Origin of the sequence: Mycobacterium sp. 1164966.3 (assembly GCF_001665395.1) — a bacterium.
In the GTDB taxonomy this organism is placed as follows: Bacteria; Actinomycetota; Actinomycetes; order Mycobacteriales; family Mycobacteriaceae; genus Mycobacterium.
Genome location: NZ_LZSG01000034.1, coordinates 114,041 through 169,695 on the forward strand (window position 1 = coordinate 114,041; position 55,655 = coordinate 169,695).

At 64.3% G+C, this 55,655-nt stretch carries 58 protein-coding genes, 4 tRNA genes and 2 pseudogenes (2 of these 64 running past the window's edge); 37 read left to right on the top strand and 27 right to left on the bottom strand.

Annotated elements, in window-relative coordinates:
- Both A9W99_RS11545 and A9W99_RS11550 read right to left on the bottom strand, forming a co-directional pair.
- Positions 1–572 carry the 5' portion of an acyl-ACP desaturase gene (locus tag A9W99_RS11545; RefSeq protein WP_067233010.1) on the bottom strand. It extends 445 nt beyond the left edge of the window, so 572 of the gene's 1,017 nt are visible here — the first part of the coding sequence; it begins with the start codon at positions 570–572; its stop codon lies off the left edge, out of view.
- A gap of 126 nt (positions 573–698) precedes the next feature.
- On the bottom strand, positions 699–1,340 hold the full coding sequence (locus A9W99_RS11550; protein WP_067377187.1) for a TetR/AcrR family transcriptional regulator: 642 nt from the start codon (positions 1,338–1,340) through the stop codon (positions 699–701).
- Positions 1,341–1,407: 67 nt separating this feature from the next.
- Between A9W99_RS11550 and A9W99_RS11555 the strand changes: the two genes are divergently transcribed.
- Complete coding sequence (locus A9W99_RS11555; protein WP_067377188.1) at positions 1,408–2,439, top strand: oxygenase MpaB family protein; 1,032 nt, start codon at positions 1,408–1,410, stop codon at positions 2,437–2,439.
- A gap of 10 nt (positions 2,440–2,449) precedes the next feature.
- Here A9W99_RS11555 and A9W99_RS11560 read toward each other — a convergent pair whose 3' ends face one another.
- From A9W99_RS11560 to A9W99_RS11570, 3 genes are read right to left on the bottom strand one after another with little or no spacing between them, the layout of a single operon-like run.
- The gene (locus A9W99_RS11560; RefSeq protein WP_067377191.1) at positions 2,450–2,653 is read right to left on the bottom strand and encodes a zinc transporter Slc39a7; all 204 of its coding nucleotides are present in this window, start codon (positions 2,651–2,653) and stop codon (positions 2,450–2,452) included.
- Between the two features lie 44 nt (positions 2,654–2,697).
- Entirely contained in the window at positions 2,698–3,069 is a 372-nt protein-coding gene (locus tag A9W99_RS11565; protein ID WP_067377196.1) for a metalloregulator ArsR/SmtB family transcription factor, read from the bottom strand.
- 13 nt (positions 3,070–3,082) lie between these two features.
- Positions 3,083–3,610 (bottom strand): nucleoside deaminase, encoded by a 528-nt coding sequence (locus A9W99_RS11570; protein ID WP_067377199.1) that lies wholly within the window; start codon positions 3,608–3,610, stop codon positions 3,083–3,085.
- A 122-nt stretch (positions 3,611–3,732) separates the two neighbouring features.
- Between A9W99_RS11570 and A9W99_RS11575 the strand changes: the two genes are divergently transcribed.
- On the top strand, positions 3,733–4,635 hold the full coding sequence (locus A9W99_RS11575; RefSeq protein WP_067377202.1) for a class I SAM-dependent methyltransferase: 903 nt from the start codon (positions 3,733–3,735) through the stop codon (positions 4,633–4,635).
- Positions 4,636–4,640: 5 nt separating this feature from the next.
- On the opposite strand, the gene A9W99_RS11580 is transcribed toward A9W99_RS11575, so the two are convergent.
- The gene (locus A9W99_RS11580) at positions 4,641–5,453 is read right to left on the bottom strand and encodes a TIGR04255 family protein (protein ID WP_067377205.1); all 813 of its coding nucleotides are present in this window, start codon (positions 5,451–5,453) and stop codon (positions 4,641–4,643) included.
- A gap of 22 nt (positions 5,454–5,475) precedes the next feature.
- On the bottom strand, positions 5,476–7,743 hold the full coding sequence (locus tag A9W99_RS27605; protein ID WP_082929953.1) for a serine/threonine-protein kinase: 2,268 nt from the start codon (positions 7,741–7,743) through the stop codon (positions 5,476–5,478).
- A gap of 311 nt (positions 7,744–8,054) precedes the next feature.
- Here A9W99_RS27605 and A9W99_RS11590 point away from each other — a divergent pair, with 311 nt between their 5' ends.
- On the top strand, positions 8,055–8,465 hold the full coding sequence (locus A9W99_RS11590) for a nitroreductase family deazaflavin-dependent oxidoreductase (RefSeq protein ID WP_067377212.1): 411 nt from the start codon (positions 8,055–8,057) through the stop codon (positions 8,463–8,465).
- Positions 8,466–8,579: 114 nt separating this feature from the next.
- Here A9W99_RS11590 and A9W99_RS11595 read toward each other — a convergent pair.
- Positions 8,580–8,655: transfer RNA gene (locus A9W99_RS11595), tRNA-Lys, on the bottom strand.
- A gap of 125 nt (positions 8,656–8,780) precedes the next feature.
- On the opposite strand from A9W99_RS11595, the gene A9W99_RS11600 reads away from it, so the two are divergent.
- The 3 genes from A9W99_RS11600 (at position 8,781) to A9W99_RS11610 (ending at position 9,067) form a co-directional block, all read left to right on the top strand.
- Positions 8,781–8,854, top strand: a tRNA-Glu gene (locus A9W99_RS11600).
- A 36-nt stretch (positions 8,855–8,890) separates the two neighbouring features.
- Positions 8,891–8,967: transfer RNA gene (locus A9W99_RS11605), tRNA-Asp, on the top strand.
- Between the two features lie 26 nt (positions 8,968–8,993).
- Positions 8,994–9,067, top strand: a tRNA-Phe gene (locus tag A9W99_RS11610).
- 44 nt (positions 9,068–9,111) lie between these two features.
- Here A9W99_RS11610 and A9W99_RS27750 read toward each other — a convergent pair.
- The 3 genes from A9W99_RS27750 to A9W99_RS11620 form a co-directional block, all read right to left on the bottom strand.
- Positions 9,112–9,369, bottom strand: a complete 258-nt coding sequence (locus A9W99_RS27750) for a tyrosine-type recombinase/integrase (RefSeq protein WP_067377215.1) — start codon at positions 9,367–9,369, stop codon at positions 9,112–9,114.
- Entirely contained in the window at positions 9,264–9,638 is a 375-nt protein-coding gene (locus A9W99_RS27215; RefSeq protein ID WP_156623061.1) for a tyrosine-type recombinase/integrase, read from the bottom strand. The genes A9W99_RS27750 and A9W99_RS27215 overlap by 106 nt, the downstream gene beginning before the upstream one ends.
- 642 nt (positions 9,639–10,280) lie before the next feature.
- The gene (locus tag A9W99_RS11620; protein WP_156623062.1) at positions 10,281–10,967 is read right to left on the bottom strand and encodes a hypothetical protein; all 687 of its coding nucleotides are present in this window, start codon (positions 10,965–10,967) and stop codon (positions 10,281–10,283) included.
- Between the two features lie 245 nt (positions 10,968–11,212).
- Between A9W99_RS11620 and A9W99_RS27755 the strand changes: the two genes are divergently transcribed.
- The 3 genes and pseudogenes from A9W99_RS27755 to A9W99_RS11630 all read left to right on the top strand — a co-directional run bounded on the left by A9W99_RS27755 (position 11,213) and on the right by A9W99_RS11630 (position 13,920).
- On the top strand, positions 11,213–11,536 hold the full coding sequence (locus A9W99_RS27755; RefSeq protein ID WP_371514950.1) for a P27 family phage terminase small subunit: 324 nt from the start codon (positions 11,213–11,215) through the stop codon (positions 11,534–11,536).
- Positions 11,461–12,270 (top strand): annotated as a pseudogene (locus A9W99_RS11625) (adenylate/guanylate cyclase domain-containing protein); the annotation flags it as partial. The gene A9W99_RS27755 and the pseudogene A9W99_RS11625, both read left to right, overlap by 76 nt.
- 135 nt (positions 12,271–12,405) lie before the next feature.
- Positions 12,406–13,920 carry an adenylate/guanylate cyclase domain-containing protein gene (locus A9W99_RS11630; RefSeq protein WP_067377221.1) on the top strand — a complete coding sequence of 505 codons (1,515 nt, stop codon included), beginning with the start codon at positions 12,406–12,408 and terminating at the stop codon, positions 13,918–13,920.
- Between the two features lie 114 nt (positions 13,921–14,034).
- Here the strand turns inward: A9W99_RS11630 and A9W99_RS11635 are convergent.
- Positions 14,035–14,534: pseudogene (locus A9W99_RS11635) on the bottom strand (nitroreductase/quinone reductase family protein).
- Positions 14,535–15,377: 843 nt separating this feature from the next.
- Between A9W99_RS11635 and A9W99_RS11640 the strand changes: the two are divergent.
- From A9W99_RS11640 to A9W99_RS11650, 3 genes are all read left to right on the top strand, one after another.
- Positions 15,378–15,731, top strand: coding sequence for a hypothetical protein (locus A9W99_RS11640; RefSeq protein WP_067377224.1), 354 nt, complete (start codon positions 15,378–15,380; stop codon positions 15,729–15,731).
- Positions 15,732–15,874: 143 nt separating this feature from the next.
- Positions 15,875–16,204 (top strand): hypothetical protein, encoded by a 330-nt coding sequence (locus A9W99_RS11645; RefSeq protein WP_156623063.1) that lies wholly within the window; start codon positions 15,875–15,877, stop codon positions 16,202–16,204.
- Positions 16,205–16,421: 217 nt separating this feature from the next.
- The gene (locus tag A9W99_RS11650; protein WP_082929962.1) at positions 16,422–17,969 is read left to right on the top strand and encodes a serine/threonine-protein kinase; all 1,548 of its coding nucleotides are present in this window, start codon (positions 16,422–16,424) and stop codon (positions 17,967–17,969) included.
- A gap of 133 nt (positions 17,970–18,102) precedes the next feature.
- Here A9W99_RS11650 and A9W99_RS11655 read toward each other — a convergent pair whose 3' ends face one another.
- Positions 18,103–18,927 carry an alpha/beta fold hydrolase gene (locus A9W99_RS11655; RefSeq protein WP_253869747.1) on the bottom strand — a complete coding sequence of 275 codons (825 nt, stop codon included), beginning with the start codon at positions 18,925–18,927 and terminating at the stop codon, positions 18,103–18,105.
- Here A9W99_RS11655 and A9W99_RS11660 point away from each other — a divergent pair.
- The 3 genes from A9W99_RS11660 (at position 18,913) to A9W99_RS11670 (ending at position 20,000) form a co-directional block, all read left to right on the top strand.
- Complete coding sequence (locus tag A9W99_RS11660) at positions 18,913–19,194, top strand: hypothetical protein (RefSeq protein ID WP_067377236.1); 282 nt, start codon at positions 18,913–18,915, stop codon at positions 19,192–19,194. The two genes, A9W99_RS11655 and A9W99_RS11660, sit on opposite strands and share 15 nt — an antisense overlap.
- Positions 19,195–19,240: 46 nt before the next feature.
- The gene (locus A9W99_RS11665; RefSeq protein ID WP_067377239.1) at positions 19,241–19,612 is read left to right on the top strand and encodes a hypothetical protein; all 372 of its coding nucleotides are present in this window, start codon (positions 19,241–19,243) and stop codon (positions 19,610–19,612) included.
- A 136-nt stretch (positions 19,613–19,748) separates the two neighbouring features.
- Complete coding sequence (locus A9W99_RS11670; RefSeq protein ID WP_067377243.1) at positions 19,749–20,000, top strand: hypothetical protein; 252 nt, start codon at positions 19,749–19,751, stop codon at positions 19,998–20,000.
- A 110-nt stretch (positions 20,001–20,110) separates the two neighbouring features.
- Here the strand turns inward: A9W99_RS11670 and A9W99_RS11675 are convergent, their stop codons facing one another.
- The 6 genes from A9W99_RS11675 to A9W99_RS11700 form a co-directional block, all read right to left on the bottom strand.
- Positions 20,111–20,359: a hypothetical protein gene (locus tag A9W99_RS11675; RefSeq protein WP_067231574.1), complete on the bottom strand. Its 249-nt coding sequence runs from the start codon at positions 20,357–20,359 to the stop codon at positions 20,111–20,113.
- Between the two features lie 94 nt (positions 20,360–20,453).
- Positions 20,454–21,254 carry a hypothetical protein gene (locus A9W99_RS26055; protein WP_082929954.1) on the bottom strand — a complete coding sequence of 267 codons (801 nt, stop codon included), beginning with the start codon at positions 21,252–21,254 and terminating at the stop codon, positions 20,454–20,456.
- Between the two features lie 360 nt (positions 21,255–21,614).
- Positions 21,615–22,220, bottom strand: a complete 606-nt coding sequence (locus A9W99_RS11685; protein ID WP_067377245.1) for a MarR family winged helix-turn-helix transcriptional regulator — start codon at positions 22,218–22,220, stop codon at positions 21,615–21,617.
- A complete protein-coding gene (locus tag A9W99_RS11690) occupies positions 22,213–23,865 on the bottom strand; it encodes a pyruvate, phosphate dikinase (protein ID WP_082929963.1) in 1,653 nt (550 codons plus the stop codon). The genes A9W99_RS11685 and A9W99_RS11690 overlap by 8 nt, the downstream gene beginning before the upstream one ends.
- Before the next feature lie 11 nt (positions 23,866–23,876).
- A complete protein-coding gene (locus A9W99_RS11695) occupies positions 23,877–24,395 on the bottom strand; it encodes a nuclear transport factor 2 family protein (RefSeq protein WP_067377247.1) in 519 nt (172 codons plus the stop codon).
- A gap of 67 nt (positions 24,396–24,462) precedes the next feature.
- The gene (locus A9W99_RS11700) at positions 24,463–25,833 is read right to left on the bottom strand and encodes an NAD(P)/FAD-dependent oxidoreductase (RefSeq protein WP_067377252.1); all 1,371 of its coding nucleotides are present in this window, start codon (positions 25,831–25,833) and stop codon (positions 24,463–24,465) included.
- 227 nt (positions 25,834–26,060) lie between these two features.
- Here A9W99_RS11700 and A9W99_RS11705 point away from each other — a divergent pair, with 227 nt between their 5' ends.
- Positions 26,061–26,486 carry an SHOCT domain-containing protein gene (locus A9W99_RS11705; RefSeq protein ID WP_156623064.1) on the top strand — a complete coding sequence of 142 codons (426 nt, stop codon included), beginning with the start codon at positions 26,061–26,063 and terminating at the stop codon, positions 26,484–26,486.
- Between the two features lie 9 nt (positions 26,487–26,495).
- Here the strand turns inward: A9W99_RS11705 and A9W99_RS11710 are convergent, their stop codons facing one another.
- Positions 26,496–27,422, bottom strand: a complete 927-nt coding sequence (locus A9W99_RS11710; protein ID WP_067377258.1) for a TIGR03564 family F420-dependent LLM class oxidoreductase — start codon at positions 27,420–27,422, stop codon at positions 26,496–26,498.
- Positions 27,423–27,516: 94 nt separating this feature from the next.
- Here A9W99_RS11710 and A9W99_RS11715 point away from each other — a divergent pair, with 94 nt between their 5' ends.
- Positions 27,517–28,221: a M15 family metallopeptidase gene (locus tag A9W99_RS11715; protein ID WP_371514952.1), complete on the top strand. Its 705-nt coding sequence runs from the start codon at positions 27,517–27,519 to the stop codon at positions 28,219–28,221.
- Positions 28,222–28,281: 60 nt separating this feature from the next.
- Positions 28,282–29,094, top strand: a complete 813-nt coding sequence (locus tag A9W99_RS11720) for a class I SAM-dependent methyltransferase (RefSeq protein ID WP_067377261.1) — start codon at positions 28,282–28,284, stop codon at positions 29,092–29,094.
- 74 nt (positions 29,095–29,168) lie between these two features.
- On the opposite strand, the gene A9W99_RS11725 is transcribed toward A9W99_RS11720, so the two are convergent.
- The gene (locus tag A9W99_RS11725; RefSeq protein WP_067377268.1) at positions 29,169–29,684 is read right to left on the bottom strand and encodes a hypothetical protein; all 516 of its coding nucleotides are present in this window, start codon (positions 29,682–29,684) and stop codon (positions 29,169–29,171) included.
- Between the two features lie 78 nt (positions 29,685–29,762).
- Complete coding sequence (locus tag A9W99_RS11730; protein WP_067377270.1) at positions 29,763–31,286, bottom strand: amidase; 1,524 nt, start codon at positions 31,284–31,286, stop codon at positions 29,763–29,765.
- A gap of 130 nt (positions 31,287–31,416) precedes the next feature.
- On the opposite strand from A9W99_RS11730, the gene A9W99_RS11735 reads away from it, so the two are divergent.
- The 4 genes from A9W99_RS11735 to A9W99_RS11750 are packed head-to-tail and all read left to right on the top strand — an operon-like array spanning position 31,417 to position 35,403.
- Positions 31,417–32,994, top strand: coding sequence for a methylmalonyl-CoA mutase family protein (locus A9W99_RS11735; protein ID WP_067377272.1), 1,578 nt, complete (start codon positions 31,417–31,419; stop codon positions 32,992–32,994).
- Positions 32,994–33,422, top strand: a complete 429-nt coding sequence (locus A9W99_RS11740; protein ID WP_067377275.1) for a cobalamin-dependent protein — start codon at positions 32,994–32,996, stop codon at positions 33,420–33,422. Before A9W99_RS11735 ends, A9W99_RS11740 begins: the two co-directional genes overlap by 1 nt.
- A complete protein-coding gene (locus A9W99_RS11745; RefSeq protein WP_067377278.1) occupies positions 33,407–34,363 on the top strand; it encodes an LLM class F420-dependent oxidoreductase in 957 nt (318 codons plus the stop codon). The genes A9W99_RS11740 and A9W99_RS11745 overlap by 16 nt, the downstream gene beginning before the upstream one ends.
- A complete protein-coding gene (locus tag A9W99_RS11750) occupies positions 34,360–35,403 on the top strand; it encodes a CaiB/BaiF CoA-transferase family protein (protein WP_082929956.1) in 1,044 nt (347 codons plus the stop codon). Before A9W99_RS11745 ends, A9W99_RS11750 begins: the two co-directional genes overlap by 4 nt.
- A 150-nt stretch (positions 35,404–35,553) precedes the next feature.
- On the opposite strand, the gene A9W99_RS11755 is transcribed toward A9W99_RS11750, so the two are convergent.
- Positions 35,554–35,868: a DUF4286 family protein gene (locus tag A9W99_RS11755; RefSeq protein WP_067377280.1), complete on the bottom strand. Its 315-nt coding sequence runs from the start codon at positions 35,866–35,868 to the stop codon at positions 35,554–35,556.
- Positions 35,869–35,897: 29 nt separating this feature from the next.
- Positions 35,898–36,221: a 2Fe-2S iron-sulfur cluster-binding protein gene (locus A9W99_RS11760; RefSeq protein WP_067377484.1), complete on the bottom strand. Its 324-nt coding sequence runs from the start codon at positions 36,219–36,221 to the stop codon at positions 35,898–35,900.
- Positions 36,222–36,316: 95 nt separating this feature from the next.
- Here A9W99_RS11760 and A9W99_RS11765 point away from each other — a divergent pair, with 95 nt between their 5' ends.
- From A9W99_RS11765 to A9W99_RS11780, 4 genes are read left to right on the top strand one after another with little or no spacing between them, the layout of a single operon-like run.
- A complete protein-coding gene (locus A9W99_RS11765; protein ID WP_067377283.1) occupies positions 36,317–37,720 on the top strand; it encodes a class I adenylate-forming enzyme family protein in 1,404 nt (467 codons plus the stop codon).
- Positions 37,698–38,606: an acyl-CoA dehydrogenase family protein gene (locus A9W99_RS11770; protein WP_067377287.1), complete on the top strand. Its 909-nt coding sequence runs from the start codon at positions 37,698–37,700 to the stop codon at positions 38,604–38,606. The genes A9W99_RS11765 and A9W99_RS11770 overlap by 23 nt, the downstream gene beginning before the upstream one ends.
- Positions 38,593–39,681: an acyl-CoA dehydrogenase family protein gene (locus A9W99_RS11775; protein ID WP_067377292.1), complete on the top strand. Its 1,089-nt coding sequence runs from the start codon at positions 38,593–38,595 to the stop codon at positions 39,679–39,681. Before A9W99_RS11770 ends, A9W99_RS11775 begins: the two co-directional genes overlap by 14 nt.
- 1 nt (position 39,682) lies before the next feature.
- Positions 39,683–40,450: an enoyl-CoA hydratase/isomerase family protein gene (locus A9W99_RS11780; RefSeq protein ID WP_067377295.1), complete on the top strand. Its 768-nt coding sequence runs from the start codon at positions 39,683–39,685 to the stop codon at positions 40,448–40,450.
- A 74-nt stretch (positions 40,451–40,524) separates the two neighbouring features.
- Here A9W99_RS11780 and A9W99_RS11785 read toward each other — a convergent pair whose 3' ends face one another.
- Positions 40,525–41,391, bottom strand: coding sequence for a proline iminopeptidase-family hydrolase (locus tag A9W99_RS11785; protein WP_067377488.1), 867 nt, complete (start codon positions 41,389–41,391; stop codon positions 40,525–40,527).
- A gap of 146 nt (positions 41,392–41,537) precedes the next feature.
- Between A9W99_RS11785 and A9W99_RS11790 the strand changes: the two genes are divergently transcribed.
- Both A9W99_RS11790 and meaB read left to right on the top strand, forming a co-directional pair.
- Complete coding sequence (locus A9W99_RS11790) at positions 41,538–42,677, top strand: thiolase family protein (RefSeq protein ID WP_067377298.1); 1,140 nt, start codon at positions 41,538–41,540, stop codon at positions 42,675–42,677.
- A gap of 28 nt (positions 42,678–42,705) precedes the next feature.
- Positions 42,706–43,578: a methylmalonyl Co-A mutase-associated GTPase MeaB gene (gene meaB, locus A9W99_RS11795; protein ID WP_067377301.1), complete on the top strand. Its 873-nt coding sequence runs from the start codon at positions 42,706–42,708 to the stop codon at positions 43,576–43,578.
- Between the two features lie 8 nt (positions 43,579–43,586).
- Here meaB and A9W99_RS11800 read toward each other — a convergent pair whose 3' ends face one another.
- Together A9W99_RS11800 and A9W99_RS11805 are read right to left on the bottom strand one after the other, a co-directional pair.
- Positions 43,587–45,188 carry an FAD-dependent oxidoreductase gene (locus A9W99_RS11800; RefSeq protein WP_067377304.1) on the bottom strand — a complete coding sequence of 534 codons (1,602 nt, stop codon included), beginning with the start codon at positions 45,186–45,188 and terminating at the stop codon, positions 43,587–43,589.
- Positions 45,189–45,199: 11 nt separating this feature from the next.
- Positions 45,200–45,865, bottom strand: coding sequence for an IclR family transcriptional regulator (locus tag A9W99_RS11805; RefSeq protein ID WP_067377307.1), 666 nt, complete (start codon positions 45,863–45,865; stop codon positions 45,200–45,202).
- Between the two features lie 126 nt (positions 45,866–45,991).
- On the opposite strand from A9W99_RS11805, the gene A9W99_RS11810 reads away from it, so the two are divergent.
- From A9W99_RS11810 to A9W99_RS11850, 9 genes are all read left to right on the top strand, one after another.
- The gene (locus A9W99_RS11810; RefSeq protein WP_067377310.1) at positions 45,992–46,855 is read left to right on the top strand and encodes an alpha/beta fold hydrolase; all 864 of its coding nucleotides are present in this window, start codon (positions 45,992–45,994) and stop codon (positions 46,853–46,855) included.
- Positions 46,855–48,552, top strand: a complete 1,698-nt coding sequence (locus A9W99_RS11815) for a bifunctional 3-(3-hydroxy-phenyl)propionate/3-hydroxycinnamic acid hydroxylase (protein ID WP_067377313.1) — start codon at positions 46,855–46,857, stop codon at positions 48,550–48,552. The genes A9W99_RS11810 and A9W99_RS11815 overlap by 1 nt, the downstream gene beginning before the upstream one ends.
- Positions 48,500–49,417 (top strand): 3-carboxyethylcatechol 2,3-dioxygenase, encoded by a 918-nt coding sequence (locus A9W99_RS11820; RefSeq protein WP_067377316.1) that lies wholly within the window; start codon positions 48,500–48,502, stop codon positions 49,415–49,417. Before A9W99_RS11815 ends, A9W99_RS11820 begins: the two co-directional genes overlap by 53 nt.
- Positions 49,414–51,150, top strand: coding sequence for an FAD-binding protein (locus A9W99_RS11825; protein WP_067377318.1), 1,737 nt, complete (start codon positions 49,414–49,416; stop codon positions 51,148–51,150). The genes A9W99_RS11820 and A9W99_RS11825 overlap by 4 nt, the downstream gene beginning before the upstream one ends.
- A complete protein-coding gene (locus tag A9W99_RS11830; RefSeq protein ID WP_067377320.1) occupies positions 51,150–52,466 on the top strand; it encodes an LLM class flavin-dependent oxidoreductase in 1,317 nt (438 codons plus the stop codon). Before A9W99_RS11825 ends, A9W99_RS11830 begins: the two co-directional genes overlap by 1 nt.
- Positions 52,463–53,287 (top strand): coniferyl-alcohol dehydrogenase, encoded by an 825-nt coding sequence (locus A9W99_RS11835; RefSeq protein WP_067377323.1) that lies wholly within the window; start codon positions 52,463–52,465, stop codon positions 53,285–53,287. Before A9W99_RS11830 ends, A9W99_RS11835 begins: the two co-directional genes overlap by 4 nt.
- Entirely contained in the window at positions 53,275–54,267 is a 993-nt protein-coding gene (locus A9W99_RS11840; protein WP_067377327.1) for a cyclase family protein, read from the top strand. The genes A9W99_RS11835 and A9W99_RS11840 overlap by 13 nt, the downstream gene beginning before the upstream one ends.
- Entirely contained in the window at positions 54,264–55,085 is an 822-nt protein-coding gene (locus A9W99_RS11845) for an alpha/beta fold hydrolase (protein ID WP_067377330.1), read from the top strand. The genes A9W99_RS11840 and A9W99_RS11845 overlap by 4 nt, the downstream gene beginning before the upstream one ends.
- A gap of 165 nt (positions 55,086–55,250) precedes the next feature.
- Positions 55,251–55,655: the beginning of a wax ester/triacylglycerol synthase family O-acyltransferase gene (locus tag A9W99_RS11850; protein ID WP_067377333.1), read on the top strand. The gene runs 990 nt beyond the window's last position; the window shows 405 of its 1,395 coding nt (coding positions 1–405); it begins with the start codon at positions 55,251–55,253; its stop codon lies off the right edge, out of view.

Sequence of the window (55,655 nt, forward strand, 5' to 3'; positions counted from 1 at the left end):
GCCATCAGCTGGTCGGCGACCGGGTCGTTGCAGGCCTTGCCGGTATTGCGGTGCGAAATCCGGGTGGCCAGTTCTTGAAAGCTCACGTACAGGACGGAGTGGGTGACGCTCTCGGCGAACAAGTTGCCCTGGTGGTTCTGGCCCGGGCTGAAGCCACGGTTGACCACCTCGATGCGCAGCTTCTCCAGCTCGACGGGGTCGACCGCGCGGGTCACCACCAGGTAGTCGCGCAGCGCGATGCCGTGCCGGTTCTCCTCGGCGGTCCAGCGGTTGACCCACTGTCCCCACGCGCCGTCCATCCCCATATTCATCGCGATCTCGCGGTGATAGGACGGCAAATTGTCCTCGGTGACCAGGTTCTGCACCATCGCCACCTGCGCGACGTCGGACAGCTTGCTCTGCTCGGGGTCCCAGTCCTGGCCACCCAGCGCGTAGTAGTTCTTCCCATCAGACCACGGGATGTAGTCGTGCGGGTTCCACGGTTTGTGCACGCTCAGGTGCCGGTTCAGGTACTTCTCGACGACCGGTTCAAGTTCATGCAACAGCTGCAGGTCAGTCAGCTGGGCTGACATGGCGTCCTCCAGTTATCTGTGTCTGATGGTTGCAGTCAATATATCTGTGTATCCCAGTAGCATCAAGTTTCCGAGCCTCGGCGTGGCGAACATCAAATCGCCGGGAGTCCACGTGTCGGACGAGGCTCAGTCGCGCGGTGCGGACCGCACCGGTTGATCGAGTTTTCGCAGCTCACGGCGGGGAACGTAGGCAGCGGCCGTGCTCATCAGCATGTCCACGCAATAGTCGATGAATCGTTCGCGGGTAACGTCCAGCTGCCCATTCAGGTAAGCCGTGAATAGACCGGTAAGGCCGCCGATCAGACTGGTGGCGACCAATTTCTGCAGCGCCGGGTCGCCGATCCGGGACAGCTTGCGTTGCAGCAACTCGATGAAGTTGGGCATCCACTCGGCGCCCGACCGGGTGAGTATCGGCTCGACCGCCGGGGCCAGCAGCAGCACACGTCCGCGCACCGGATCGTCGACCATCAGCGCGACGAATTGCTCGACGGCTTCCCGAGGCGTCTTCGCCGAGGTCAGGGTCGCCATTGCGCGCGCGCACACGTCGTCGTAGACGGCCCGGACGAATTCGTCGCGGTCGGAGAAGCTTTCGTAGAAATAGCGCTCGGTCAGCGCGGCCTTGCGGCACACCGCCCGAACGGTGAGCGCGGGTCCTGCGTCACCGCCGAGCAGCTGGACGCCGGCGGCCAGCAGATCGTCGCGGCGAAGTGCCAGGCGACTCTCCAGCGGGACGCCGGACCAACGGCCCCGTCGTTGACCGGATTGCACATCGCTCCTAAGCTACAAAGTGACAACGCATGTAGTCAGAATCACCGACATCCCCGGGAATTGACCAGTGACTCAAGATACGTCCGCAGCCTGCCCGCTGACCAGCACCAGAGCTGGTGCCGACCGCCCAGAGGCAAGGGACGTGGCGGGCGGCTGTCCGGTATCGCCCCTCGGTTATGACGCACCGCCGGTCCCGCTCGGGCCGGATTCTTTGACCTGGCGCTACTTCGGCGACTGGCGCGGCATGCTGCAGGGGCCGTGGGCGGGATCCATGCAGAACATGCACCCGCAGCTGGGCGCGGCGGTAATCGATCACTCGACGTTCTTCCGCGAACGCTGGCCGCGGCTGATGCGGTCGCTGTATCCGATCGGCGGAGTGGTGTTCGACGGCGACCGCGCTCCGACTACCGGCGCCGAGGTCCGTGACTACCACACCGCCATCAAGGGCGTCGACGAACAGGGCCGCCGCTACCACGCGTTGAATCCCGACGTCTTTTACTGGGCGCACGCCACCTTCTTTGTCGGCACCATTCATGTGGCCGAGCGGTTCTGCGGCGGACTGAACGAAGCGCAGAAGCGCCGGCTGTTCGACGAGCACGTCGAGTGGTATCGCATGTACGGCATGAGCATGCGGCCGGTGCCGGCGTCCTGGGAGGAATTTCAGGTCTATTGGGATCACATGTGCCGCAACGTGTTGGAGGACAACTTCGCGGCACGCGCCGTGCTCGACCTCACGGAACTGGCCAAACCTCCGTTTGCCCAATGGATTCCGGAGAAGCTGTGGGCCGCTCAGCGCAAATTGCTGGCGCCGTTCTTCGTCTGGCTGACCGTCGGCCTCTACGATCCGCCGGTTCGCGAGCTGATGGGCTACCAGTGGTCGCGCCGCGACGAATGGCTACACCGCCGATTCGGCGGCATCGTGCGCGTGATTTTTGCTTGCGTGCCCTTCCGGTACCGAAAGCACCCCCGGGCCCGCGCCGGCTTCGATCGCGCGACGGGTCGAATCCCGGCCGACGAACCACTGGTGCAGACGCCTGCGCGCAACCTGCCGCCGCTCGACGAGCGCGACAACCTGAAGCACTACTGCCCGCAGGTCTGAGCCGCCCGCGTCAGCCGTGGGCGTGGTTGTGGATGTCTTCGAGGCCGGACTGATGCACGTGCTCGTGAGTGTGCTCGGTCCCGTCGTCGTGTGAGTGCGAATGCTCATGCGCGACGTGCTCGTGGTCATGCGTGGTGTGGGCGTGCGTGTGCGCCTCGTCGCCGTGGTGGTGTTCGTGCGCGTGCGGTGCATCGTGGGCGTGCTGCTCGGTCATGTTGTTTCCTTCCTGCGAAATGTGTTGTGCGAGTGCAAGATCACTCAACCGGCATCGGTGACGGCCTGAAGTCCGCCGTCGGCGCGGTGATGCCGCGGTACTCCTGGGCCGGCGTGCTCGGCGTTGTGGACGGCGTCGATGACGAGCTGGCGCACATGGTCGTTTTCCAGGCTGTAGAAGATGGTGGTTCCCTCGCGGCGGGTGCGCACCAACCGTGCCATCCGTAGCTTCGCCAGATGCTGGGATACCGACGGCGCCGGCTTGCCCACATGTTCGGCGAGTTCATTGACCGACATCTCTCGGTGCGTCAATGACCACAGCACCTGCACACGCGTGGCGTCGGCCAGCATGCGAAAAACCTCGACCACCAGACCGGCCTGGTCAGCGGGCAGTCGATCTGCATTATCTGCATGCATACGCAGATAGTAGCTAAAGCTCCGTGGCAATGCCAGTGCCAGTTTCAACCGGCGGAACCACGGTGGATCTGCGTTCGCCGCCATTGCGCTTGTTCCACAACCGGTACACGTCCACCGCGGCGTCTGTGGGTTCATAGCGCATCGGCAGGCGGCGTTGGTCCCACTTCTTGGCGAATTCGTCGTAGAAGGTGGCGACTTCGAAGTACTTGCGGTCGTCGAGGTAGTACTGCTCGTACGACTCGCGCTCAACCAGGAAGACGACTTCCTCGGGCGAGCAGTAGTACAACGAGCCCAGGCACATCGGACACGGGTGCGCCATCACATAGATGGTGGCGCCGACCAGGTGTTCGGTGCCCAGTTTGGTGCAGGCCTCACGGATGGCCAGGATCTCTGCGTGAGCGGTCGGATCGTGCGTCTGGGCGACCTTGTTAGCGCTCTCGGCGAGGACTTCGCCGTCCTTGACGATCACCGTCGCGAACGGCCGACCACCCTCGGCGACGTTCTGGCGAGCAAGGTCGATGGTCCGCTGAGCAAAGTCCACCTCGACCTCCTGGGGTCCTCCGGGCGTATGAAATGGAATACCTCGAAACGCTAGTCCCGTGGATGAGTGCGGTGTGCTATTAACTAGATAATCTATCTTTTTGTGACGTGAACGGAGCAGGCATGGCGCGCACCGATCGTGACCGCTGGGATCTCGCGACGAGTGTGGGAGCGACGGCGACCATGGTCGCCGCCCAGCGGGCGCTGGCCACCGACCACGCCTTCATCGAAGACCCGTATGCGGCGGCGCTGGTGCGTGCCGTGGGCATCGACGTCTATACCCGGCTGGTCAATGGTGAGATCCCGCGCGGGGAGGGCTCGGAGTTCGACCCGGAACGCATGGCCCGCGGGATGGCTTGCCGTACGCGGTTTTACGATCAGCATTTTCTCGACGCGGCCCGCAGCGGTATCGATCAGGCGGTGATCCTCGCGTCGGGCCTCGACGCGCGCGCCTACCGGCTGCCGTGGCCGCAGGGCACGGTGGTCTACGAGGTGGACATGCCGGAAGTGATCGAGTTCAAGACACAGACGCTGCGTGATCTCGGTGCCGAGCCGACGGCGGAGCGGCGCACGGTGGCGATCGATCTGCGCGACGACTGGGCGACAGCACTGCGGTCGGCGGGATTCGATCCGCAGGCGCGTTCGGTGTGGAGTGCGGAGGGCTTGCTGGTCTATCTGCCCGAAGATGCCCTGGACGCCTTGTTCGACAACATCACCGAGCTCAGCGCACCCGGTAGCCGGCTTGCTTTCGAATTCGTGCCTGACACCACGGTTTTCACGCAAGACCTGTGGCGCGACCACTACGATCGGATGGCCGAACTCGGGTTCGAGGTCGACTTCAACGATCTGGTCTACCACGGCCATCGCGGGCACGTCATCGAATATCTCAACGAGCGTGGCTGGCGGACGTCGTCGCGTACGACGGCAGAGTTGCACGCGGCCAACGGTTTTACCTATCCCGTCGACGGGATAGCGTCGGCCTTCGCCGATCAAACCTATAGCAGCGCAGTGCTGGGTGACACGTGAAAAGCCTACTGCTGTAACAAGCCGTCTTTCAGGCGGCCGGTGATCATCTCGTGGAACGCGCTGCGAGCCGGAACGTACAAATCTTGCAGAATCGCCACCAGCGCATCCCGATTGAATTCGGGAATCGCGCCGACGGGCGTCCAGAAGCTGTCGATGTCGATGTGGAAATACGGTCCGGGCCGAACCGCCGTGGCGCGGCGTAGGTGGTAATTCGGGTCGAGCGCCTGACCGATTCCCGGGCCGTAGCGCACGATGACCGCTTTGTTCGGTTGCGGGTCGCGAAAGACCGCGGCGCCCTGCCACTCGGTGAGCAGCATGCCTGCCGGAGCGATGGCCTGCGGTCCGAGCAGCGACGCGTTGATCGAGTCACTCCACGCGATGCGGCCACCTTCGCTTGGCGGGATTCGGATTTCGAGCACATAACGTAAGCCGATGCGTTCCATGCCGACGATCGAAGAGACTTGTGCACGCGCGTCGACAACCCGCATCACAATCTCAAGGAACGTCTCGAAGCTGTCGTAGGCGGTGGTCTCGACAACGATGGCCTGACCTCTCAGCGAAGCGGCGACCGTGTTGTCGCGGTTGACATAACGGATGAACCGCTCCGCTGTTGGCTGTGGGGCGCTACCGGGGGCCGCAATTCCCCAACCGACGTCCTGGGCCTGACGTTCGATCGGCAGTTGATCGACCAGTAGACGTTTGACCTCGGAGCGCGACGACTCGGTGAGCGAATCCGTTACCGGGTGCCGGATTTCCATCGTGACCAGGGCGATGGGCGCGGTTGGGCTTACCTCATCGGGATTCATTTCGGGAAGCATAGCGGCCACCAGGCTGAGTCGATCAGGCGCTGTTGACCAGTATCGCGTACTGGGCGGCGGCACGTTGACGGGCGTCCTTTTCCTCGTTGCTCCAAACCGTGGCGACGTAGCGCCCGAACGACACGAAACACACGAAGCGAGCATTGGCGTTGTCAGCCCAGATTGGTTCCTTCTGCTCGACGCATCGGGCGTCCTGGAGAGCGTCCGGCGCGGGCACATCGTGGTCGATGAATTCCTGCCTGGCGGCCTCGAGCAGCTTGGGGACAAGGCTTTTCGCCGCGTCATCGTCTTTGGCCCGAATCAGTTGACCGTCGGTACTGAAGGCGCAGCGGTCGATCCCTGCCTGGTTGAACAGTCCGTCCTTCCGGGCCTGGCTGTCGGCACACAGGCCGGCCGCACGGGGGCCGATGCTTCCGAAGTTGACCGACACTTTCGGCTGCTCGCCGGCGACAAATGTCCGGCTGAGCATGTTGTCCGGATCAAGTGGTAGCGAAGTGAGTCCGGCTTCGACGCCCGGAATCAGCTTGGCCATGAGGGGTGTTTGCAGGTCCAACGTGCGTTTCACCCGCTGGATCAAATAGTCCAAATTGGGTGATGAGTCGCTGCGCGCGGCGATCGACGCGACCACCCTGCCCGAGGCCATGGTCGCCGCGATCGACGGGGAAGCGGGCCGGTAGTGCGACTTGGCCTTCGGATATCCCGGGATGGTGGCCGCCCGGTTTTCGGGGTTTACCGCGAAGTCGACGGCATCCATCTCTGTAGCGGCGCGCGCCGCCGAGTCTTCGTTGGGGAAGCTGGTCAACATGACCATCAGGAAGTCTCCGGACTTCTCACGCGAAAAGTTGACGAGGCGCTTTGAAATCCCCTCGACGAGATAGGCGGTGATCATGCCGTACTTTTCCAGCACTGGTTGCACCAGCGGGGTTCCGGTACCGGCGATCGAGGTGGCGGCGGTCTTCGGATCGACGACCGCATTTCCATAGACGTGATCCAGCAACGGGTCGACATCGTAGGGATTGGCGATGCCCTCGACGAGGCGAAACGACTCCAGGAACAGGCCTTCCTCTTTCGTGGTGGGCCCCGGCACGGGCCGTGGCTTCGTCCCGTAGCGCCCCACGTCGAGTTTGCTCAGATCGACACTCTGCGTGTGTGGGGATTTGCTGGTCAGCTTCCAGATGCCGAGTCCGGCCGCCACGGCGACGACGAGGACGATTGCCGCCGCGACGAGAATCCACTGGCCCCGCTTTCGGGGTGCCTGCGGTGGCCACGGTGGCCCGGTCGGGGGACCGAAAGGGCCGGTGCTCGGACCGTACTGGGTAGGAGCGGAGGGCGGCCCCCAGTGGGGTGGCGGGGGAGGCGTGTGCTGCGGCGGCATGTGTTGCGGTGGCGGCGTGTGTTGCGTCGGGGTGGGCGGCGCAACGGTCTGCGGCACCTTGAAGCTGGCCGTCGGGGAGCCCAGGGCCGCGACGGCCGCCTCCGCCGCTCGGGCGAACTCGCCGCTCGTCGCGTATCGCTCTTCGGGCCGCTTGGCCATGGCGCGCGCAATCACGTCGTCCAGTTGCGGCGGGAGTCCGACCCGCTGACTCGCACGTGGAACCGGGTGCGTCAGATGCGCGGCGACCAGACTCGCCCGGTCGCCGGAAAATGGCGGCGATCCGGTAAGAGCTTCGAACAGCACGCACGCCAGGGCATAAGTGTCGGCGCTGGGGGTCACCCTGGTTTCGTCGCCGCTGAACCTTTCCGGGGCCATGTAGGTCCAGGTTCCGAGCGTGTCGCCGACCTGGGTCAACTTCTGTTCGGTTGCGGCGTTGGCAATCCCGAAGTCCACGAGGTAGGCGAAGTCGTCGGCGGTGATCAGGATGTTTCCCGGCTTCACGTCCCGATGCAGCACCCCGGCCGCGTGGGCGGCATCCAGTGCCGAGGCGACCTGGCGCACCACAGACACCGCCTTTGCCGGCGGCATCGGCCCCGATTGCCTCAACATGGTGTCCAGGTCGATGCCGTTGATCAGCCGCATATCGACGTAGAGCTGTCCGTCGATCTCGCCGGTGGAGTGGATCGGAACCACGTGCGGGTCCTGCAGTCGTCCGGCGATTCGGGCTTCGCGCTGGAGCCGCTGTCGGTAGTCCGGATCCTGCGCGTAGGTCCCCGCGATCAGTTTCAACGCGACGACTCGGTCCATGACCGTGTCCTGGGCCTCGTACACGGTTCCCATGCCGCCGCTGCCGATCAGCCGCCTGAGTAGGTAAGGCCCGAATTGCGTCCCCCGTTCCGGCCCTGCATCGGTCATTGCCGCTCTCCTGTGTCCGGGCACCCGTTCATCGGCCACCGTCCGGTGGGCTTCGATTGCGCGCCCGGACAATGTAGGGGAATCCTAAACCGCTGGCTGCCAACCGCGCCCGGTGTGCTGGTCGTGCTTTTCGGAGACAGTTGGCGTTTGCCACAGTGTGGTTCTGGCGCGCTTGAGCGTGCCCGGTTGCCTGGGTCCACGCGCCGGAGGGTGCTGCTCTTGGCGCTGGCTGCATGACTAACGCTCTGGTACGGTGAGGTACCAAGCGATACCCGCGGTACCGCATACTTTGCGCTCAGAACGGAGTCTCGATGCCGGTCAAGAATCATCCGAATAACGCGCCAGGCATGCCCATGCTCTTCCCAGCCTGGGTGGACCGCCTACAGATGAAGTACATGAATCCCGTGGCACGGCGGTTCGCGCGCTTCTTGCCGACGTTCGCAGTGGTCTATCACCGGGGTCGCAAGTCTGGCAGGACCTATGAGACCGTCGTTCAGGCTTACCGAAGGCAAAGCGTCCTTGCGATTCTGCTGGGCCACGGTCAAACCGACTGGGTCAAAAACGTTCTTGCTGCACGTGAGGCCGACGTGCGTCGCTCGACGCATGACCTGCACATCACCAATCCCCGAGTAATCCCTGCAGGCGAGCGCGTTGAAGGCCTGCCATGGATTGCCCGCGTCGGCGGTCGCCGGATGGCTGTGCTCGTCGCGGACATCAGCTGACGGTGCTCGCAAGCCTGACTTCATGTGGACGTGGTGGACGTGAGCCCGCCGGTGATTTCACCGCCCGGACTCTCGCCGGAAACGTCTGACTTCAGTGCGCCTGGTGCCTGCGCCTGGTGCCCCCACCAGGACTCGAACCTGGGACCTGCGGATTAAAAGTCCGTAGCTCTACCAACTGAGCTATAGGGGCGCGGAGACTCAAGGATACTGGGTTGCCGAGCGATGCTCGTTTGAGGATTGGGGCTGCGGTAACCTAAGCTGACGTGGCTCCCAACGGTGACCACGTTGCGAGTGCCCCGGAGAGATTCGGTTCTGGCCCCCTTCGTCTAGACGGCCTAGGACGCCGCCCTTTCAAGGCGGTAACGCGGGTTCGAATCCCGTAGGGGGTACCCGTGACGCGGGAACGTGGAGCGGAACGACAGCAAGGCCCTGTGGCGCAGTTGGTTAGCGCGCCGCCCTGTCACGGCGGAGGTCGCGGGTTCGAGTCCCGTCAGGGTCGCCAGCACGGCGAGGCACACGCTGCCTTCCGGCCAGGTAGCTCAGTCGGTATGAGCGTCCGCCTGAAAAGCGGAAGGTCGGCGGTTCGATCCCGCCCCTGGCCACGTCAGAGGCTATTTCCGCCTCAGTTCCCGGCATCACTTGACGTTTATTCACCGCTTATACCGATCGCTTGATCCAGCACCTGGGCCACTTCGGTGTGGACCTGGCCGCGAGACATATAGACGTCCTGCGTCATCGACGGCCGCGCGTGGCCGAGCTGATCCGCGCCGACTCGGGCCGACAGCCCACTGTCGTCGATCAGTGTCGCCACCGTCTTGCGGAAGCTATGAGATGAAACATCCGGTAAGCCAAGCGAATCGCGAACCTCACGCCACTGCTTACCGAAGTTGTCCGGGTCGCGCAGCGTCCCTGTCGAGGACGGAAGATTACCCCGGCTGTATTCGGGCCGGGCTGCTCACCTTTGCGACGGTGCAGCGCGTCGACCGCGAAGCGGGGCAGCGGCACCGATCGGCTTCCGCCACCCTTGGTGGTGTCCTGCCGCACTAATCCCTGACCCTTGAGTCGAACAACAGAGCTGCAAACGGTCAGTACCCGGCCGTCGAGGTCGACGTCCTCCCACCGCAACGCCAGCAGCTCGGATCGCCGCAGTCCGGTTGCCGCCAGGAGCACCACCGGATCTCGTAAATCCTTCTCCTGGCACGCCTCCGACTCTCCGACCGCTTAGCAATGCACGCACCTGTTCGACCCCAAGCGCCGGCGCACCCTTCGGCCTGCCGTCCGCCTTCCGCTTGCGGCGCGTACCGAGCTCTCGCACCGGGTTAGATGCGATCGCACCCGCCAACACCGCGTTCGTAAGAACCGCGTTCAACGCGACTTTTGTGTGTCGCTCACGAGTCGCGCCATGGTCACGCCGGATGCCGCGCAGGATCTCGTCCAGCAGGCCCGGCGTCGCCTCACGGACCCGAATGTCGGCCAGCCGAGGCCGCACCTTCTCTATTGTCGCCGCATAGGTATCGACGCTCTTAGGTGCCAGCTCGCCGTCCTGGCGGCAGCGCTCGATGTACCTCGTCAGCAGGTTCCCGAGTGCCGTTGTGCCGCTGATGCTTCCGCTGCCGGGTGGTCGCCTTGCTGCGAGCGCGTCTCTTAATGCTTCCTCCGCGCGCCCCGTACTCGTCGGACATTCCCACCGGTGACATGCGTTCGATGCGTCGCGTCACACCATCGAGGTCGCGGAAGCGACAACGCGCAACCCACACGCCGGGCTCTACTTGAGTCCGAGTGATCTTGCCGTGCGAACTGCTCCGCAGCGGCGGCCTACCTGCCACCGCGCCGGCCCTTGCCTTGACCGCCGGAGAGTTGGTCGACAAGCTTCACATCAAGATCCCTGCTGCCGAGTTTCCAGAGTTCGTCGATCCGGTTCTGCAAGTCGTCGATTTCCGCGACCATGTCGTCGATCTCGTCGTCAGTTACATCGGCATGGCCGTCCCTCTTGGCTCGGCGTCTTACCGCAAGTCGTGCGCTTAGTTTCTGTTTGCGTTCGTCAAGTGTGAATGCCTTGCGAGCCCGCTCGAGGGCGAGAAGGTGGGAGTGATATTTCCGCTGGTCCACCAATGGCATCTCGACAAGGTCCAGATCATCCACTGACCCTGAAAACCATTGTGCCGCCCATATTTTGGTCACTTCCGGCTGGCCTGGAAATGCCCGGATCTTATCCCGATAGGGGGCCGGGTACAGCAGGGCGAGCGGAGCGGTGCCCAACGCGAGCGCCAAGACGACCAGCTCGGCCGTGGTCACATACCGTCTACGGCCAATCTCAAGATCGGAAATAACTGACCGGGTTACCTCGGAGCCGAGTTCCGCAGTCCGGGTTGCCAGCCATTGGGCCGACCGCTTCCCCCGCAGCCGGCGTATCTCCATGGCGGTCCGATGGGCCTGCTCTTCGGCCCAGTTCTTCGGCGGTTCTTTCCAGTCATGCTGCTCAGAGGCATCGGATTGCGGCATGACACGCAGCATAGGCCATAAACACCCATAAATCGCGGGAATGTACGAAAAGTGTGTAGGGTTCGTGCTGGCCCGCAGAAACCAGCGGGAAGGAACTCTGACCTGCGCGTATAGGCGGGGGGGGTGGGTACCCATCGTGCATACCACCCGGTGCGCGACCGGCGCCGCAGCTCTCTTGCTATGCGCGGAAGTTTCGACAGTCATTTATGGCACTGAGTGCCATAATTAGCTGCAAGGAGGTTGGAATGGGTAAGTGTGGTCCGGCGCCGGCGCCAGCGGCGCTGAAGATTTTGCGAGGACGGTCGGAGGGCCGCGACAGCGGCGGGCGGCCGGTTGCGAAGCCGCCTGCGTTCGAAAGGCAGGCGCCGGCGGCACCTCATTGGCTGCCGGATGAGGCTAGGGCGTTGTGGGACAAGACTGTCCCCGACCTCGATGCGCTGCGTCTGCTTAAGGAAATTGACCTGGGCGTGTTGGCCGCATACTGCTTCGCCTGTGGAATGAAGAGATCCGAGCCACGTGGGCACGACACGAACGTCTCGCGGCAAGCCCAGCCACCGTCACTCTCATGATTCCGCTAGCGGCCGAGTCGAACGTGCGGGTGGTCCTACCGACAGTCCGCGTGCCAACCCTGGTCGTCCAGCACACCGACGATGCACTCATCACGCCTGCGATGGGCAAGTACGTCGCCGATCACATACCGGATGCGAAATATGTTGAGCTGCCTGGCCGCAACATGTACCACTTTGTTGAACCTTGGCGCGCATCCTTCCAGGAGGTCGCCGAGTTCCTTACCGGCGAGCAGCCCGACGTGGCCGACGATCGGGTGCTGGCCACGGTGTTGTTCACCGACATCGTGGACTCGACGCGACGGGCCGCGGAGATGGGCGATCGTGACTGGCATGCGCTGCTCGACGCGCACGACGCCGTCGTCCGTGCACAACTCAGCCGCTTCAGAGGCCGCGAGGTGAACACCTCGGGAGACGGGTTCCTGGCGATGTTCGACGGCCCGCAGCGAGCGATCCGCTGCGCCATGGCGATTCGCGACGCGGTGCAGGCGCTCGGCATCGAGGTGCGCGCCGGGTTGCACACCGGCGAGTGCGAGGTCCGCGGCGACGACATTGGTGGGATCGGCGTGCATATCGGCGCGCGCGTGAGCGCCTTGGCAGGGCCGAACGAGGTGCTCGTGTCCAGCACACTGCGCGACCTCGTCATCGGATCAGGGCTTGAGTTCGATGAGCGCGGCGCTCACTCACTCAAGGGCGTGCCCGGCGAATGGCGCCTGTTCGCGGTCGCTTCCTCGTAGCGGTAGGTGGGGTCAGCTCGCGGCGTTCATCTACCGGCGCATCCGCCACGTCCATCGCTGGCAGCAGACCGCGACGTTCCCGAGCCGCACGGCGAAGTGCAACCGCTAGGCGGCTAGCCGCTTTAGTCTCCCGACATGGATCGCTTTTGGCAGTGGGCGTGGGATCGGTACGGGGCGAGGTATTCGTCGGTGGGCTGGGTAGTGATGTTTGCCGCGGTCTTGCCGGTCTACCTTATTTGGTCGTTGTTGGTCGTGGCTTCCGAGAGATCTAGCCACTACGTCGAGGCGCTCGTTGTGACGGGTATCGCGGTGGTGGTGATGGTGTCCGTCGCGATGTTTACCGGTAACCGGCGCTTCCGCCGTGCGCAAGAGTGGGCGGCGGGCCGCGAAGTCGATCGCGCAGGGACGCTGCAAGACACGTACGCCTGGGGGCGCGCAATTGGTGCCCGAACTTGCGTTTTAATGACTGTCTGGCCCGCCCTGCTCTTGGTGGTTGTCGGTGTGATCGCCGGCGCAAGCGGGATGCGATTGGTCCAGTATGGGATCTTGGGCGCCGCGCTAGGAGCAGCGTCGGCGTTGAACGCTATGCACGCTTTTCCGGAAGGGGTGTTGCGACCGGCTAGGGCCGCCCTCGCGGGGGACTCCGGTATCGGGGACTCGCTGCCGCGTAGCCGTCCGACTTTCGCTGCTTGGTTGGGCCTTTCGATGGCGGCCTCGGTGTTCATGTTTGCTGTATTCGGCGCACTGTGCGGCACTGTGTTGGGTCGCGTCACGGACGCTCCGGTGCTCTGCGTCGCGATTGGGGCTGTTTTGACGCTTGGCTTCGGGTTGCCGGTCGCAGTTGGCGTCATCGTTGCGCCGTCTCTTCGCCCCATTCGTGACCTTGCCGAAGCAACTGACCGTGTTGCGGCCGGTGACTTCACCCAACGTCTGCCGGTGGTTCAAGACGATGATCTCGGCGCGCTCGCCGCGTCATTCAACCGCATGCAGGCCGGTTTGGCTGAGCGGCAACGACTTCAAGCGGCATTCGGGACCTACGTCGACCCGGCTCTCGCCGCTCGGCTGCTGGAGCAGGGCGATGATGTCTTCACCGGGGAGCGCCGCGAGGTGACGGTGATGTTTGTCGATGTCCGTGACTTCACCCCTTTCGCCGAAACCAACACCGCCGAGGACACCGTCGCACGCCTCAACGCGCTGTTTGAGATCGTCGTACCCGTCGTGGTGGATGCAGGTGGGCACGTCAACAAGTTCCTCGGCGACGGCGCGTTGGCCGTCTTCGGCGCCCCGAACGACCTCGCCGATCATGCCGACGCCGCAGTGAACGCTGCGGTGCTGATCCAGCGCCTCGTCACCGATCAGTTCGAAGGGAAGCTTCGCATCGGCATCGGGATCAACACCGGTGCCGTGATCGCGGGCACGATCGGCGGTGGCGGCAAGCTCGAGTTCACCCTGATCGGCGACACCGTCAACGTCGCTGCGCGCGTCGAGCAGCTCACCAAAACGACCGGCGACGCAATCCTTCTCACCCACCACACCGTCGACGCCCTTGACGGCCGCTCGCCAGAACTCATAGACCGGGGCGCCCACGCCCTGAAGGGAAAGTCAGCCGCAATGCAGCTGTTCGGCCTCGAACCAGGAGCCTGGCGCTAGCTTTCTGAACAAGATGACGCGCCTAGGCGGTCGATTCTGAGCCGAGTTCTGGTAGTTGGTTCCCGCGTGGTCGCCTCGACTCTGCCCCGCCCGCACACCGGGTGAAGACAACCTCTAGAGGTGTTTGAGCCGAAAGATGGGGATTTGACGTCCGACCGTCGCAGTCTTATCGCGATAGTCGCGCCACCCGGCGTAAACCTTGTCGCCGAGCGCGAACAAGCGTGCATGCTCGTCCGAATCGGTGACCTCGGTCGCCACGAATTTCTCGCCTCCCAGTTCATATTCAGGATGTGCGATGAGGTTGTAATACCACTGTGGGTGTTTGGCGCCACCGTAATTCGAGGCAACTGCGATCGCATCGTGACCGTCGTGGAAGTAGGTAATCTGTACCTCTCGGGGCTGACCCGAGTTAGCACCGGTGGCCTTGAGTGGGGCGGTCACGACCGTCCCGAACGAGGTAGCGAAGCGCCCGCCGGTTATGCGTACAGCCACGGGTCGATGCGAGCGGCCAGGTGGCGGATGTATAACTGTCCTGCACGAGAACGCCCGAAGCGCACCATGGCCTTATACACCGGGCCGCGCCTTCGGTGAGGATCGACATACCGCAGCGGCATGGAGCGCACACACGGCCTTCCGTCCAGCTCTTTCAAGCGCCCTTCCGGGCACATCGACCAACGAAAGCGAAAGCGTTGTCCACGTCGTCGCCTGGACTCTGGCGGGTCTCAACCCGCCGCCTCGAACTGGACCGCGCGCCATCAATTTGATGTCCGTCCTACCCACCAGCTGATCGTGATTCTGGAGAAAACCTGACTGACAAGCAGGTCATGGTTCGCGTCTGCGACAGGTGGCGGGTTGTTTACAACTACGAGCCATAAGTCAAGGGCCACACGTTTACCGTGCCCGAAACCACAGCTGCCGAATGGGAACGCTCGCGCTGGTCGAACGCGTCACCGGCGAGAGCTAAGTGAGCGAAGCCTCAGCCACCCGGCATCAACCGCCCCCGGCCGATCCGCAATTTTGCCACCCTTATTGCCAGTGCCATCTAACATGACCGGCGGTACTACTGGGGAGGATCCACCGCTCTATGGAAATCTTTGCTGTTTGGCTCATCAGTGCGGTGATCTGCGGGATCGTCAGCAGCACCTTCGCGCCCTCAAAGAACCGGAGTCAGCTTTCGTTCTTCGTTGTTGGCTTCTTGTTGGGAATCCTCGGCATACTGCTCTGCGCAATAGCGCCTACAGCGGCGCCGGCTGGCATGCGGGTGTTCAAGTGTCCCCGGTGCAACGCGACTCAAAACGTGCCAGAACAAGAGGAACAGGTCGAGTGTTGGAAATGCCACCATGTTGCTCAGATCGGTGCAGGACGGCCGAAAGGCTAACGGGGGAAGCAGATCCCTGCAAGCGACGATCCAGACCAGCCCTAGCACTTGAAGAAGTGGGAAGCCGCATACGCGTTCGGTGAGCACCTCTCCCCGCCTGCCGGTCGGTGCGTTCCTTGAGATCATCCAGGCAGATCGCGATGGCGACCGGCGACCCAGCTGCAAGCAGTTGATGAAGGTAGCCGAGACCGGCGTGCAACTGTTCTACGCCGCTATCGGGCATATCGACGCCACCGAGGAATTCCTGGAGGAAGCTCGCAGTGAGTGGGGTCCGCTAGGGGGCGGTGGAAGAGATGCAGACATTGAGCGCCGCGATCCGGTGACCGGCGAGTTCACCATCGACGTCTGGCCCCCCGAAGCCCCTGAAGGAACTTCCGGCATCACCTGGAGGTGCTGGCCGGTCTCCGTGGTAGGTGCCGAACGAAGCCGCTAGTTGTCAAAACACGTGTATTGACTCTGTGCCGGGGGTAAGTGTCCTGCGAAGCGCTTAGTGCGCCGCGCGCGGTACCACATGGAACACGAGGACAGCCGTCGGGAGGCTACCTAAAGGGCCGCGAACTTTAGTAGGGGGATGAATTGAGAATAAAGGGTAGCGCCGGCGGCATTATGTTGGCCCTCGTTCTACTAGGTGTTGGAATTTTCCTGACGAAAGAGGGCTGGGAGGGCACACATCCCGACCCTCATCCCGTGATCAAATGCGACAACAAAGTCATGCATCCTGGCGACTTCTGCAGAGTAACCAGTCACGGAAAGTCTTCCAGCTCATCGTATTCCTACGAGAAGGAGCTGAACGACAAACTAACAGTGTCCACGAAGGACTGGGTCGAACTCGTGATCGGCTTGGCCCTCATAGTAGGTGCTGGTGGTTACCTGCTGTTGTTGCTTGTATCGGCGTTCAGGAGTTAACCCTGACGCCCATTAGGCGCCATGACACCATGCCCTGGAACTGATTAGGTTGACGAGCGGGCGTGGTGGGGCGCTCCCATCAGTAGCAGTGGCGGATGCGCTTCGAGGAGGCTGCCGACACGCATACTGCAATGGCAGTGGCTCATACCAAACCCACACAATCACGCCTCCGCGTCGGTAGCATTTTCCACCTGGGTGGATGGCGGAAGGCCCTGCCATGGACGAGGTGGAATTCGGGCGCTACCGGCTGCAGTCGCTTCTCGGCGAGGGCGGCATGGGCGAGGTCTGGCGCGCCCACGACACCGAAACCGACCGGATCGTGGCCATCAAGGTGTTGCCCGCGAATTTGTCTGAGGACGAGGACTTTAAGCGGCGATTCCGACGGGAAGCACACGCAGCGGCACGGTTGAATGACCCGCACGTCATCCCGATTCACAATTACGGCGAGATCGACGGCCGCCTCTACCTCGACATGCGCCTGATCAAAGGCCGCGACCTCGCCGCTGTGTTGGCCGACGGCCCGCTGGAACCTCCGCGGGCGGTGCACATCGTCGGCCAGATCGCTGAAGCCTTGCATGCCGCCCATGAGGAGGGTCTGCTACATCGCGACATCAAACCTTCCAACATCCTGCTCGGCAAGAATGACTTCGCCTACCTGATTGATTTCGGCATCGCCCGCACCATCGGCGAGACCCGCATGACCCAAACCGGTAGCGCCATCGGCACGTTCCAATACATTGCCCCAGAACGCTTAGCCATCGGTGCCGACGAAGACGCCCGCGCCGACATTTATTCGCTGGCCTGCGTGCTCTACGAATGCCTCACCGGCAACCCACCCTTCCCCGGCGACACCATGCCGCAACTGGTCGCCGCACACCTCCACGCGCCGCCACCACGACCCTCGATCACACAACACAACGTGCCTGCACAGTTCGACGCGGTGATCGCCAAGGGGATGGCCAAAGACCCCGACATTCGGTATGGGACCACGGTCGAGTTAGCCGACGCAGCCCGCGACGCGATAACCACGCCCATTCAGCGACCAACGCGAGAGCCGACACAGCCATCCAACCAACAGTCCGTGGGTCCTGTTGCCAAGCGGGCGCGTCCCAACACTCCGAGGGATCACCCGGCCGCCCCGCGGACTGCCGATGCCCGCCAGGCAGGCGCTAAGCAGCGGTCGCCACTGGTCGCTCCGTCCTCACCGCCGAGCACACCGCGACGGGCACGCTGGTGGCGCCGAAAAGTGAGCCGGCGCGGAGTGATTGCATTGGCTGTGCCAGCGCTGCTTTGCCTCGCGGCGATTGTATTCGCCGGGGTAACGGGCCGGCTTTACCTCGCCGACCGAGCGGCCGCGGATGCAAAGGAAGCGGCCATCCGAACAGCGGCAGAAGCAGTTAACGCTATGTGGGCATATACGCCAGAGGACTTGGATGGTTTGCCCGACCGGGCGGGGAAATATCTTTCTGATGATTTTCGTGCCAAGTATTCGCAGTTCGTTAAGCAAATAGCTACGCCCAACAAACAGGCGAAGATCACCACTACAACAAAAGTCTTGGGAGCCGGGATCGAGTCGTTTGATGGCTCAGATGCTACAGTAATCGTTTACACCAACACGACCACCACTTCGCCGACGACACAGCCTAAAATCATGTATCTCTCCTACCGGCTAATTATGCAGATGCACAAATCTAGGTGGTGGATCACACGAATGACAACAATTACTTCATCGGAAACGGAACCCAAGTTACCAGCACCCGCCTGATTCCTAACCGCGCTTCCGTCGGTGCTCGTCGAGCGCAGTCGCCTGACAGCCCGGCATTTACGTCGGCGAAAATCTGCCATCTTGGAGTCCACGTGGTGGCATGAACCCAAGCGCACATCCGACCGATTCGGCTCTAGTGCCCCTTCGTCGCTGCGCCGGTGACGGCGAGCATGGTCCTCGCGACAAGCTCGGGATCGTCAATCGTCGGAGTGTGCCCGAGGCCGGCCAGGATGGTGAAGGTCGCGCGAGGTAGGCGGTCGCGGGCGATAGCTTCACAAAGCTCGACTGGGAGAATCCTGTCTTTTTCGGCCCAGGCGATGGTGATTGGACACGGCAGGGGATCCATCGGTGCGACTTGTTCGTCGGCGTTGTCGAAAATGTCGCCGATGATGGTGCATGCAAGGGACACTTCGGTAATTTCGATGGCTCGCTCGTAGCTGAGTCGATCTCCGCGCAGCGTCAAATCGGTCAACGAATGTCGGCGCATCCCCGGCGATTTTAATAGAAGTCGGGTAATGGGGCGCATCAAGCGGCCTACCGCGAACTGCCGTCGCAGCCGCTTCGCGACCTGAGCCCGCAGATCGTCTGACCACAATCCACCCGGTGAAAATGCGCAGACGGATGCGGCGCGACCGCGGCGCGCCAATTCTTGTGCCACGAATCCACCCATCGAATGGCCCGCTAAATGCGGCCGATCTAGTCCGCGTTCGTCGAGGTAGCGTTCGGACTCATCGATTACATCCCAAATCGTGACAGGTCGCCGTTGCACAACTGGCCCCCCACGATGACCGAGGGCTGACGGTGTGTATACGTCGTGGTGGGCAGATAGCAGCGGCGCAATATCCCGCCATTGATCTCCAGACCAGGACCCGCCATGCATGAGTACAAGAGGCGACAACTCCGAAGTCACGGCAAAAGTTTGACACAAACCCACCCGCTCGACTTGAACGAATTCCAATTCCGCTACCTTGACGTCCACGCGGTCGCGTGGAGCCTGGCCGATCTAGCCCGGCCGGACACCGACACAGCCCGCAGTTCACCCGTCACCCAGCGCGTCTACCTCGTCGGCCGCAGCGATCAGCGCCCGTGCGGCTGGCGCGCGCATAAGCCGCGCGTGTTTACCAAATCCGCGACGGGCGACGGACCGGCGCGGTCGCTGGCTCTCTATCTATGCGACCTGAAACAAACCCAATTGCGGCGCAATGTGAAGGTTTGCTGGAATTAACTGAAATCGTAAGTGATGCAACAAGATTCACCGTAGGAGGAAAACCATGACGAAGCCGAAACTCCCAGCACCGCCGCGCAGAACCGGCCGCAACGGCGCCAAGCTGTGGCGTGATGTGCTGGGCAAGTATGAGCTGGAAGAGCACGAGCTGGCCCTGCTGCGCGAAATGGTGCGCACCGTCGACCTTTTGGACCGCCTCGCCCTGATCACAGCCCGCGAGGGCGTGATGACAACCGGCCCGCATGGGTCCAAGCCGCATCCGGCCGTGGTGGAAGCCAGGCAGGCGCGGATCGCGTTGGCGCGGTTGACCGCCGCGCTACGGTTGCCTGCTGGCGAGGAGGATGACAACGCGGCGCACCGTCGTCCACAGCGCCGTGTCGGGGCCAGGGGTGTCTATCAGCTACCGGGGCTGGCGTAATGCGTCGGCGTCCGGCTGAGCGGCCGCGGGGCTGGCGGCTCGACGGGATTTGGTACGACTCCGAACGAGAGTATGTGCAGGCGTTGGCTGCACGGTCGGAGCGGCGCCGGCGTCTGCTGGCACGGGTGGGCATCCGGTGAAGCGCCGCGAGCCCGACGACCCCGACGTGGTGACGCCGCCGGTCTGGGTGGTCGACTACCGCGTGTGGTGCGCCAGCCGCGGTGAGCCGCCCTACGGCAAACCCGACGACCGGGCGTCGATGAAGGCCGCGGTAGCCCGCTTTGACGTGTGGGAGGAAGCGCGGCAGGCGTGGGCTGATGCTCACGGCGTCGACGAGATCGACCTCGATGTGGTCGCCGCTGCGCCGTGGGACGAGGACGCCATCTGAGTGAAAAGTCTATCGAGGGTTCGCGGGTCGGACGCAGGCAATCTCGACGGCCGGCGGCTTCTGGGATATGCTAACCGGTCAGCGTAGAGCTGCCTGGGAAGCGGACCCAGCTACCACCGGGTGCCGTCCTGCCCGGGAATCACGCACCGCCCATCAGCAGCCACTCGCCCAATCACCATGCCGTCATACCCCGTGCACGATGAGTTGAGCGGCTCACAGGTGTTGATGGTCGTGATCACCTTGTCGGGGCCGCACGGGGAGCCGGGCGCTGGCGGGTCGGCATTGGCGATGGGGGTGCTGAAGCCCAGCGTCAGCATTGCTGCCCCAGCAAAGACGAGTGATCGGGTCGCGTCAAACATGATCGATACCTCCGGTTGATGGTCCCCGACAACCAGTAAACGAATGACGGTGCCACTCGGTTCACTGCTGTGCTACCCCACGTCGAGCCCGGATTCAACCCCTCCATCTCCGACAGGGCCTTGGAGGGGTCATCGGTGTGAACCGGCCGAACACATCTAGCATCAGGTGGTAAGCGGGCAGCGCCGCGGCCGCCAGACGCTTGTAATCAGTTGTCATTCGGACAGTGACGACGCCTTCCTCATGGGTGGCGTGTTGTTCCATCGCGTTCATTCCGAGGTTCGCCCAAGGTCGACCGTGCGCGAAGCCGGAGCACACTTGCCACATCAGCAGCACATACTTGTGGGTGGCGTGTTCTTCCGCGTATTTCACTGCTTGTGTGCTGGTGTAGCCGCCCAAAACGTTTGCGCAACTGGATCTTTGGGCTACGTCGACGACTTTGTCGAGTTTGGCCTGCAGCCCAATGTCGCCGGGCAGACTAAGAACGTCCGTCGCTTGGTGTTGTTGTTTAAAGTTTTTCGCCATCCACCGCAGCGCACGTTCGACCCGGATGGTCGACGCCGGCGGGTGTAAGACCCAGAACGCGGTCGCGAAGTTCTCAAGAGCGCCCCGAATCGGGCTATAGTCTGCCGCCGCGTGCAGGAGCGGCTCGTCGCCGATTATTAGTGTCTTCACGGCGTGCAGATGGTCGACTCCCGAATTAAGACACATCCGAGCGCAATGAGACACTTGATAGGGGGCGCTGACTCGGTCGTCAGCAGCAAGCGCCGACCCCGGTCGCACGATAAACTCGGTGGGATCCTGTATTCGATCGACCATGGCGTCGATCACCGGCACCATCCTTGCCCACTGTTGCTCAGCCCAATCGTCTGTCAGCCCGTGCGTCACGTCGCTCACCTAATGAATGTTGCACATGTCGATACGCGTGCAGCGAATCGCAACGCCGCGATCAGCGCATGGGTCTACGAAGTATGATGGCGATCCCGCCCCGCATCCCCTGGTGCTGTTTGACGCAGCCCGCCGGGGCCTTCCGCCCTATGCGGGGAAGTCAATATGTTGTATTGCCGGTTGACGATTATTCGTCCTTAATGCCCGCGACACGCCGAGAATCGTTGAGAACCGTCGACAATACTCACGGATGCTAACGCTCTGCGACACATAGCTTTTCGCAACCATTGCGATGTGCCCACAACTCTCGACCGAAAAGCGGAAGGTCGGCGGTTCGATCCCGCCCCTGGCCACCAGAGTTCAGAGCGGCTATTGCGCGTGACCGGCGGCCGCTTCACCGCCCCGCGTCAGCCCGGCGGCCGCGATCAGTTCTTCGTGCAGCTCGAACCAGACCGTGTGGTAGGAGTCGACGAGCGGCCGCGCCAACCACGTGGTGTCCCCGCCGCGAATCTTCTCGTACGAGTCGCTCAGCTTGTCAGCGTAGAAACCGAGCCGCGGCAGTTGGCCGGCTATCGAGCCGATGATTGGCAGCACCTTTTTGTGTACGTCGTCCAGCCGGGCCAGAACTTCGCCGTCGTACCGAGGGTCTTGATGGTCATTGGGCTCATCGTCTTTGACCTGCCAGTCCGTCACCAAAGCCTTGAATTCCGCATTGACACCGCGGAACTTCTCATAGTCCTCCAGAATTGCGGCAACATCGGCCGACGAGCGTTCCTGACTGAGCAACTCGGCCAGCCGCTCTCGGCCTTGCGGCGACAGCCGCACGACCTTGTCCGCTATCAGGAGACCCGAATCGCATAGTGAGCCAACGGTTTCAGAGACGCCAGCGGGATCCTCGCCGATCGTGGCGGCGAGATCCGCTGAGGTGACTCTGCCTTTGAGGCGCACGGCTTGTAAGACCTTCAGCTCAAGCACCAATGACTCCTTCGTTCGCCGCCCGAACCGCGGTCAGCATGGCTATCAGCGGAGTGTCACAGACAACGTCGGTGTGACCCGCGACCAGCGCTTCTCGCACGGCAGCATCGGAATTATCTTGTAGCCGAAAGTAATTTCCTTCGACATGAGCGCGAAGCGGGCTGACCTGGCGTGCCAGGTCAGTTAACTGCTGCAGATCCGGCGAGTCGGTCATCGACCAAGCGCGTAGCTCCAAAATTCCTTCGCGGACTTCACCTTCGGTGCCGTCGACGGTGATCAGCTTTTCGTCGAGGGCGCTGGCAATCCCCGTTCCGCACCCGACGACCGCGGGTCGGCCGATCTCGCGGCTCACGATTGCCGCATGTGAGGTGGCACCGCCGACTTCGGTGACGATGGCGCGTGCGGCGAGCATGCCCTGCACGTCGTCGGGGCTGGTATCGGACCGCACCAGGATGACGTCTTCGCCTCGTTCGGCCGCGTCGATGGCCTCCCCGACCTCGGAGTAGACCCGCCCAGACGCCACGCCGGGACAAGCGGGCAGGCCTCTGGCGAGCAGCGGTGCGCTGAAACGCGTTTCGGGCTGCAGCGACGGCAGCAACAAGGCTTCCACATGGGCGGGGTGGACGCGGCTCAGTGCTTCAACAGCGTCGACGACCCCCTCTTCGTACAGTTTGAGTGCGAGACGGACGGCGGCTTGCGCGGAGCGTTTGGCGCTACGCATTTGCAGCAACCAGAGCCGGCCTTCCTCGACGGTGAATTCGATGTCTTGCACGTCGCGGCCGAGCCGCTCGAGAGTGGCTGCGGCCGAAACCAATTCCTCGTACACACCAGGCATTACGGCACGCAACGCACTGACGGACTGGCAGTCCTTGGTGCCGGAGACGACGTCGGCTCCCTGGCCGCCGGCCAGCCATTCTCCGAACGGTTCGTCAGCACCGGTCATCGGATTGCGGGAGAACAAAACTCCACTGCCTGAGGTGGTGGCATCGATGTTGCCAAACACCATGGCCTGCACCACCACCGCGGTGCCGCCGGCGTCGTCCAGGTCGTGGTGACGCCGATAGCTCTGTGCCCGAGGCGAGTTCCACGATCTGAAGACGGCTTCGATCGCGCCCTTGAGTTGCGAATACGGGTCATCAGGTACATCGGTGTGCTGGTCCGCGACCACAACCCGTCGATACAAGGCGCGGAATCGCTCGCGGGTGTCGGTGGCAAAACTGCTGGTGAACGACTCCGCGAGGGAGGCGTAAACGGCGTCGTCGATGCCCAGGTTCAGCACGGTGTCCAGCATCCCGGGCATGGATTGGGCGCCACCGCTGCGGACGCTGACCAGCAGGGGCCGTGGCCCGGTACCAAAACTGCGTGCGGTCTCGTTCTCCAGCCATCGCATTGCGGACATGACGCCGTTCCAGACGGTTTCGATGGTGTATTCGGGATCGACGAAATACCGACGGCACACCTCGGTTGTGATGCAGAACGCCGGTGGCACGGGAAGACCGTGCCGACGCATGGTGTTGATGCCGTAGCCCTTGCTGCCGAGCAGCTCTCGCGGAAGCTCGGTTTCACCCGACAGCAGAACGACCGGAGAGCTTGCGAAGCAATCACGCGGATTGTCCGCTGCCGCGTCAGACGCGGTGCCGATCATCGGCTTCTCCCTCACTTCACCACCCGGCGTGCTGCCCGCATCAGCACTTTCCGGATACGATGCGAGATATACACGGAGACAAAGGGATTGAAAATGTCTTCGCGAACACGAGTCAGCTTGGAGCTCTTGAACACCCACTGCCCGTTGATCTTTGCGTAGGTTTCGTGATAGTGGCCGTAGCCGCGTAGGTTCACGCCCGGCGCCAGTCGGACTACATCCTCCAGGGCCCATACACCCCGGGCAGTCGTCGGCGACAACAGCTCGATCTCGGGGGCATGGACCTGGTGCGCGGTGGGATGCGAAGGCCCTTCGAGGCTTTTGCGGGTGAAAGCGACGAAGTCGTCGGCGCCATGGATCACCTTGCCGCCTGCCTCTGCGGTGTCGCTGACGAAGTCGTCGGCGAATAGCTGCCGCCAGCTGTCCCATTCTTTGTTGTCCAGGAAGCGGCAGTAGCGGGCTTTGAGCTGCTTGATGGATTCGATCTCGCGCAACACGGCTGCGTCGCCGGTGATCGGCGTGTCAGTGTCCATCAGACTCGTTCCTGGTTGCCCGCGGGATCGCAATGTCGTTGCGTTCGTCCATAGTTCGTAAACTCCGTCATGAGCTGGTCGTTGAAACCACTTGCCGGCGTGTTCTTGTCCGCAGCCCGGCCGCCAGGCTCTTCATCAGACTCGGTCGCAAGAGTGCCGAAGGCGGGTCGAGGAACTGCGTCACCCGGAAGATTCTCTCAGTAAGCGCAGGATCGTTCTCGGCCGCGGCGAGTGTCTTGTCAATGCGCCATGTGACCAGCCTTTGCGATAACGACCGTCGGCCGTCCGGCTTGGTCATGTAGAGATCGTTGGCTTGATTGGACGCCCAGACGGGGCGTAGCCGTCGGGCGGCAGCATGGAGGAATCGTGCGCTCAGATCAGCATCTCCGTCTGACAGGCAGTCACCCAACGCGACCGCTTCCAGCAGCGCCAACGTCATGCCTTGACCGTAGATCGGATTGAGACTGCATATCGCGTCGCCGAACACCAACAGGCCGGCGGGTAATGCCGTCATCTTGTCGTAGCGTCGCCATACACCGCGGTGGCGGGTAACCGAGACGTCCCCCACAGGCTGGCCCGCACGCAACGCCGCGACGACGGCAGCTGGTGCGAACTGCGCGAACAGCGCGATCATGCCGGCCAAGTCCCTGGGTGGCTGGCGCCCGTCAACGCATCCGACCGAGAGCATCCAGGTGCCGTTTTCATAAGCCGCAAGTGCCCCGCCGGTCGGCCGGGTAGCTTCCGGGCAGACGAAGATCAATCGCTCGGCGATCATTCCGTCCGGGATGCGCAATAGCTGGCTGGAATAGCTGCCGTGCATCACCGCGGGCTGCTCGACGGGGCGGCCGTAGCCCAGGCTCTCGAGCAACGCCGGTGTGCGTGCGCTGCGGCCCATCGCGTCGATCACCAGGTCGGCGCCGAGAACCGTCTCCGCGCCGGTGTCGCGTTCGACGATCCGAGCACCGCTGATCTGCGAGGGCCGCTGCGCAACCGCCCCGACGACGTCGTGGCCGTCCAGGATGACCACGTTCGCGATACCGCGGACACGTTGCCGGACAGCACATTCCAAGAGCGGACGGCTGATCAGAAACATCACCACCGCAGCAGGGTCGGCAAACTGGCCCGACCGGTTGAGTTCATGGCCTCCCGACCGAAACGAGACTCGTGACAGGTTGCCGTCGGCGCAGACCGTCGCGCCGGCGGCCTCGAGTTCGTCGAGCAGCCCAGGGAACAAACGTTCCAATATTTGTGAGCCGCCGATCGACAGGGCATGAAAGTGCCGACCCTGAGGCACTCCTTGGCGATGGGCGGCACCGTCGGGTAACCGATCACGTTCGACGATCGTCACGCTCCGGTAGAACTCCGCAAGAATCCGGGCGGCAAGCAATCCCGCCATCCCCGCTCCACACACCACGGCGTGTTCGCCGAGCTCGTTCACCGCGCTCCCTTCATGTGGGACGTGCCGGGAACGACACTACACCCAAAAATAAGAAAATTAAGAGAAATCTAAGGTTGCGATGAGATCTCGGGTGAGTCGGACCCGAATGCAGTCAGGAGAACCATGTTGTAGTTCACGCGAAGCAGCAGCAGAGAGCGAGGACCCCCGTGTTCGGTATCGGTAGTCGGCGGCTGGAACGCAAGCTACGCCAGCACGGAAAGCCGGCGATGGCGATGGTTTTGTCGACGCGGCGCAAAGTATCTGGCCTCTACCAAACGTCGGACCCGTTTTATCAGACCCCGCCCACCGAGGCGACGCGCGCGCTTTGGACGATGACGGTGCGGGTGCAGCCCGACGGCGAAGCGCCGTTTGAAGCAAATCTCGATGCGTGGCTGTGGGAGGCGGAGCGCCCACGCATGGACTGGTTCGTTTCCGTGCTATATGACCCGTCAGATCATCGTAGAGTCGTCTTGGATCAATCCGCTGAGGCTCGAAATGCGGCTAGCCAAGCCACTTTCGAAATGCGTGAGAGATGGATGCAAGAGCAAGCCAACCCGTTGGACCGCCTCACTGAACTGATGCGACTGCGCGACAGCGGCGCCCTTTCCAACGCCGACTATGAGGCCCAGAAGCGAAAGCTGCTCGGACAGTAGCCAAGCGCCTCACGCTGATCGAGAAACCCAGTCGCGCAGGAAGGTTCGTGTCCTGTCCCGCCCTTCGGATGATGTGTCGAACGGGATCGCGACGAACTCGTCGACTCCGGCCGCGCGGACGTCGTCGAGCCTGTCACGGATCGTCGCCTCGTCACCGATTAGCGCTGCGTCCTCCGGTCCGGCATAGCCTTCGCGATCCAGCATCGCCCGGTAGGAAGGCAGGTGGCCGTACATGGCGAACTGCTCGGCTGCCAGTGACCGCACCGCGGCCACATCTTCGGTGACTGCGAGGGGGAGTGCGGCGGCAACGCTGACAGCTCCGTCTGGGCGCCCAGCCTCCTCGGCCGCGGTACGCAGAGTGGGCACTATGTGCTCCTTGAGCGTTTTCGGTCCGGTCATCCAGGTGATCGTTCCGGCGGTGCGCCGGCCGGCCAGTCGAAGCATCTGCGGACCCAGTGCCGCGAGGTACACCTCCGGCGTCGGTGCACCAGAAATCTGTAGCGAGCCCCGGGTTGTCAGCAATTCGCCCGTTGCGTTCACGGCTTCGCCGGCGAGCAGCGGAAGCAGGCCGTCGAGGAACTCTCTCAAGCGCCGCACCGAGCGATCCCAGGAGATTCCCCACATCCCCTCGGTCACAGCGCGGTGGGTGACCCCCAAACCGAGGGTGAATCGCCCGCCCGCAATGAGGTTGAGCGTCAGCGCACGTTGGGCCATCAGCATCGGGTGCTGGTTCTGGATCGGTACGACCCCGCTGGCGACCCGGATGTCGCTTACTTCATGCATCGCGACGGCCAGCACCGTGAGTAGGTCGACGTCGTATGGCATCTGCGTCATCCAGAGGCGGTCGAAGCCGTCGTCGCGTGCCTTGGTCAGCTCGCGGACGCAGCTGTCGACGGGGGACTTGTTGGACAGGTTCGCGATCAGACTCATGCGCATGGGTTTCTCCCTACGCCACAAAGCCTCCGTTTGGCAACGCGTGTCTGCACGGCAACACCGACATCGGTTGGCGGACAATACTCGGATGAGCTTTATTCGACGGGTGCTTCTGGCCGTGGCCTGTGTGGGACCGATCGCGCCGCTGGCTCTGTCCGTTGCCGCCGCCGATCCCTCGGATCCAGGTGTGCCGCCGGTGAGCGACACGGCGCACGCGGCCGGGCTCGTCGACGTCCGCACTGCGGTTCCCGATGCCATCATCGACTTGCGCTACGCCACCACGAACAATTTCACCCAGACGCAGCTATATCCCACCGACGCACGATGCCTCGTGCACGAATCAATGGCTCCTGGCCTTACGGCCGCCGCGACGGCACTCCGCTCACAGGGGCAGAGGCTGGTGCTCTGGGACTGCTATCGGCCGCATGACGTCCAGATCAAGATGTTCAACGTCGTCCCCAACCCAGCGTGGGTGGCACGTCCCGGGCAGTATGCGCACAGCCACGAAGCGGGCCGGTCGGTGGACGTGACATTCGCGTTCCCGCAGACACCGTGCCCCCCTGAGCGTGAACAGCCGAACGGGCCATGCCTGGCCGACATGGGTACGGACTTCGACGACTTTTCTTCACGCGCAAACGCTTTCGCAACTCAGGGCGTCACTGCGGCGGCCCAGGCGAACCGCAAGCACCTGCGAGACGTGATGAACTCCGGCGGATTGACCGTCTATCAGGGTGAGTGGTGGCATTTCGACGGACCCGGCGCCGGCGTCGACCGGCCACATCTCAATGCGCCGGTGGACTAGCTGTCTCAGATAGTAAGATAGCTATCCCAAAATGCGGCCGTGCGGAGGTAAGCTCTCGCCATGAACGAGCAGCCCCGCGCTGTCTACACACACGGACATCACGAGTCGGTGCTGCGTGGCCACCGGCAACGGACAGCGGAGAATTCGGCAGGATACCTGCTGCCCTATCTGCGGCCGGGAATGTCCATACTCGACATCGGCTGCGGCCCTGGGACAATCACTGTCGACCTCGTCGACCGGATCGCACCGGGATCGGTGACGGCCGTCGAGCCGACCGACGCCGCACTGAACCTCGCCCGCGCTGAGGCGCAGGCGTGTGGCGTGTCGAACGTGTCGTTCGCGATCTCCGACGTGCATGCGCTCGATTTTCCGGACGACACTTTCGACGTCGTCCATGCCCACCAGGTGCTGCAGCATGTGGCCGACCCGGTGCAGGCGCTGCGCGAGATGCGGCGGGTGTGCGCCCCGGGTGGACTCGTGGCCGCCCGCGACGCCGACTATGCGGGTTTCATTTGGTATCCGCAGCTTCCGGCTCTCGATCGCTGGCTGGATCTCTATCGACGCGCGGCCCGCGCCAACGGCGGCGAACCCGACGCGGGCCGGCGACTGCTGTCCTGGGCGCGTGCGGCCGGCTTCGACAACATCACACCCACCGGCAGCATGTGGTGCTACGCGACCGACCAAGCCCGCGAATGGTGGGGCGGGATGTGGGCAGACCGTGTTCTTCAGTCGGACTTGTCGCGCCAACTGGTGGAGTCGGGCATGGCCACTATCGCCGAGCTCGAGGAAATCTCCGCGGCGTGGCTGACCTGGGCTGGAGCCCCGGATGGTTGGCTCGCGATCCCCAACGGCGAAATCCTGTGCCGGACTTAGCACGCGAGCAGACGCAAAAGCACCCGACACGCCGTGCGTGCGGGTGCTTTTGCGTCTGCTCGCGCACTCTCGCGTTAGATCTTGTTCCGCGGGCGGCGACCGCGGACCGCTGAAGCACCGGCCTGCATGATTGCTTTTGGCAGGTCGATGTCCTCAAGTACTTGGTCGGTCAACTTGGAGAAGTCGAGTCGGGCCACCACCTCATTCATGTCGAGACGCGCGACGATGGCGTCGATGTCGAGCCGGTCGACAATCGCTCCCACGTCCAGTCGGGCCACGAGGGCGTCGATGTCCAACCGCTCCACAATCGCGTCCAAATCGAGGCGAGCGACGATGGCGTCGATGTCCAGCCGCTCCACAATCTCGCCGATATCCAGTCGGGCGACAATGGCTTTGATGTCCAGTCGCGCGACGATAGCGCCGATGTCCAGGCGCCGCACGATGGCATCAAGGCCGATTCTGTCACGCAAGACCGCCTCGACGAGTGCGGCGGCCATCCGCTCGGCCTCCTGCCGCTGGCGCCGCAGTAGCCCCCCGATCCCCGGTAACCCTTCGTAAAGCCGAGACCCCTTGTCAAACGCATCCGTCATATCCGCATTCTGCGCTGAAAAGTCCGGCTGGTGGGGCTAAACGGTTGTCGCCGTTGCGTCTGCTCGCGCACTCTCGCGCTATGGAGTGGAGAAGCCGCCGCAGAGAGACTCGAACGCATCAGCGACCTTCAGCACGGTCGCATCGTCGAATCGCTTGCCCACAATCATCATTCCGGCAGGCAGGCCGTCGACCAGACCGGCGGGCACCGAAATCGCTGGATGGCCCGTGACATTCAAAGGTGCGGTGTTGAACGCCTTGCCGAGCGCGCGTTCGAGCAGAACGAAATCCGAAGGGTTGCCCTCGGGGAGCATGTCGGCCGTGCCCGGCACCGTAGGCATCACCAACACGTCGTACTGGGCCAGCGCCGCGTCGTAGGCAGCCCGCAAGTGCGGCAGCAGATTACGCGCCTTCGCATAAGACACCCCGCCAAGTTGGTTCAGTCCGTAATGGCCGGCCACCGCTGTTGCCTTGATCGTGACGGCGCATTGATCGGACATACCGGCCCGCTGTTTTGCGAAGTGCGCCATGAGTTCTGGGTCGTAGAGTCCGTCCACGCCCAATCCGTAACCGTTGCCCTCCAGCATCTGATAGGTGGAGCCGTCGGTGAATATGACGGCGAAGACGTGAAGTGCCCTGCGGTGCCATGGAATGCTGACTTCGCTTACCGTGCAGCCGATCTCGGTCAACCGCTGGGCCGCCGACCGAACCAGCTCATCAACCGCCGGCAGCGCACCCGGCTGCCCGAAGCCCTCGACCACAAGGCCCACCCGCAGCCCGCTCACATCGCCGGTGAGCGCCGCCCGGTAGTCGATCGCGGGAACCTCATGTCCCTGGCGTGGGTCGTAACCGTCGGGTCCGGCCAGCACTGTCAACAGAAGTGCGGCGTCCGCCACTGTGCGAGTCATCGGGCCCAGGTGATCGAGCGTCCTTTCGATCGGAAACGCTCCGGTGTAGGGGACCAGACCATATGTGGGCTTGAGCCCGACGATGCCGCACAGCGACGCGGGGATCCGTACCGAGCCGCCTTGGTCACCCCCGACGGCCAGCTCGACCGCGCCGTCGGCCACCAGCGCGCCACTGCCGCTGGACGATCCGCCCGCCTCACGCTCGCGGTCCCACGGGTTGCGCACCGGTCCGCTGGCCGAGGTGAAGCTCGATCCCGAGCAGCACAAGTCCTCGCAGACGCTCTTGCCGGCAATGATCGCGCCGGCGTCGAGTAGCCGCTGCACAACGGTCGCGTCCCGGCTGGGAATGAAGCCTTCCACCACCCGAGATCCGTTCATCATCGGGATTCCGGCGACGGCGATGTTGTCCTTGATCGCCACCGCTCGGCCGGACAGCGGGCCGTCGGCGCCCGAGGCGATCTCGGTGGTGACATACCAGGCTCCGAGCGGGTTGTCGGCTGGCGCGGGGAATCGATAGGCCCGCTCGGGCGGCACCGGGCGGGCGACCTTGTCATAGAGCTGGTCGACCACGTCGTACGACATCAGCGTGGTCGCGACGACCGCTGCGTAGTTCCGTCGCGCGTCCGCGTCGAGGTGGAAACCGAAGTGCCTGACCGCGGCATCAATGTCCGCGTCGGATGGTTGGGATACCGCCATGTCGACCTCCGTTATCCAGAGCAGCCTAAAGGGCGCCAGCACCCGCTGCAGCTGCCATGCATTGTGCTGTTTGTCCAGGTCAGCGATACGGTATTGGCATTCTCTTTTTTTGCAAGTACGTTATCCACTGATGGATAATGCAGCCCAGACCGCGTCGGGCATTCCGCTCGCGCCGGTATACGGCCCGGAGGACCGCAGTACTGAGCCTCCACCGCCGGGGGAGTTCCCCTTCACCCGGGGTAACTTCGCGTCGGGGTACCGCGGCAAGCTGTGGACGTTCCGGCAATACTCCGGCTTCGGGACCGCCGAGGAATCCAATCGCCGGTACCGCTACCTGCTGGAGCAGGGCGGCACGGGCCTTTCCGTGGCGCTCGACCTGCCCACCCAGTGCGGGTTCGACTCCGACGATCCCGAGGTCAGCGAGGAAGTCGGCCGCGTCGGCGTGGCGGTGGACACGCTGGCTGACTTCGAGATCCTGTTCGACGGCATTCCGCTGGACAAGCTCAGCACGAGTATGACGATCAACGGCACGGCGGCGATCCTGCTGGCGTTCTACGTGGCCGCCGCCGAACGCAAAGGGATACCGCGGGCCAAGCTCACCGGCACGATCCAGAACGACATCCTCAAGGAGTACGCCTCGCGCGGCACCTGGATCTGGCCGCCGGAGCCGTCGTTGCGGCTGATCGCCGACACCATCGAGTTTTGCGCGGCCGAGGTGCCCAAATTCAACGCGATCTCGGTAGCCGGGGCGCACTTCCGCGACGCCGGGGCCACCGCGGTGCAGGAGATGGCGTTCACTCTGGCCGACGGCGTCACCTATTGCGACACCGTGGTGGAACGCGGCCGCATGACTATCGACCAGTTCGCCCCGCAGATCTCTTTCTTCTTCTACACCCATGGCGACTTCTTCGAAGAAATCGCGAAATACCGTGCGGGACGGCGGCGTTGGGCCACGATCGTGCGCGAGCGCTACGGGGCGACGACGGACAAGGCGTCGATGTTCCGTTTCGGTTGCGTATGCGGTGGCGCATCGCTGTATGCCCCGCAAGCACAGAACAACCTGGTTCGAGTGGCCTACGAGGCGATGGCGGCCGTACTGGGCGGCGTCCAGTCGATGTTCACCGCCGCCTGGGACGAGCCGTTCGCGCTGCCGACCGAAGAGTCCACCACGCTGGCGCTGCGCACCCAACAGATCCTGGCGCACGAAACCGGTGTCGCGCGCGTCGCCGACCCGCTCGGCGGCTCGTATTTCGTCGAGGCGCTGACCGACGCCACCGAGGCCCGCATCGTCGAGATCATGGATGACCTGGAACGCCACGGCGGGATGGTCAGCGCGATCGAAGACGGCTACCTGCAGGGCCTGATCGCCGACGAAGCCTACCGGATGCACCAGGAGATCGAGGCCGGTACCCGCCCGGTGGTCGGAGTCAACCGGTTCGTCTCCGAGGAGCCCGAGCCGGACATCGTCACCTACGAACTCGACGCCGAGGGCCGCGATCTGCAGCTCAAGCGCCTCTCCAAAGTCAAGGCCGAAAGAGACAGCGGCGCAGTGAAATCCACTTTAGCGGCGCTGGCGCGCAGCGCTGAGGCATCCGACAACCTGATGCCCAAGTTGATCGACTGCGCCAACGCCTACTGCACGATCGGTGAGATGGTGTCCGCGCTGAAGGACGTGTGGGGCGAGTTCCAGCAACCGGTGGTGTTTTGATGGCGGTTCGGATTCTGGTGGCCAAGCCGGGCCTCGACGGGCACGACCGCGGCGCCAAGATAGTCGCCCGCACCTTGCGCGACGCCGGGTTCGAGGTCATCTACACCGGGATCCGCCAGCGCATCGAAGACATCGCGTCGATCGCCGTTCAGGAAGACGTGGCCGTCGTGGGGCTGAGCATCCTGTCCGGTGCTCACCTGGCGCTCACCACGCGCACCATCGAGGCATTGCGCGCGGCCGACGCGGCAGATATAGCCGTCGTCGTCGGCGGAACCATCCCCCATGCCGACATGCCGAAGTTGTTATCGGCCGGCGCCGCAGCGGTATTCCCCACCGGGACACCGCTGGAGGACCTGGTGCGCGATATCCGCGCATTGACCGGTACGCCGAACCCCGAGCCTAAGGAAACGCAGTGCGCATCGGAGTGATGATCGGCGCCGAGCGTGGCGATATGGCCCGCAAGGTGGCCAAGCTGGCCGCCGACATCGAATGGGCCGAGTCGGCCGGCCTGGACACCGCGTGGATGCCGCAGGTGCCCAACGACTTCGACTGCCTGACTATGGTGTCGCTGATGGCAGCACACAGCTCGCGCATCGAGCTGGGCACCGCGGTGGTGCCGCTGCAGGCTCAGCATCCGATTGCCCTGGCCCGCCAAGCGCTTTCGACGCACGCGGTGGCCGGTGGACGGTTGGCGCTCGGCGTCGGGCCATCGCACCACTGGATCATCCGCGACATGCTCGGCCTGCCGTATCAGAAGCCAGCCGCCTACACCCGCGACTACCTGCAGGTTCTCAATGCGGCCATCGCCGGGCCGGGATCGGTTGACGTCGAGAACGATTCGTTCACCGTGCACAATCCGATGGCGATCGGGGCCGATACGCCGATGCCGGTACTGGTCGCCGCGCTGGGACCGGTGATGCTGCAGCTCGCCGGTGAACTCGCCGACGGCACCGTGTTGTGGATGGCAGACGAGCGCGCAATCGGTGATCACATCGCGCCGAAGATCACCAAATCGGCCGCGGATGCCGGACGTCCCGCCCCGCGGATCGTCGCGGGTATTCCCGTATGCCTCTGTGCGCCTTCCCAAGTCGACGAGGCCAAGGAGCGCGCCAACCGCATCCTCGGTGAGGCCGAGGTGTCGCCCAACTACCAGCGCCTGCTCGAACGCGGCGACGCCCGCGATGTCGGCGATTTGTGTGCCGCCGGCGATTCGGAACAGATTCTGGCCCGGATGCGCCGCTTCGCCGACGCCGGTGTGACGGATCTGTCGGTGCGACTCCTGCCGATCGGCGACAACCGCGACGAACTGGTCGCCTCCAAGCGCCGGACGCGGGAGATGATCGCTGCGCTCGCAACGGAGTTGCGGTGACATCCAGCGCGCCGCTGGCGGGCATCCGGATCCTCGAGGTCGGCACCATGCTGGCCGGACCGTATGCCACCATGCTGCTTGCCGATCTCGGCGCCGAGGTCATCAAGATCGAGCCGCCCGGCGGTGAGATCTCCCGCAGCGTGGGGGACAGCTATTTCGCCAGCCTCAACCGCAACAAGTCCAGCATTCGCCTCGACCTGAATTCCGATGCGGGACAACGACGCCTGGGCGAACTGGCGGCCGAGTCACACGCGCTGCTGGTGAACCTGAAACCCTCGGCCATCCACCGGCTGGGGCTGACCTATGAGACGCTGCGACGCTGGAACGAAAGAATCGTTTGCGTAGCGATCACCGGCTTCGGTCTGTACGGCGGCGACGATCCGGCATTCGACTACGTGGTTCAGGCGGCAGTCGGAACCGCCGCACTGACGGGAGAACCGGACGGTCCGCCGACACTGCCCGGTTACTCGTCGGCCGACAACTCCACCGGAATGTCCGCGGCCCTGGGACTTCTGGCCAAAATCGTCTCCGGCCAGGGCGGGCAAGTGGATGTCTCCCTGCGCGACGTCATGCTGTCTCAGCTCAACTACCATGCCGCCGCCTACCTCAACGACGGCACCGAGCCGCAGCGCCATCCCTACGGTGCGCATTCGTATTATGTTCCGGCGCAACTGTTCCCGACCGCCGACGGCTACCTGGCCCTGTTCATCACACACGACGGATTCTGGAAATCGTTTGCCGCCGAGGCTGGTATCGGCGGTTTTGAAACGATGGCGGAACGGGTGTCGCGCCGCGACGAGGTGCTGGGCGTCGTGACGGCGATGCTGGCGACCGATACCGCCGCCGGCTGGGAGCGGCGGCTGCGTCCGCTAGGAGTTCCGGCGGCGGCCGTCCGGACGCTGCCCCAGGCGCTGGAGGCGACGCCGGAAGTAGTTGTGCGGGCCGGCGACTTCCGACTGGTCGGCAACCCGATTCACGTGAACGGTTATCAACCCGAGTATCGGCCGCCGCCGAACCTGGGTGACGCCGGACCGGCTTGATGCGGCAGTCGCTCGACGGGGGCTGGCGTCGACTGCGGCGTCACCAGTCGCACAAGTCACTTGCGTACCGCCAAGCTGGGTATGTCTTGCAATCGATTGCGCCTTCTCCCGCTTGACTGCCGAGTCCGATGGTGCCCGTGTTATGGGCAATCACCCGATGTACTCCGTCGTCACCTCGAGTAGCCGCATCACCGGCGGCGGGTCCAACTGCAAGGCGTCGGACATGTGCAGCCGCCGTGCGTTGGCCCGCATGTTGTCCAGGATCGCCTGAAGGTCATCACCCTCGATCTCGTAGAGCGCAAGGTAGGGACCGTCGCCGTCGACCGGACGCAGTCGACGCGCCGAGACGAATCCGTCCAGTGCCACGAGTTCGGGCAGGTGTACCTCGTCGTACCAGGTGTTGTATTCCTGATCGCGATCGGGCGAACTGGGTCGAGTCTCGACGTGGATGATCCCCTTGGCCATTTCGCCGCCTCTCTGCGACTGCGCGTCGACTACTCGTAGTGCACCGTGATCGAAGGCGTATCGGGTACGCCCTGGCACGTCAGAATGTAGCCGTCGGCCACCTCGTCGTCTTCGAGTGCGTCGTTGACCCGCATGGTCGCGTGGCCCTCGCTGAGCCTGGCCATGCAGGTGCCGCAGTTACCGGCCTCGCAGTTGAACGGCGGGTCGAGGCCGGCCCGTCGCGCGCTTTCCAGCAGGGTCTCGCCAGGAACCAGCGGCACCGTCACCTTCTTACGGTCGAGGTGGATCGTTACGGTGCCGCCGTTCACCGGACCTGTCACCCGTGGCGTCTCCTCGATGATCGGGGTCGTCACCGAGACCACCCCTTCCTGTACTTGCGTTCTTCAGTATAGAGAATACTATTCTCTCTCAGCGATAGTATCTTCTCAAAGGGATTTCGGGACAAGACGTGACTGAGCCGGCGGCGTTGGTGTGCGAGGAACGGCGGTTCAGCCGTCCGCAGCTCGACGCATTGGCCGACGGCTTCGTCACGGCGCTGACGAAGATGGGCGCCTGTGCTGGTAGCAGGGTCGCGCTGATGGCGTCCAACCGGCCGGAGTTCGTTGCCGTCGTGCTGGCGATCTGGCGACTTGGCGCGGCTGCTGTGCTGATCAGTCCCGCGTGGAAGCGCGACGAGGTGGACCACGCCCTGGGGTTGACGAGCCCGACCCACGCCGTCGGCGACCAGCCAGTGCTCGCCGGCCTGATGCCGATGCTGCACTTGGACGAACCAATCGCTGCCGCAGGACCGGTGGCCGCTGCGCCGCTGCAGGACCACGATGCGCTGCTGGTGTTCAGTTCCGGGACCACCGGTCTGCCCAAGACCGTCCGCCACACCCACCGGTCGCTGGACGCGGCCGTCCGGCAGTGGCGCGCGGCGTTGCAGCTGACCGAGCGGGACCGTATCCAGATCGCCACGCCGCCGTCCCACATTCTGGGCCTGCTCAACATCCTCACTGCGCTGCGTACCGGCGCCTGGATGCGACTGCACCGGCGATTCGAAACCGAGCAGATGCTGCGGTGCATCGAAAAGGACCGCATCACAGTCGAAATGGCGGTGGCACCGATCGCGCTGGCCATCGCCTCATACCCGGATCTGGAGTCCTACGATCTCTCGTCGTTGCGATTCATCATGTGGGGTGCGACGCCGGTCAGCGCAAGCGTCGCCGAAACGGTCACCCGACGCACCGGCATCGGCTGGGTGCCCGCGTACGGCACCACGGAACTCCCGGTCATCGCGTGTAACCCGCTGGACAAGGTGCGCCTGGACACCGTCGGACCAGCGGCGCCCGGTGTGCAGCTGAGGGTGGTGTCGCTGAAAACCGGTGCACCGGTGGGGCCCGGCGAGGTCGGTGAGATCCAGGCACGGTCGGATTCGCTGATGGCCGGCTACCTGCCTGCCGAGGCGACGACGGAGTCGATGTACGACGGCTGGTACCGGACGGGGGACGTCGGCTGGCTGGACGCCGACGGCTGGTTGCGGATCACCGACCGCCTCAAGGAAATGATCAAGGTGCGCGGCTTCCAGGTGGCGCCGGCCGAAATCGAAATGGTGCTGCACGGTCATCCGGCCGTCAAAGACTGTGCGGTGTTCGGCATTCCGGACGGCACGAACGGGGACGCGGTGGTCGCCGCGGTCGCGCCGCGCGCACCCGTCGAGGCCGCCGAGCTGATGGCCGTGGTGGACCAGAAGCTGGCATCCTACAAACGCCTGAGCCGCGTCGTCTTCGTGAACGATATTCCGCGCCTGCCCTCAGGCAAGGTGCTGCGCCGACTTCTCAAGGAGCGCTATGGATGTACGTCTGACAGCTGAACAGCAGCAATTGCGCGACGCCGCCGCAAAGCTGGCCGACGATCTTGGGCCCGCCGCGGTGCAGGACCTCGATGACGCGGCTCGAATCATGCGGCTGGACAAGCAGATTGCGACCACCGGCTGGCGAGCATTGCGCTCCGACGGTGCCTCAGGCGTCGAGGTGGCAATAGTCGCAGAGGAATTCGGCCGCCGTTTGGTGGATGCGCCGTTTCTCGGGCCGGTGCTCGCCGACGATCTCGCGCGCCACGTCGGGGCGGACGCCGCGCAGCCGACGACCGTGGCTGTCGACGATCGCGCGATCGACGCCCGCGGATGTCAACGCGCACTGCTGCTCTCCGGTACCACCGTCCTGGCCGCCGATCTGGACACCGCTAGTGCCGGCGCGGATTTGACCAGAGCCGAGGCTGTCATCGCGGGAACGCCGCAGGCCATCGGCGAGATGTCCGAAGAGGCCGCCGGGCGGTGGCTGGCCCTCGCGCTGGTCGCCACGTCGGCGGACCTGGTCGGAGATGCGCGCGGTGCGCATGCCGTCGCCTGCGACTACGCGAAAATCCGCGAACAGTACGGCAATACGATCGGGTCCTACCAAGCGATAGCGCACCTACTGGCTGAATCTCTGGCGTTGATCGAAGGCTCGGTGAGCGTGCTGCGGCATGCGGCATGGGCGGTCGACGAACTGGAACCGGCCGAAGCCATCCGAGCCGCACGGGTGGCGAAGATCTATTGTGCGCGCGCCGCCCGAACCGTCTGCGAGACCGCGGTGCAGGTACACGGCGGCATCGGCAACACCTGGGATTGCCTGGTGCACGTCTATTTGCGCCGTGCGCTGACGTCGACCGAACTGTGGCCGGTAACGCTGAAGGAGATCGATCTTGGACTTTCGTGATTCGGCTGACGAGGCCGCCTTCCGGGAGCGGCTGCGATCTTGGCTTGCGTTGCATGCCAAGGAGTTTTCCGGCTCCGGCGACGAGTATTGGCTGCGCATGGCCGACTGGCATCGGGCTCTCTACGACAACGGCTTCTTCGGGCTGTCCTGGCCCCGCGACTACGGCGGGCAGGAACTGCCGCCGGTGTACGACGTCATCGTCGACGAAGAGTTGGTGCGCGCCGGCGCTCCGCCGCGCCCCAGCGTCGGCTACCTGGTTTACGGCATCGGCCGGCACGGCAGCGACGAGCTACGCCGGCGCTTTCTGCCGGGCATCATCAACGGCAGCGAGCGGTGGTGCCAGGGCTTCAGTGAGCCTGGCGCCGGCTCGGATCTGGCGTCGCTGACCACCACCGCCACACACGAGGGCGACCACTATGTGGTGCAGGGGCACAAGATCTGGACCAGCTACTCCGACGTCGCCGACTGGTGCCTGCTGCTGGCGCGCACCGATCCCGAGGCCAAACGGCACCGCGGTCTGTCGGCATTCGTGATATCGATGAAACAGTCTGGCATTCAACAACGTCCGCTGCGCATGATGAACGGTGTGACCAACGAGTTCGGGCAGGTGCTCTTCGATGGCGCGACGGTGCCTGCGGACCGGATGGTCGGGGCTCCGGGTGACGGCTGGGCGGTCGCCATGACGGTCGTCGGCCACGAACGCGAACCGTCGACCCTCGGTTATGCGGCAAGATACGGCAAGCTCGTCCGAGACCTGTTGGCGCGCAACAGCGGCCCGGTACCCGAAGAACTCGCATGGGCGGCGGTCCAATCTGAGATGCTGACTCACCATGTCCGCAGGCGGCTGTCCGAACAGCTGGACGGCGTCTCGCACGGGCCCGAGGGATCGCTCGACAAACTGCTGATGACCTGTGTCGAGCAATCCGTCGGGCACGCCGCGCTGGCGGTCGCCGGTATCCGGGACCCGGACCTGCTCAGCGCGTATCTGTACAGCCGGGCGCAGAGCGTGATGGGCGGGACATCACAAATTCAGAAGAACATCATCGCGTCGCGGATTCTGGGACTGGGGGTCTGAAATGTACGACATGCCAAGTGAAATCGAGGTACGCGCCGACGGCGGGCTGCGCATCATCACCCTCAACCGGCCGGACGCCCTGAACGCGGTCAACGACAGTCTGCACGTCGGACTGGCGCGGCTCTGGCAGCGGTTGACCGACGATCCGACGGCCCGCGCGGCGGTGATTACCGGTGCGGGCCGGGCATTTTCGGCCGGCGGCGACTTCTCCTATCTGGCCGAACTGGCACAAGACGCCGATCTGCGCGCCAAAACCATCCGCGACGGGCGCGAGATCGTGCTGGGCATGGCCCGGTGCCGAATTCCCGTCGTGGCTGCCGTCAACGGCCCGGCAGTGGGGCTCGGCTGCAGCCTGGTCGCCCTCAGCGACATCGTCTACATCGCCGAAGACGCCTACCTCGCCGACCCACATGTGCAGGTGGGATTGGTCGCCGCCGATGGCGGACCATTGACCTGGCCGCTGCATATCAGCCTGATGCTGGCCAAGGAATACGCCCTGACCGGCACGCGAATCCGCGCCGAACGGGCCGTCGAACTCGGGCTGGCCAATCATGTGGTCGCCGATCCGTTCGCCGAGGCGATGAGCTGCGCGAAGCGCATCATGGAGCTGCCGCAGCAAGCCGTGGAAGCCACCAAGCGGGTGCTCAACATCCACCTCGAGCGCGCCGTGCTCGCCACCTTGGACTATGCCCTGTCGGCCGAGCATCAGTCGTTTACCACAGACGACTTCAAGTCGATCATCACCAAGCTGAACTCGTCGAAGAACTGACTCAAGTTGCGCGAGCAGACGCAAAATCGCCTGGAATCCCTACTTTTCGGGTGATTTTGCGTCTGCTCGCGCCATCAGTCGTGCTGCCGCAGGAACTCCCGCATCAACTGGTCGAACCGGCCCGGCTCTTCGATGAACGGCATGTGCGAGCTGTTTTCGAAGCACACGAACCGGGATCCGCTGATCCGCTGATGCATTTCCCACATGTGCTCCGGCGCGCATTGATCGAACCTGCCCGCGATCAGCAGTGTGGGCAGGGCGATTTCGCTCAGCCGGTCGAACACGTCCCAGTTTCGGATCGTTCCGACGATGTGAAAGTCGCTCGGTCCGAACAGCGTCTCGAAGACCTCGGCTCCCATGCCTTTGTAAGCGTCCTCGAGCTCGTCGGGCCAGGGCGATAGGCGGCACAAATACTGCTCGTTCCAAGTACGAATTGCAGCCTGGTATTCGGCCGACGCGGTGGTGCCAGCGGCTTCATGACGCTCGATCGCGGCCTGGGTCGCCGGATCCAGCCCGGACTTCAAGCGTGCCACCATCTCCGAGAACTGCGGTATGGACGCAATGCTGTTCGAAATGACCAGGCTCGAGGCCGCTGGCGCCGCGTCGAGGACATACTGCTGCGCCAGCATGCCACCCCACGAGTTGCCGAAGATGTGAAAGCCGTCCAGCCCGAGACCATCTGCCACCGAGCTCATTTCGGCCACCGAGCGTTCCATCGTCCACAGCGACACGTCCGTCGGCCATTCGGATCTCCCGCAGCCGAGCTGATCCCAGAAGACGACTTCGCGCTCGTCGGCCAGTCGTTCCAGCGCAGTTATGTAGTTGTGGGGTAAGCCTGGCCCGCCGTGAACCGCGAGCAGTGGAAGACCCGCGCCGCCGCCGACTCGTTTGAACCAGACATTCCCGCCGGGGACCGCGATCGTTCCCCTCCGCTGAGCCATGGCAGTCAGTATCGCCCGCCGCATGAAAGCAACCCACCTTGCAACTCATACTCTCGGCCTGAGAGAATAGTGTTCTCATAATCAGCGGATGGCTCTCCGGCCCCCGCAACTGCACATTGAAGTGCCCGCAGAAGTGGAGAAGACCTGTGCCCGAAGCCGTCATCGTGTCCGCGCTGCGCACCCCCATCGGAACCGCCCGAAAGGGAACCTTGCGCGACACCACCGCATTCGACCTGGCCAACCACGTGATAACGGAAGCCGCGCAAGATCTGGACCCGGCGCAGGTCGACGACGTGATCCTGGGCGAAGGCCTGTACGGCGGCGGCGTCGTCGCCCGGCACGCGGCCATCACCGCCGGGCTGCCCACGGTCCCCGGCCTGGCCAACAATCGGCACTGCGCGGCCGGCCAAGCGGCGGTGCAGACCGCGGCGGCAAGTGTGCGCGCGGGCATGGACCAGCTGATCATCGCCGGCGGGGTGAACTCCGCGTCCACGACACCGCGATCACGGTTCCAAGTGGACGGTGAGTGGGTCGACTGGTTCCCTCCGACGCATCCGGACCGCCCCGACGCGCCCAACATGGACATGTCGATCACCGTGGGCTGGAATGCCGCGGTCAAAGCCGGCGTAAGCCGCGAGGAAATGGACGCATGGGCGTTGCGGTCGCATCGGAACGCGATCGCCGCGATCGACGAGGGTCGCTTCAAGGAGGAGATCGTCCCCATCGAGACGCCGCACGGGCTGTTCTCGGTGGACGAGCACCCGCGCCGCGACACCAGCATCGAGAAGCTTGCCGCCCTCAAACCGCTGCATCCCGAAATCGAGGGCTTTTCCATCACCGCCGGAAACTCCTCCGGCGCCAACGACGGCGCCGCCGTCCTCACCATTGCCAGCGACCAGCTGGGACTGCCCGCCCTGGCGCGGGTGGTGTCCTGGGCCTCCGTCGGTGTCGATCCCGCGCTCACCGGCTTGGCGCCGGTGGATGCAATCCCGAAAGCGCTTGGCAGGGGCGGCCTTTCGATTTCCGACGTCGATCTGTTCGAGATCAACGAAGCCTTCGCGGCAATGTGCGTGGCTACCGTCAAGCTGCTCGATCTGGACCCCGAGAAGGTGAACGTCAGCGGCAGCGGCTGCTCGCTGGGGCACCCGGTGGCGGCAACCGGTGCCAGGATGCTGGTCACCCTGGTGTACGAACTACGTCGGCGTGGCGGCGGAATCGGGGTCGCCGCGATGTGCGCGGGCGGCGGCATGGGATCTGCCACCGTCATCGAGGTAGCTGCGCCATAAGGGCACAATTGGGCACCATGGACCCGAAATGGAGATAGCCGATCTGATTGCCAATGCGCGCAACGGATCCCCGCGCGCGGCAGGTCGGCTGCTCAGTCTCGTCGAGGGCGACCGCCGCGACGAGGTATTGGAAAGCCTGAGTGTCCCCGACGCCCGCGACGTCCGGGTCATTGGCATCACTGGGCCGCCGGGCGCGGGTAAGTCGACGACGATCGCTGCCCTCGTCGGCGGCTACCGGGAGCGTGGCTGCCGGGTCGCCGTGCTGGCCGTGGACCCGTCGTCACCCTTCAGCGGCGGCGCGCTGCTGGGCGACCGGATACGAATGGCTGCCCACATCAACGACTCTGACGTACTGATTCGTTCGGTTGCGACCCGTGGCCATATCGGCGGCCTGGCCGCCGCGGTTCCGGCGGCCATCCGCCTGCTGGGCGCGATCGGGTACCACGTCATCCTGTTGGAGACCGTGGGGGTAGGGCAGTCCGAGATCGAGATTGCCGCCGTCGCAGACCCCACTGTCGTCGTCCTCAATCCTGGGGCCGGCGATGCTGTCCAGGCTGCGAAAGCGGGTGTGCTGGAAGTCGCTGACATCGTGGCGGTGAACAAGGCTGACCGGGACGGTGCCGAGCAGACGGTGCGGGATCTGCGAGCCGAGACCAAAGCCCCGATCGTCAGCTTGATTGCCGCCCGCGGGGAAGGCGTGCCGGAGTTGATGAGCGCGATCGACGACCATCACCGCGCAGACAGCCGTGCCCGCCGGCTGGCCAGGGCGCGGGCGCAGATCCTGTCGCTGGCCCAAACCCTGCTGCGGACCAGTACGGATCTCGATCGCCTGGCTGAGTCGGTGGTCGACGGCCACGACGATCCCTATACCGCCGCCGAACGGCTAGTGTCCGGACCGTAGGGCTCGCCCTATCCCTCCACCGACTTCCCGGTGGCGGCGGCGTGCCCGGCGCGGTACCCGAAAACCATTGCCGGGCCGATGGTTCCACCAGCGCCGCCGTAAGCGCGGCCGGTCACGCCGGCCATCGCGTTGCCGGCGGCGAACAAACCGGGTATCGGTTCGCCGTTGACGTGCAGGACGCGGCCGTCATGGTCGGTGCGCGGTCCGCCTTTGGTACCCATCGCGCCCACCCGCACCGGCACCGCGTAGTAGGGGGCGGTGTCGATCGGGCCGAGTGTCTTGCCGGCCAGGGTGGTGGCCTGGTCGTCACCCCAATAACCGTCGTACGCACTTGAGCCACGCCCAAATTCGGGATCCAAGCCCGCTTCGACATGGCGATTCCATTCGTCGATGGTGCGCCTAAGGCCGTCGGCGTCGATACCCGTCTTAGCCGCCAGCTCGTCCAGGTCAGCAGACTCCCAAAACCAGTCCGGCACCGGTTCCCCAGCGGCTACACCCAGAAATCCATAGCGTCGCAGGTGAACTGAGTCGAAGACGATCCACGCGCTGTCGTTGACGTATCCGCCTCGGGGATCGAGATAGTGGAAGGCACCGGCCATCGAGTTGTAATCGCAGGCCTCGTTGACGAACCGGCGTCCGGCGCGATTGACCATGATGCTTCGTGGGCGCGTTCGTTCCAGTCGCACACTGCGGCTGCGCTGCCTGCCCGAAATGGTGTCGCCCGGGATCTGCACGATCGGCACCCACCACGCTTCGCCCATGTTCGCCAGGTCGGCACCGTGAGCCATGGCCATGCGCAGCCCGTCGCCGGTGTTGTTCGGTGGCGAGACCGCGCCGTGCATGGGACCGCGCAGAAACGCCTGCACCATAACAGGATCCCATTCGAACCCGCCTGTCCCGAGGATGACGCCACGGCGCGCGCGCATGCTAACCCCGGCGATGCGAACTCCGGTGACCACTCCGTCGTCGACGATGAGCTCTTCGGCCGGTGCATTCGTCCGCGGTCGCACCCCGAGATCCAGCACGCCCTTCAGCAGCCCGGCGACCAGGGCGGTCCCGGCGACGCACAGATCGCCGGATTGCTCGTCGACATCCGCATGTAAACGTGCCCGGGTTTCGGCGTCGAAACCGACATTCGACCAATCCGCGGGAAACGACGTGATCCGGCCGGCCCATTCGCCCAGCTGACCGAGGTCGAACGGAACTGCGCTCAGCGACCGGCCACCGCTCGGTTGTCCACCCGGCAGCTCGGGTTGATAGTCGGGAAAGCCCGCGGCGATCTCGAAGCGCAGACCACTGTGCTTCTCGACGAAGTCGAGCATTGCCGGGCCGGTGTGTACGAATGTTTCGACCAACGCATCGTCCATCGAACCGAAGGACTGTGCGCGCAGGTATCGCAATGCGTCCTCGACCGTCAATTCCCGGTCGGCACAACGGTTATGGGCCGGTATCCATACGATGCCGCCCGACACCGCGGTGGTTCCGCCGACGGTCGGGGCCTTCTCGTACACCTCCACCGAGGCGCCGGCAACTGCGGCCGTCAGTGCGGCCGTGAGTGCGGTGCCGCCACTGCCCAGCACTATGACGTCGGCTTCGTGGTCCCAGGACATGGCTTGCGCTCCTAACTCAGCAACGCGGACAACTGCTTTGCGGCTTTGATGACCGCGTCCTTTCCGCGCAGTACGACGTCTTCGCGGTGGGAAATGAGGTTGATGCAGGTCGGCGGTGACGGCGCCCGGCGATGTACGGGCACGGCCAATCCGTAAGTATTCGGTTCGATCTCGCCGTAAGTCATCACCCAGCCGCGCTCTCGTGCGCGCATCACCAGCTCACGTTCCCCCGGGCGCGGCGGCATGCTCGCCAGCAGGGCGATCCCCGCGGCACCTCGGTCCAGCGGATAGCGGCTGCCTTCGTGGAACGAAAGTTGGTAGGCCACATGGGTCGGCACGATCACTGCGATCGCCACCTGCTGGTCACCCTCGGCGACAAGCAGCGAAACGGTGGTACCCAGCTCGTCGGCCAATGCGCGCAGCGTCGGCAGACTCAATTGACGCACGTTGTGGTCGAACGACGCACCCAGCACGGCCAGGCCGGAGGCCGGGCGGTAGCGCCCGTCCTCCCCCTTGGCGACCAGCCTGAACTCCGCAAGCGTCGACAGCAACCGATAGGCGATGGTGCGGTGTACCCCGACTCGATCGGCAAGCTCCTGCACGGTCAGGCCGGTTGCCGATTCCGCAACCAGCTGCAGCGCGGTCAGCCCCCTGGCCAGGGTCTGCGAACCCGTCATGGTCTTGACAGACCCCCACCCGAGAGCGAAGCTCTATATATAACGCACATTAGTGTGCGATATTAGCACAACCAATAGTCCGAAAACGAGAACCAGATTTCCCGCGATGGGGACCAGAGAGGAACCGTGACGGAGTTCGAAAGCATCTGGGGCGATCTGCAAGGCGTCGCGTTCTCGCAGGGCTACCTCTCCGCCGAGGGAGTTCGTACCCGTTATCTCCGGGCCGGCGATCCGGCCAAGCCGGTGCTGATGCTGTTGCACGGGTCCGCCGGCCACGCCGAGGCCTACGTCCGCAATCTGGCCGCGCACGCCGAACATTTCTGGACCTGGTCCATCGACATGCTCGGCCATGGCTACACCGACAAGCCGGGGCACCCGCTGGAAGTCAACCACTATGTCGAGCACCTGCTGGCCGTACTGCGCACCATCGGCGCCGACCGTGCTCACATCAGCGGTGAGTCGCTCGGCGGCTGGGTGGCCGCCCGTGCCGCGATCGACCATCCCGACGTGGTCGACCGCCTGGTCCTCAACACGGCCGGCGGTTCGCAGGCCGACCCGGCAGTGATGCAGCGCATCCTTACCCTGTCCATGGCGGCCGCCGAAAACCCGACCTGGGAGACGGTCCAGGCGCGCATCAAGTGGCTCATGGCGGATAAGTCCAAGAACTACGACGACCTTGTGGCCACTCGCCAACGGATCTATCGTCAACCGGGCTTCGTCGCAGCCATGAGTGACATCATGGCGCTGCAGGATCCGGAGATCAGGGCCCGAAACATCTTGGGACCCGCCGAATATGGCGCGATAACCGCGCCCACCCTGGTGCTATGGACCAGCGACGACCCGACCGCCGACGTGGCCGAGGGGCGCCGCATCGCCTCGATGATTCCCGGGGCCCGGTTCGAGGTCATGCCGGGGTGTGGTCACTGGCCGCAATACGAGGACGCCAAGACCTTCAATCGTCTGCATCTCGACTTTCTGCTGGGGCGTTGATGAGCGGACAGGCCACAGATGTCGAGGTTCTGGTTGTCGGCGCCGGGCCGGTCGGGCTTACCCTGGCCAATATCCTTGGCCTGCAAGGGGTGAGGACGCTGGTGGTCGAGGAGCGGGCGACGCTGATCGACTACCCGCGCGGCGTCGGGCTGGACGACGAGTCGTTGCGCACCTTCCAGTCGATCGGTCTGGTGGACCGTGTCCTGCCACATACCGTGCCCAACCAGATTCTGCGCTTCTACGACTCCCAGCGCCGCATCCTCGCCGAAATGGCGCCGCCCGACGCGCGTTTCGGCTGGCCGAAGCGCAACGGGTTCGTACAGCCACTGGTCGACGCCGAATTGCTCGGTGGCTTGGACAGATTCGACCATGTCGAGGTCTGGTGGGAACGGCCGATGACGTCGTGCCGGCAGACTGCCGATGGGGTGACCGTCGAGCTCGGCGGCGACGGTGAGGCCCGCAGCGTGCGGGCGGGTTACGTTGTCGGCTGCGACGGCGGTCGCAGCATGACCCGCCGGATGATGGACGTGTCGTTCGACGGGACCACGTCGTCGACGCGGTGGCTGGTCGTGGACATCGCCAACGATCCGCTGGGCCACCCCAACAGTGAGGTGGGCGCCGACCCGGAGCGGCCCTATGCCTCCATCTCAATCGCGCACGGTATTCGACGGTTCGAGTTCATGATTCACGCCGACGAGACCGACGAGCAGGCCGAGGACCCCGCATTTCTGACGCAGATGCTGGCGCGGATGGTCCCGCACCCCGACCGGGTCGACGTGATCCGCCGCCGGGTCTACACCCACCACTCGCGGATCGCCGGCGCCTTTCGCAGCGGCCGCCTGCTGCTGGCCGGAGACGCCGCGCACCTCATGCCAGTCTGGCAAGGGCAGGGCTACAACAGCGGCATTCGCGATGCGGCCAACCTGGGCTGGAAGCTTGCCGCTGTGGTTACCGGCCGCGCGGACGCCGAATTGCTGGACAGCTACGACGTGGAGCGGCGCAAGCACGCCCGCGCGATGATCGACCTCTCCACCATGGTGGGGCGGGTGATCTCACCGACCAACCGCCGCGTCGCCGCGGCGCGGGACCTGGTCGTGCGATCGGCGTCAATTGTGCCCTCGCTCAAGCGGTATGTGCTCGAAATGCGGTTCAAGCCGATGCCGCGTTACGAGCACGGGGCCGTCGTCCACGCCGAACCGCGCCATCCGGGCTCGCCGGTCGGTACCCTGTTCGTGCAGCCCCGAGTCGATACCCGGACGCAACACGATGTGCTTCTGGACGACGTGCTTGGCGACTGGTTCGCCGTGCTGTGCTGGAACAACAATCCGCGCAAGATTCTCGGCGAGCAGGCGTCCGCGAAGTGGAAGACGTTGGGTACCAAGTTCATTGCGCTGCGCCCGCTGACGCAACTGCACTGGACTGGGGACGACGATCCCGACGTGGTGATCGTGGGGGACCGCAGCGGTGGTCTCAAGGCCTGGTTCGACAATCAGCAGGAGTCGGTGCTATTCCTGCGCCCGGATCGCTGCATCGCCGGAGCTTGCATCGCGCAGCTCGCGCCGGAGCTGAGCGCGTCGCTGCTCGACACCCTCGCACTGACGCCGGAAGGGGGTGAGTTATCAAGTGCCACTGGCTCTGTGCTGTATGTCCCACAGCCCGCTGCTGAATCTACCGGGGCCGTCGCAGGACCTGCTTGACGACGTCGAGGCCGCGATCGCGCAGGCGCGAGACTTCGTCGGCGACTACGACCCCGAACTTGTCGTCATCTTCTCTCCGGACCACTACAACGGCTTCTTCTATAGGGTGATGCCGCCATTCTGTATCGGCATGCGCGCCAAGGGAATCGGCGACTACGGCACTCACTTGGGAGAGCTGGACGTGCCCGAAGGCATTGCAGCCGACTGTGCGAAATCCGTTCTGGGGTCCGGCGTCGACGTGGCGGTCTCGGCCGGCATGGACGTCGACCACGGCACCGTGCAGCCGCTGGAGAAGCTGTTCGGGGACGCCACCTCACGCCCGGTGATCCCGATCTTCATCAACGCGATCGCCGCGCCGCTGGGGCCGCTACACCGTTGCCGGGCATTGGGTATCGCGGTAGGTGAGTACCTGGCGACCCTGGACAAGCGCGTCCTGGTGATCGGATCCGGTGGACTTTCCCACAGCCCGCCGGTACCTACGCTGGACACGGCCGGCCCAGCTGTCCTGCGGCGAATCGTCGAAGGCGAACCGATGACGGCCGAGCAGCGCCACGCGCGGCAGACCGCGGTCATCGACGCCGCCAAGAGCTTCGCCGGCGGGGAGAGCAAACTTCAACCACTCAACCCGATGTGGGACCACCGCTTCCTGGAGATCGTCGACGCGGGTCGGCTCGATGAGCTCGATCAATGGTCCAACTCCTTCGTCTTGCACGAGGGCGGTAGCTCGGCGCACGAAATCAGGACCTGGGTTGCGGCTTTCGCGGCGCTGGCCACCGCGGGGCCGTACCAGACGACGGTGCGCTACTACAAGCCCGCCGCCGAACTGATCGCCGGCTTCGCCATCAGGACGGCGGTGCCGATATGAGCGCCGCCGAGCACGTCGTCGACGTACTGATCGTCGGTTCCGGCGGAGGCGGCATGACCGCTGCTCTCACGGCGAATGCCTCCGGGCTGGATGCGCTGGTGGTCGAGAAGTCGCCGCAATTCGGTGGTTCCACCGCGCTGTCCGGAGGTGGCATCTGGGTTCCCGGGGCGCCCGCCCAGCGCAGGGAGGGTTACGTCCCATCGCCAGACGGCGTCGTCGAATACCTGCGGCGCGTCACCGACGGCCTGGTCAGCGATGCCCGGATACGTCAGTACGTCGAATCATCCCCGAAGATGCTGGAGTTCTTGGAGGGGCTCTCCGGCTGGCTCGAGTTCGTCTGGAAACCCGGCTATGCCGACTACTATCCGGAACTGCCGGGCGGATCCGGCCTGGGCAGCACCATCAATGTGCCGCCGATCGACTTGCGCACGTTGGGCGCCGACGAGCAGAACCTGCTGCAGCCACTGGCGCTTGCCCCCAAGGGAATCTGGCTGGGGCCCAAGGAACTTCGGTCGTTCTACCAAATCAGACAGTCGTGGGCCGGAAAAGGTGTACTGCTGAAACTGATTTCGCGGATGGTCAGGGCCAGGGTGTTCGGCGAGCGGATGGCGGCGATCGGCCAATCGCTGGCGGCTCGGCTGCGGCTGGCAATGAAGGAACGTGATATCCCGCTCTGGCTGAACTCTCCGATGATCGAGCTGATCACCGATACCGACGGGGCGGTGACCGGTGCGGTGGTGGAACGAGACGGTAGGCAGCGCATCGTCGCGCGCCTCGGCGTCATCCTGGCCTCGGGAGGCTTCGACCACGACCTCGCCTGGCGCAGGGAGCAGCTGCCCGTTTTGGATCAAGACTGGAGCTTCGGTAATCCCGCCGCCATGGGCGACGGGATACGCGCGGGCCAAAAGGTCGGCGCGGCAACCGATCTACTCGACGAGGCCTGGTGGTTTCCGGCGATGCAATGGCCGGACGGCCGAATGCAGTTCATGCTCAACGAACGGATGATGCCTGCGCAGTTCGTCGTCAACGGCGAAGGCAAGCGCTTCATCAACGAGGCAGCGCCGTACATGGATTTCGGTCACGCGATGATCGAGGGCCAGAACTCCGGCGTCACCCACATCCCCTGCTGGCTCATCACCGATCACCGGTCCTGGAACCGCTACGTCATCGGCGGCCATCTTCCGATACCCAAAACCCCGGGCGCACCGGTTCCCACCGGCCGCAAGGTCCCGCGCGGCTGGCTGGAATCAGGCGTCGTCAAGGCCGCCAGGAGTTGGGACGAGATGGCCACCAAGATCGGCGTGCCGGCGCAACAACTTTCCGAGACCGCCCGCCGCTTCAACGAGCTGGCGCGCAGCGGTCACGACGACGACTTCAACCGCGGGGACAGCGTCTACGACAACTACTACGGCGATCCGACACTGCCGAACCCCAACCTGTATCCGCTGGGTGACCCGCCGTACTACGCGTTCCGGATCGTCCTCGGGGACCTCGGAACGTCCGGTGGCCTACGGACCGACGAATACGCCCGTGTGCTGCGACCCGACAACACGGTGGTGCCGGGTTTGTACGCGGTGGGCAACACCTCGGCGCCGGTGATGGGCCGCAGCTACGCCGGCGCGGGGGCGACGATCGGCCCGGCGATGACTTTCGGTTTCGTCGCCGCGAAACACATTTCTGACCAGGCCGCGCAGCAGGCCGAACAGACCCTTGATTCCCATGGGAGGTATTGATGAAAATTTCGCTGTTCTACGAGTTCGCCCTGCCCCGTCCCTGGGCGCCGGACGACGAACGGATCATGCTGCAGGAGTGCCTGGACGAGGTCGAGGCCGCCGACAAGGCCGGCTTCTCCACCGTTTGGCTCACCGAACATCACTTCCTGGAGGAGTATTGTCATTCCACCGCACCGGAGATCTTCCTGGCTGCGGCCAGCCAGCGGACCATGAACATCCGGCTGGGGTTCGGCATCATGCATATGCCGCCCGCGGTGAATCACCCGGCTCGGGTTGCGGAACGCATTGCCACCCTTGACCTCATCTCCAACGGGCGTGTCGAGTTCGGCACTGGAGAATCGTCTTCGGTCGGTGAATTGGGGGGATTCAACATCGACCCCGCCGACAAGCGCGCTCAATGGGAGGAAGCGCTCGAGGTCGCGATCCGTTGCATGATCGAGGAGCCGTTCACCGGTTTCAAGGGCGAGCACATCGAGATGCCCGCACGTAACGTGATTCCCAAGCCGATGCAAAAGCCGCACCCGCCGGTCTGGGTGGCCTGCACCCGCCCCGCCAGTGTGCAGATGGCAGCCCAAAAGGCCATCGGCGCGTTGAGTTTCGCTTACACCGGGCCCGGCCCGCTGACCGAGCGGGTCAACGGCTACTACAAGGAGTTCGAGGAGAACGGGGTGCCGGTCACGCCGGCGATCAACCCGAACATCCTCGCCATTGGCGGCGACTTGTCGATGATGGTCGCCAAGACCGACGAGTTGGCCCTGCAACGCCTCGGCCAGGGCGGCGGGTTCTTCTCGTTCGGCATCATGCACTACTACATGACCGGTGTGCACACCCCGGGCCGGACCGGCGTGTGGAAACGCTATCTCGAAGAGGTGGTGAAGGATCCGACGCTGGCCTACGGGCCTGGACGCGGTGCGATCGGCTCTCCGGCCACTGTGCGTGAGTTTCTGCGCGGCTACGAGGAGAGCGGGGTCGACGAAATCATTCTGCTACTCAACCCGCGTAGCCACGAGGGCACGATGGAATCCATCGAGCTGATGGGCAAAGAGGTGCTGCCCGAATTCATCGAGCGCGACGAAAAAGCAGTGGCCGACAAGGCGGCTCGGCTGGCACCGGTCATCGAGAAGGTCGAGGCGCGGCGGCCGGAGACACGACCTTTTGAAGCGCCGCAGTTCGACGAGAGCTACTCATTCGGCGGGTTGCCTACCGGCCGCGGCGGTAAGTTCACCGCCAGCGAGATCCCCGAAGCAATGGCCGAGATCAACGAGGGTCGGGTCCAGGCGGCGCAGCGGGCCAAGGAGGAGCAGCAGCGCAAGTGACGGCCATCGACGACCTGTGGCGTTACGACGGTCGCCGCGCGGTGGTGACCGGCTGCGCGTCGGGCATCGGCGAACAGGTGGTACGACAGCTCACCGAACTCGGCGCGCACGTAATCGGCCTCGACCAACGCCGACCGGCATTCGAGATCAACGACTTTCACGAAGTAGACCTCACCGACTCCGCCGCGATCGATCGCGCGGTTGCCGGCATCGGCCAGGTCGACTCGCTGTTCAACGTTGCCGGTGTCTCCTCGGGAATTGGCGATCCGCAACTTGTCGTCACGATCAACTTCCTTGGCCTGCGGCATCTGACCGAGGCGCTGATCCCGAAGATGAGGGCGGGGTCATCCATCGTCAGCGTGTCCTCGCTGGCCGCCTCCGGATACCGCGAGCATCTGCGAGCTGTGGCGCCGCTGCTGAATACCGCGACAATGCGAGAGGGCACCGACTGGTGTCGGCGTCACCCCGATGAGCTGACCGGCGGTGGTTACCAGTTCTCCAAAGAGGCGGTCATCCTTTACACCATGCAAAACGTTTCGCGGCTGGGCGCCAAAGGCATCCGGATCAACTGCACCGGGCCCGGCGTCACCGAGACGCCGATACTCGACCAGCTCAGGACGGCATACGGGCAGGGTTTCCTCGACGACATCCCCAAGCCGTTGGGAAGGGTTTCCGGCCCGGCTGAACAGGCCGCGGTGCTGACGTTTCTGAATAGTCGTGCGGCCAGCTATATTTCCGGTCAGGTGGTATGGGTTGACGGTGGAAACACCGCCGCTGCGATCGCCCGTGAACTCGAGGGAGGAGCCTCGTGGCCAGCTTGACCGACTTCCGGAGAGTCGCTCGCGAGGTCTCCAATTGGGGTCGTTGGGGAGACGACGACGAGCTCGGCACACTGAACTTCATCACCGCGGACCAGGTTGCCCACGCCGCCAGCCTGGTCCGGCATGGCCGAGTGTTTCCCCTCGGGGTCGACTTCGGCGCGTCAGGACCGCAGGGCGCCTTCGAGTTTCGGCACAACCCCGTACACGTGATGACGGTCGACGGTGGCGACGTCAGGACACTGGCCAAGTATGGACCTGGGTGGGAGCGTAACCCGTTGGCGCACCAGCTGAGCGGCTACATGACCGCCGACAACCCCTTCCGCTTCAACGACGACATGATCATCATGCCGTTGCAGGCGGCCAGCCAATGGGATGCGCTGTCGCACGTCTACTACGACGACCAGCTCTACAACGGCTTTCCGGCGGATTCGGTGACCAGTATGGGCGCCTACCACTGCGGCATCGACAAGGTCGACGCCAAGGGCATCACTTCCCGCGGTGTATTGCTTGACCTGGTTCGCCATCGCGGCGCGGAAATCTTCCTCGAGGCCGGCAATCCGATCACGCCGGAAGAACTGGACGACGTCGCACGCGCCCAAGGCGTGAGCGTCGGACGCGGTGACATTGTGCTGATCCGGACCGGTTGGTGGACAAGGTTTCTCATGACTGGCAACAAGACAGAAGGCTACTCCGGACTGGACTGGCGATGTGCCCAATGGCTGCACGACCACGAGATCGCTGCCGTCGCGGCCGACAACCTCCAAGTCGAAGACCTGGTATCCGGAGTCGAGGGGACAACTTTCCCGCTGCACATGCTGTGCCTGCGCGATATGGGGATGATGTTCGGCGAGTACTGGGACCTCGCCGCGCTGGCGGACGACTGCGCCGCCGACGGCGTATACGAGTTCCAGCTTGTGGCGCCGCCGTTGAGAGTCGTTGGCGCCGTTGGTTCCCCGGTCAATCCGATCGCGATCAAGTGACCCAGATACATCGCAGGACCATTTCGGTGGACGGCCTGGTCACCAGCTACCTGGAGGCCGGTCACGGGGACCCGGTGGTGCTGCTGCACGGTGGCGAGTTCGGCGCGAGTGCCGAACTCGGCTGGGAACGGAATATCGCTGAACTCGCCGGATACTACCGGGTGCTGGCACCCGACCAACTCGGGTTCGGACAGTCGGCGAAGGTCATCGACTTCGTCGACGGGCGCGGAATGCGGATCCGGCATGTCGCCCGATTCTGCGAGCTGCTCGACATCGCCTCGGCGCATTTCGCCGGCAACTCGATGGGCGCCATCAACCTGCTGACCGACGCGACATCTGATGCACCACAGCTGCCGGTTCGCAGCCTCGTGGTCATCTGCGGTGGCGGAGAGATCCAGCAAAACAAGCACTTTCGGGCGCTCCAGCAGTACGACGCGACGATGCCGGCCATGCGGCGCATCGTCGAGGCGTTGTTCTACGACCCGCGCTATCCGGCCGACGACGAGTATGTGCGGCGCCGATATGAGTCCAGTACTGCGCCGGGCGCGTGGGAGGCGGTGGCCGCGGCCCGTTTTCGGCGCCCTGGCGCTCCCACGCCGTCGGTGTCGGCAACCGCGCGACCCTACGAGCGCATCGGCGTGCCCACGTTGGTCGTCGAGGGAGGGAACGACAAGCTCCTGCCCGCCGGTTGGGCCGCGCAGATCGCGAAGCAGATCGAAGGCGGGCGTTCAGTCGTTGTCGAGGACGCCGGCCACTGTCCGCAGATCGAGCAGCCCGGGACTGTCAACGAGTTGCTGCTGAACTTCCTGGCCCAGTAGCCCGAGCAGACGCAAAATCCCCCATTTCGAGCTCCAAAAGGCGATTTTGCGTTTGCTCGCGCTCTCCACCGTCTCATCCATCGGGAGACAGTCGGCCATAGCGCGACGCCGACGGCTACGTTCGCATCTGGTCGCGGATGAGCCGCGAATGAATGGAGCTCAGTGATGAAGCGGCTATCCGGTATGGACGCGATGTTTTTGTCGATGGAAGGCGCCACCGCGTGGCCCCAGCACACACTGGGGCTGATGATCCTGGACCCCAGCTCGGTGCCGGGGTATGGCTTCGACACTCTGCGTAACCACGTCCAGCGCAGGCTGAAGTACCTTCCGCAGTTCCGGCGCCGCATCCAGGAGGTGCCGTTTCGGCTGGACAGGCCGGTGTGGGTCGACGATCCCGACTTCCGGCTCGATGCGCACCTGCATCGGGCGGCGTTGCCGTCGCCAGGCGGTTCCGCTGAACTCGCCGAGATTATCGGTGTAATACTCGCGCGGCCGCTGGACCGGCGTCTGCCACTGTGGGAAGGCTGGTATCTGGAAGGCCTCGAGGGCGGCCGGGTCGCTTTTGTTGCC

What these genes read in the sequence shown, in the direction of transcription:
- A9W99_RS11560 (WP_067377191.1), bottom strand. Translation starts at nt 2,653, where the DNA reads ATGACCGAGCAGCACGCCCACGATGCACCGCACGCGCACGAACACCAC.
- A9W99_RS11565 (WP_067377196.1), bottom strand. Translation starts at nt 3,069, where the DNA reads ATGCATGCAGATAATGCAGATCGACTGCCCGCTGACCAGGCCGGTCTG.
- A9W99_RS11575 (WP_067377202.1), top strand. Translation starts at nt 3,733, where the DNA reads ATGGCGCGCACCGATCGTGACCGCTGGGATCTCGCGACGAGTGTGGGA.
- A9W99_RS11580 (WP_067377205.1), bottom strand. Translation starts at nt 5,453, where the DNA reads ATGCTTCCCGAAATGAATCCCGATGAGGTAAGCCCAACCGCGCCCATC.
- A9W99_RS27605 (WP_082929953.1), bottom strand. Translation starts at nt 7,743, where the DNA reads ATGACCGATGCAGGGCCGGAACGGGGGACGCAATTCGGGCCTTACCTA.
- A9W99_RS11590 (WP_067377212.1), top strand. Translation starts at nt 8,055, where the DNA reads ATGCCGGTCAAGAATCATCCGAATAACGCGCCAGGCATGCCCATGCTC.
- A9W99_RS11620 (WP_156623062.1), bottom strand. Translation starts at nt 10,967, where the DNA reads ATGCCGCAATCCGATGCCTCTGAGCAGCATGACTGGAAAGAACCGCCG.
- A9W99_RS27755 (WP_371514950.1), top strand. Translation starts at nt 11,213, where the DNA reads ATGGGTAAGTGTGGTCCGGCGCCGGCGCCAGCGGCGCTGAAGATTTTG.
- A9W99_RS11630 (WP_067377221.1), top strand. Translation starts at nt 12,406, where the DNA reads ATGGATCGCTTTTGGCAGTGGGCGTGGGATCGGTACGGGGCGAGGTAT.
- A9W99_RS11650 (WP_082929962.1), top strand. Translation starts at nt 16,422, where the DNA reads ATGGACGAGGTGGAATTCGGGCGCTACCGGCTGCAGTCGCTTCTCGGC.
- A9W99_RS11665 (WP_067377239.1), top strand. Translation starts at nt 19,241, where the DNA reads ATGACGAAGCCGAAACTCCCAGCACCGCCGCGCAGAACCGGCCGCAAC.
- A9W99_RS11675 (WP_067231574.1), bottom strand. Translation starts at nt 20,359, where the DNA reads ATGTTTGACGCGACCCGATCACTCGTCTTTGCTGGGGCAGCAATGCTG.
- A9W99_RS11690 (WP_082929963.1), bottom strand. Translation starts at nt 23,865, where the DNA reads ATGATCGGCACCGCGTCTGACGCGGCAGCGGACAATCCGCGTGATTGC.
- A9W99_RS11695 (WP_067377247.1), bottom strand. Translation starts at nt 24,395, where the DNA reads ATGGACACTGACACGCCGATCACCGGCGACGCAGCCGTGTTGCGCGAG.
- A9W99_RS11705 (WP_156623064.1), top strand. Translation starts at nt 26,061, where the DNA reads ATGGCGATGGTTTTGTCGACGCGGCGCAAAGTATCTGGCCTCTACCAA.
- A9W99_RS11710 (WP_067377258.1), bottom strand. Translation starts at nt 27,422, where the DNA reads ATGCGCATGAGTCTGATCGCGAACCTGTCCAACAAGTCCCCCGTCGAC.
- A9W99_RS11720 (WP_067377261.1), top strand. Translation starts at nt 28,282, where the DNA reads ATGAACGAGCAGCCCCGCGCTGTCTACACACACGGACATCACGAGTCG.
- A9W99_RS11725 (WP_067377268.1), bottom strand. Translation starts at nt 29,684, where the DNA reads ATGACGGATGCGTTTGACAAGGGGTCTCGGCTTTACGAAGGGTTACCG.
- A9W99_RS11730 (WP_067377270.1), bottom strand. Translation starts at nt 31,286, where the DNA reads ATGGCGGTATCCCAACCATCCGACGCGGACATTGATGCCGCGGTCAGG.
- A9W99_RS11735 (WP_067377272.1), top strand. Translation starts at nt 31,417, where the DNA reads ATGGATAATGCAGCCCAGACCGCGTCGGGCATTCCGCTCGCGCCGGTA.
- A9W99_RS11740 (WP_067377275.1), top strand. Translation starts at nt 32,994, where the DNA reads ATGGCGGTTCGGATTCTGGTGGCCAAGCCGGGCCTCGACGGGCACGAC.
- A9W99_RS11755 (WP_067377280.1), bottom strand. Translation starts at nt 35,868, where the DNA reads ATGGCCAAGGGGATCATCCACGTCGAGACTCGACCCAGTTCGCCCGAT.
- A9W99_RS11770 (WP_067377287.1), top strand. Translation starts at nt 37,698, where the DNA reads ATGGATGTACGTCTGACAGCTGAACAGCAGCAATTGCGCGACGCCGCC.
- A9W99_RS11780 (WP_067377295.1), top strand. Translation starts at nt 39,683, where the DNA reads ATGTACGACATGCCAAGTGAAATCGAGGTACGCGCCGACGGCGGGCTG.
- A9W99_RS11785 (WP_067377488.1), bottom strand. Translation starts at nt 41,391, where the DNA reads ATGGCTCAGCGGAGGGGAACGATCGCGGTCCCCGGCGGGAATGTCTGG.
- meaB (WP_067377301.1), top strand. Translation starts at nt 42,706, where the DNA reads ATGGAGATAGCCGATCTGATTGCCAATGCGCGCAACGGATCCCCGCGC.
- A9W99_RS11800 (WP_067377304.1), bottom strand. Translation starts at nt 45,188, where the DNA reads ATGTCCTGGGACCACGAAGCCGACGTCATAGTGCTGGGCAGTGGCGGC.
- A9W99_RS11805 (WP_067377307.1), bottom strand. Translation starts at nt 45,865, where the DNA reads ATGACGGGTTCGCAGACCCTGGCCAGGGGGCTGACCGCGCTGCAGCTG.
- A9W99_RS11815 (WP_067377313.1), top strand. Translation starts at nt 46,855, where the DNA reads ATGAGCGGACAGGCCACAGATGTCGAGGTTCTGGTTGTCGGCGCCGGG.
- A9W99_RS11820 (WP_067377316.1), top strand. Translation starts at nt 48,500, where the DNA reads ATGTCCCACAGCCCGCTGCTGAATCTACCGGGGCCGTCGCAGGACCTG.
- A9W99_RS11825 (WP_067377318.1), top strand. Translation starts at nt 49,414, where the DNA reads ATGAGCGCCGCCGAGCACGTCGTCGACGTACTGATCGTCGGTTCCGGC.
- A9W99_RS11830 (WP_067377320.1), top strand. Translation starts at nt 51,150, where the DNA reads ATGAAAATTTCGCTGTTCTACGAGTTCGCCCTGCCCCGTCCCTGGGCG.